The organism is Ruegeria sp. AP7 (assembly GCF_056539905.1).
The window spans coordinates 57,672-112,975 of record NZ_JBQFVT010000013.1; the positions used below are offsets into that span (position 1 = coordinate 57,672).

57 protein-coding genes (1 of these 57 only partly in view) are annotated in these 55,304 nt (G+C 55.5%); 25 read left to right on the plus strand and 32 right to left on the minus strand.

Annotation, left to right across the window (positions count from 1 at the left end; all coding sequences use genetic code 11):
* From ACR0KN_RS18625 to msrA, 3 genes are all read left to right on the plus strand, one after another.
* On the plus strand, positions 1-560 hold the 3' portion of the coding sequence (locus ACR0KN_RS18625) for an argininosuccinate synthase (RefSeq protein ID WP_480655657.1). Its footprint begins 667 nt before the window's first position; the window shows 560 of its 1,227 coding nt (coding positions 668-1,227); its start codon lies beyond the left edge, outside the window; its stop codon occupies positions 558-560.
* Between the two features lie 136 nt (positions 561-696).
* The gene (locus ACR0KN_RS18630; protein WP_480655659.1) at positions 697-978 is read left to right on the plus strand and encodes an SCP2 sterol-binding domain-containing protein; all 282 of its coding nucleotides are present in this window, start codon (positions 697-699) and stop codon (positions 976-978) included.
* 91 nt (positions 979-1,069) lie between these two features.
* Positions 1,070-1,741 (plus strand): peptide-methionine (S)-S-oxide reductase MsrA, encoded by a 672-nt coding sequence (gene msrA, locus ACR0KN_RS18635; protein WP_480655661.1) that lies wholly within the window; start codon positions 1,070-1,072, stop codon positions 1,739-1,741.
* On the opposite strand, the gene ACR0KN_RS18640 is transcribed toward msrA, so the two are convergent.
* Both ACR0KN_RS18640 and ACR0KN_RS18645 read right to left on the minus strand, forming a co-directional pair.
* Positions 1,738-2,610: a ribokinase gene (locus ACR0KN_RS18640; RefSeq protein ID WP_480655663.1), complete on the minus strand. Its 873-nt coding sequence runs from the start codon at positions 2,608-2,610 to the stop codon at positions 1,738-1,740. The two genes, msrA and ACR0KN_RS18640, sit on opposite strands and share 4 nt — an antisense overlap.
* Before the next feature lie 3 nt (positions 2,611-2,613).
* Entirely contained in the window at positions 2,614-4,869 is a 2,256-nt protein-coding gene (locus ACR0KN_RS18645; RefSeq protein ID WP_170780066.1) for an NADP-dependent malic enzyme, read from the minus strand.
* Positions 4,870-5,029: 160 nt separating this feature from the next.
* Between ACR0KN_RS18645 and mutS the strand changes: the two genes are divergently transcribed.
* Entirely contained in the window at positions 5,030-7,645 is a 2,616-nt protein-coding gene (gene mutS / locus ACR0KN_RS18650) for a DNA mismatch repair protein MutS (protein ID WP_480655747.1), read from the plus strand.
* 58 nt (positions 7,646-7,703) lie between these two features.
* Here the strand turns inward: mutS and ACR0KN_RS18655 are convergent, their stop codons facing one another.
* Positions 7,704-8,267 carry a nucleotide exchange factor GrpE gene (locus tag ACR0KN_RS18655; protein ID WP_480655665.1) on the minus strand — a complete coding sequence of 188 codons (564 nt, stop codon included), beginning with the start codon at positions 8,265-8,267 and terminating at the stop codon, positions 7,704-7,706.
* 10 nt (positions 8,268-8,277) lie between these two features.
* Positions 8,278-9,342: a heat-inducible transcriptional repressor HrcA gene (gene hrcA / locus ACR0KN_RS18660; RefSeq protein ID WP_010442969.1), complete on the minus strand. Its 1,065-nt coding sequence runs from the start codon at positions 9,340-9,342 to the stop codon at positions 8,278-8,280.
* Positions 9,343-9,454: 112 nt separating this feature from the next.
* Here hrcA and rph point away from each other — a divergent pair, with 112 nt between their 5' ends.
* The 4 genes from rph to ACR0KN_RS18680 are packed head-to-tail and all read left to right on the plus strand — an operon-like array spanning position 9,455 to position 12,280.
* A complete protein-coding gene (gene rph, locus ACR0KN_RS18665; protein WP_170542547.1) occupies positions 9,455-10,168 on the plus strand; it encodes a ribonuclease PH in 714 nt (237 codons plus the stop codon).
* Positions 10,165-10,779, plus strand: a complete 615-nt coding sequence (rdgB, locus tag ACR0KN_RS18670; RefSeq protein WP_480655667.1) for an RdgB/HAM1 family non-canonical purine NTP pyrophosphatase — start codon at positions 10,165-10,167, stop codon at positions 10,777-10,779. Before rph ends, rdgB begins: the two co-directional genes overlap by 4 nt.
* Positions 10,760-11,923, plus strand: a complete 1,164-nt coding sequence (gene hemW / locus ACR0KN_RS18675) for a radical SAM family heme chaperone HemW (protein ID WP_480655669.1) — start codon at positions 10,760-10,762, stop codon at positions 11,921-11,923. Before rdgB ends, hemW begins: the two co-directional genes overlap by 20 nt.
* A gap of 3 nt (positions 11,924-11,926) precedes the next feature.
* Positions 11,927-12,280: a YbaN family protein gene (locus tag ACR0KN_RS18680; RefSeq protein WP_170542541.1), complete on the plus strand. Its 354-nt coding sequence runs from the start codon at positions 11,927-11,929 to the stop codon at positions 12,278-12,280.
* Here the strand turns inward: ACR0KN_RS18680 and ACR0KN_RS18685 are convergent.
* The 7 genes from ACR0KN_RS18685 to ACR0KN_RS18715 form a co-directional block, all read right to left on the minus strand.
* Complete coding sequence (locus ACR0KN_RS18685) at positions 12,270-13,163, minus strand: ParB/RepB/Spo0J family partition protein (RefSeq protein WP_480655672.1); 894 nt, start codon at positions 13,161-13,163, stop codon at positions 12,270-12,272. The genes ACR0KN_RS18680 and ACR0KN_RS18685 overlap by 11 nt on opposite strands.
* Positions 13,164-13,183: 20 nt before the next feature.
* On the minus strand, positions 13,184-13,987 hold the full coding sequence (locus ACR0KN_RS18690) for an AAA family ATPase (RefSeq protein ID WP_170773584.1): 804 nt from the start codon (positions 13,985-13,987) through the stop codon (positions 13,184-13,186).
* A complete protein-coding gene (gene rsmG, locus ACR0KN_RS18695; protein WP_480655674.1) occupies positions 13,980-14,603 on the minus strand; it encodes a 16S rRNA (guanine(527)-N(7))-methyltransferase RsmG in 624 nt (207 codons plus the stop codon). The genes ACR0KN_RS18690 and rsmG overlap by 8 nt, the downstream gene beginning before the upstream one ends.
* Positions 14,600-16,468 (minus strand): tRNA uridine-5-carboxymethylaminomethyl(34) synthesis enzyme MnmG, encoded by a 1,869-nt coding sequence (gene mnmG / locus ACR0KN_RS18700; protein ID WP_480655676.1) that lies wholly within the window; start codon positions 16,466-16,468, stop codon positions 14,600-14,602. The genes rsmG and mnmG overlap by 4 nt, the downstream gene beginning before the upstream one ends.
* Before the next feature lie 12 nt (positions 16,469-16,480).
* Complete coding sequence (gene mnmE, locus ACR0KN_RS18705) at positions 16,481-17,767, minus strand: tRNA uridine-5-carboxymethylaminomethyl(34) synthesis GTPase MnmE (protein WP_480655678.1); 1,287 nt, start codon at positions 17,765-17,767, stop codon at positions 16,481-16,483.
* 30 nt (positions 17,768-17,797) lie between these two features.
* The gene (gene rho / locus ACR0KN_RS18710; protein ID WP_010442979.1) at positions 17,798-19,069 is read right to left on the minus strand and encodes a transcription termination factor Rho; all 1,272 of its coding nucleotides are present in this window, start codon (positions 19,067-19,069) and stop codon (positions 17,798-17,800) included.
* Positions 19,070-19,195: 126 nt separating this feature from the next.
* Entirely contained in the window at positions 19,196-19,645 is a 450-nt protein-coding gene (locus tag ACR0KN_RS18715; RefSeq protein ID WP_480655681.1) for a CopD family protein, read from the minus strand.
* A 403-nt stretch (positions 19,646-20,048) separates the two neighbouring features.
* Between ACR0KN_RS18715 and ACR0KN_RS18720 the strand changes: the two genes are divergently transcribed.
* The 4 genes from ACR0KN_RS18720 to dnaQ are packed head-to-tail and all read left to right on the plus strand — an operon-like array spanning position 20,049 to position 22,783.
* Entirely contained in the window at positions 20,049-20,648 is a 600-nt protein-coding gene (locus ACR0KN_RS18720) for a Maf family protein (RefSeq protein WP_480655683.1), read from the plus strand.
* Positions 20,645-21,478, plus strand: a complete 834-nt coding sequence (locus ACR0KN_RS18725; RefSeq protein WP_480655685.1) for a shikimate dehydrogenase — start codon at positions 20,645-20,647, stop codon at positions 21,476-21,478. The genes ACR0KN_RS18720 and ACR0KN_RS18725 overlap by 4 nt, the downstream gene beginning before the upstream one ends.
* Positions 21,475-22,068, plus strand: a complete 594-nt coding sequence (gene coaE / locus ACR0KN_RS18730) for a dephospho-CoA kinase (RefSeq protein ID WP_480655687.1) — start codon at positions 21,475-21,477, stop codon at positions 22,066-22,068. The genes ACR0KN_RS18725 and coaE overlap by 4 nt, the downstream gene beginning before the upstream one ends.
* Positions 22,061-22,783 carry a DNA polymerase III subunit epsilon gene (dnaQ, locus tag ACR0KN_RS18735; protein ID WP_480655689.1) on the plus strand — a complete coding sequence of 241 codons (723 nt, stop codon included), beginning with the start codon at positions 22,061-22,063 and terminating at the stop codon, positions 22,781-22,783. The genes coaE and dnaQ overlap by 8 nt, the downstream gene beginning before the upstream one ends.
* Positions 22,784-22,808: 25 nt before the next feature.
* Here dnaQ and secB read toward each other — a convergent pair whose 3' ends face one another.
* Together secB and ACR0KN_RS18745 are read right to left on the minus strand one after the other, a co-directional pair.
* Positions 22,809-23,309, minus strand: coding sequence for a protein-export chaperone SecB (secB, locus tag ACR0KN_RS18740; RefSeq protein WP_170542522.1), 501 nt, complete (start codon positions 23,307-23,309; stop codon positions 22,809-22,811).
* 54 nt (positions 23,310-23,363) lie between these two features.
* On the minus strand, positions 23,364-23,864 hold the full coding sequence (locus ACR0KN_RS18745; RefSeq protein WP_480655691.1) for an FxsA family protein: 501 nt from the start codon (positions 23,862-23,864) through the stop codon (positions 23,364-23,366).
* A gap of 108 nt (positions 23,865-23,972) precedes the next feature.
* Here ACR0KN_RS18745 and ACR0KN_RS18750 point away from each other — a divergent pair, with 108 nt between their 5' ends.
* From ACR0KN_RS18750 to ACR0KN_RS18760, 3 genes are read left to right on the plus strand one after another with little or no spacing between them, the layout of a single operon-like run.
* The gene (locus ACR0KN_RS18750) at positions 23,973-24,635 is read left to right on the plus strand and encodes a Tim44/TimA family putative adaptor protein (RefSeq protein WP_010442987.1); all 663 of its coding nucleotides are present in this window, start codon (positions 23,973-23,975) and stop codon (positions 24,633-24,635) included.
* A complete protein-coding gene (mltA, locus tag ACR0KN_RS18755) occupies positions 24,632-25,672 on the plus strand; it encodes a murein transglycosylase A (RefSeq protein WP_170542518.1) in 1,041 nt (346 codons plus the stop codon). Before ACR0KN_RS18750 ends, mltA begins: the two co-directional genes overlap by 4 nt.
* Entirely contained in the window at positions 25,672-26,259 is a 588-nt protein-coding gene (locus ACR0KN_RS18760) for a Smr/MutS family protein (protein ID WP_480655694.1), read from the plus strand. The genes mltA and ACR0KN_RS18760 overlap by 1 nt, the downstream gene beginning before the upstream one ends.
* On the opposite strand, the gene ACR0KN_RS18765 is transcribed toward ACR0KN_RS18760, so the two are convergent.
* The 3 genes from ACR0KN_RS18765 to hslU form a co-directional block, all read right to left on the minus strand.
* Positions 26,256-27,476, minus strand: coding sequence for an MFS transporter (locus tag ACR0KN_RS18765; protein WP_480655696.1), 1,221 nt, complete (start codon positions 27,474-27,476; stop codon positions 26,256-26,258). The genes ACR0KN_RS18760 and ACR0KN_RS18765 overlap by 4 nt on opposite strands.
* On the minus strand, positions 27,473-28,570 hold the full coding sequence (locus ACR0KN_RS18770) for an alpha/beta hydrolase (protein WP_480655698.1): 1,098 nt from the start codon (positions 28,568-28,570) through the stop codon (positions 27,473-27,475). The genes ACR0KN_RS18765 and ACR0KN_RS18770 overlap by 4 nt, the downstream gene beginning before the upstream one ends.
* A 97-nt stretch (positions 28,571-28,667) precedes the next feature.
* Positions 28,668-29,975, minus strand: coding sequence for an ATP-dependent protease ATPase subunit HslU (hslU, locus tag ACR0KN_RS18775; protein WP_480655700.1), 1,308 nt, complete (start codon positions 29,973-29,975; stop codon positions 28,668-28,670).
* A 199-nt stretch (positions 29,976-30,174) separates the two neighbouring features.
* Here hslU and ACR0KN_RS18780 point away from each other — a divergent pair, with 199 nt between their 5' ends.
* Together ACR0KN_RS18780 and ACR0KN_RS18785 are read left to right on the plus strand one after the other, a co-directional pair.
* Positions 30,175-30,576: a DM13 domain-containing protein gene (locus ACR0KN_RS18780; RefSeq protein WP_480655702.1), complete on the plus strand. Its 402-nt coding sequence runs from the start codon at positions 30,175-30,177 to the stop codon at positions 30,574-30,576.
* Between the two features lie 105 nt (positions 30,577-30,681).
* Positions 30,682-31,923: an MFS transporter gene (locus tag ACR0KN_RS18785; protein WP_480655704.1), complete on the plus strand. Its 1,242-nt coding sequence runs from the start codon at positions 30,682-30,684 to the stop codon at positions 31,921-31,923.
* Positions 31,924-31,952: 29 nt separating this feature from the next.
* Here the strand turns inward: ACR0KN_RS18785 and ACR0KN_RS18790 are convergent, their stop codons facing one another.
* Together ACR0KN_RS18790 and hslV are read right to left on the minus strand one after the other, a co-directional pair.
* On the minus strand, positions 31,953-32,306 hold the full coding sequence (locus ACR0KN_RS18790; protein ID WP_480655706.1) for a hypothetical protein: 354 nt from the start codon (positions 32,304-32,306) through the stop codon (positions 31,953-31,955).
* Positions 32,303-32,860: an ATP-dependent protease subunit HslV gene (hslV, locus tag ACR0KN_RS18795; RefSeq protein ID WP_170542501.1), complete on the minus strand. Its 558-nt coding sequence runs from the start codon at positions 32,858-32,860 to the stop codon at positions 32,303-32,305. Before hslV ends, ACR0KN_RS18790 begins: the two co-directional genes overlap by 4 nt.
* 198 nt (positions 32,861-33,058) lie before the next feature.
* Here hslV and ACR0KN_RS18800 point away from each other — a divergent pair, with 198 nt between their 5' ends.
* Positions 33,059-33,256, plus strand: coding sequence for a DUF1127 domain-containing protein (locus tag ACR0KN_RS18800; protein WP_170542499.1), 198 nt, complete (start codon positions 33,059-33,061; stop codon positions 33,254-33,256).
* A gap of 56 nt (positions 33,257-33,312) precedes the next feature.
* On the opposite strand, the gene ACR0KN_RS18805 is transcribed toward ACR0KN_RS18800, so the two are convergent.
* From ACR0KN_RS18805 to regB, 10 genes are all read right to left on the minus strand, one after another.
* Positions 33,313-33,675, minus strand: coding sequence for a Lin0512 family protein (locus ACR0KN_RS18805; protein ID WP_170773554.1), 363 nt, complete (start codon positions 33,673-33,675; stop codon positions 33,313-33,315).
* Positions 33,672-34,022, minus strand: coding sequence for a Lin0512 family protein (locus ACR0KN_RS18810; protein WP_480655709.1), 351 nt, complete (start codon positions 34,020-34,022; stop codon positions 33,672-33,674). The genes ACR0KN_RS18805 and ACR0KN_RS18810 overlap by 4 nt, the downstream gene beginning before the upstream one ends.
* A 91-nt stretch (positions 34,023-34,113) precedes the next feature.
* Positions 34,114-34,434 carry a thioredoxin gene (trxA, locus tag ACR0KN_RS18815; protein ID WP_010442999.1) on the minus strand — a complete coding sequence of 107 codons (321 nt, stop codon included), beginning with the start codon at positions 34,432-34,434 and terminating at the stop codon, positions 34,114-34,116.
* Between the two features lie 58 nt (positions 34,435-34,492).
* On the minus strand, positions 34,493-37,852 hold the full coding sequence (addA, locus tag ACR0KN_RS18820) for a double-strand break repair helicase AddA (protein WP_480655711.1): 3,360 nt from the start codon (positions 37,850-37,852) through the stop codon (positions 34,493-34,495).
* Positions 37,849-40,776 carry a double-strand break repair protein AddB gene (gene addB, locus ACR0KN_RS18825; RefSeq protein WP_480655713.1) on the minus strand — a complete coding sequence of 976 codons (2,928 nt, stop codon included), beginning with the start codon at positions 40,774-40,776 and terminating at the stop codon, positions 37,849-37,851. Before addB ends, addA begins: the two co-directional genes overlap by 4 nt.
* Positions 40,769-41,455, minus strand: a complete 687-nt coding sequence (locus ACR0KN_RS18830) for a nucleotidyltransferase family protein (protein WP_480655715.1) — start codon at positions 41,453-41,455, stop codon at positions 40,769-40,771. Before ACR0KN_RS18830 ends, addB begins: the two co-directional genes overlap by 8 nt.
* Positions 41,452-42,456, minus strand: coding sequence for an aminoglycoside phosphotransferase family protein (locus ACR0KN_RS18835; protein ID WP_260023575.1), 1,005 nt, complete (start codon positions 42,454-42,456; stop codon positions 41,452-41,454). The genes ACR0KN_RS18830 and ACR0KN_RS18835 overlap by 4 nt, the downstream gene beginning before the upstream one ends.
* Positions 42,453-42,923, minus strand: coding sequence for a tRNA (adenosine(37)-N6)-threonylcarbamoyltransferase complex ATPase subunit type 1 TsaE (gene tsaE / locus ACR0KN_RS18840; RefSeq protein ID WP_170542484.1), 471 nt, complete (start codon positions 42,921-42,923; stop codon positions 42,453-42,455). The genes ACR0KN_RS18835 and tsaE overlap by 4 nt, the downstream gene beginning before the upstream one ends.
* Positions 42,924-42,938: 15 nt before the next feature.
* Positions 42,939-44,471, minus strand: coding sequence for a PAS-domain containing protein (locus ACR0KN_RS18845; RefSeq protein WP_480655717.1), 1,533 nt, complete (start codon positions 44,469-44,471; stop codon positions 42,939-42,941).
* A gap of 65 nt (positions 44,472-44,536) precedes the next feature.
* Entirely contained in the window at positions 44,537-45,928 is a 1,392-nt protein-coding gene (gene regB, locus ACR0KN_RS18850; RefSeq protein WP_480655720.1) for a sensor histidine kinase RegB, read from the minus strand.
* Positions 45,929-46,017: 89 nt separating this feature from the next.
* Between regB and ACR0KN_RS18855 the strand changes: the two genes are divergently transcribed.
* The 4 genes from ACR0KN_RS18855 to ACR0KN_RS18870 all read left to right on the plus strand — a co-directional run bounded on the left by ACR0KN_RS18855 (position 46,018) and on the right by ACR0KN_RS18870 (position 48,837).
* A complete protein-coding gene (locus ACR0KN_RS18855) occupies positions 46,018-46,635 on the plus strand; it encodes an SCO family protein (RefSeq protein WP_480655722.1) in 618 nt (205 codons plus the stop codon).
* Positions 46,636-46,722: 87 nt separating this feature from the next.
* The gene (locus ACR0KN_RS18860; protein WP_010443008.1) at positions 46,723-47,277 is read left to right on the plus strand and encodes an ActR/PrrA/RegA family redox response regulator transcription factor; all 555 of its coding nucleotides are present in this window, start codon (positions 46,723-46,725) and stop codon (positions 47,275-47,277) included.
* A gap of 128 nt (positions 47,278-47,405) precedes the next feature.
* Positions 47,406-48,173: a sulfotransferase family 2 domain-containing protein gene (locus ACR0KN_RS18865; protein WP_480655724.1), complete on the plus strand. Its 768-nt coding sequence runs from the start codon at positions 47,406-47,408 to the stop codon at positions 48,171-48,173.
* A 427-nt stretch (positions 48,174-48,600) separates the two neighbouring features.
* Complete coding sequence (locus ACR0KN_RS18870; protein ID WP_170542472.1) at positions 48,601-48,837, plus strand: hypothetical protein; 237 nt, start codon at positions 48,601-48,603, stop codon at positions 48,835-48,837.
* 345 nt (positions 48,838-49,182) lie between these two features.
* Here the strand turns inward: ACR0KN_RS18870 and ACR0KN_RS18875 are convergent, their stop codons facing one another.
* The 3 genes from ACR0KN_RS18875 to ACR0KN_RS18885 form a co-directional block, all read right to left on the minus strand.
* The gene (locus ACR0KN_RS18875; protein ID WP_480655726.1) at positions 49,183-50,151 is read right to left on the minus strand and encodes a glycosyltransferase family 2 protein; all 969 of its coding nucleotides are present in this window, start codon (positions 50,149-50,151) and stop codon (positions 49,183-49,185) included.
* A 53-nt stretch (positions 50,152-50,204) separates the two neighbouring features.
* The gene (locus tag ACR0KN_RS18880) at positions 50,205-51,032 is read right to left on the minus strand and encodes an FkbM family methyltransferase (protein WP_480655728.1); all 828 of its coding nucleotides are present in this window, start codon (positions 51,030-51,032) and stop codon (positions 50,205-50,207) included.
* Between the two features lie 74 nt (positions 51,033-51,106).
* Complete coding sequence (locus tag ACR0KN_RS18885) at positions 51,107-51,700, minus strand: HD domain-containing protein (protein ID WP_480655729.1); 594 nt, start codon at positions 51,698-51,700, stop codon at positions 51,107-51,109.
* 207 nt (positions 51,701-51,907) lie between these two features.
* Here ACR0KN_RS18885 and ACR0KN_RS18890 point away from each other — a divergent pair, with 207 nt between their 5' ends.
* From ACR0KN_RS18890 to ACR0KN_RS18900, 3 genes are all read left to right on the plus strand, one after another.
* Positions 51,908-52,222: a hypothetical protein gene (locus ACR0KN_RS18890; protein WP_170471170.1), complete on the plus strand. Its 315-nt coding sequence runs from the start codon at positions 51,908-51,910 to the stop codon at positions 52,220-52,222.
* A gap of 101 nt (positions 52,223-52,323) precedes the next feature.
* A complete protein-coding gene (ahcY, locus tag ACR0KN_RS18895) occupies positions 52,324-53,712 on the plus strand; it encodes an adenosylhomocysteinase (RefSeq protein ID WP_010443016.1) in 1,389 nt (462 codons plus the stop codon).
* 13 nt (positions 53,713-53,725) lie between these two features.
* Positions 53,726-54,475, plus strand: a complete 750-nt coding sequence (locus ACR0KN_RS18900) for an extensin-like domain-containing protein (RefSeq protein WP_480655730.1) — start codon at positions 53,726-53,728, stop codon at positions 54,473-54,475.
* Between the two features lie 4 nt (positions 54,476-54,479).
* On the opposite strand, the gene ACR0KN_RS18905 is transcribed toward ACR0KN_RS18900, so the two are convergent.
* Positions 54,480-55,127 carry a DUF899 family protein gene (locus ACR0KN_RS18905; protein ID WP_480655731.1) on the minus strand — a complete coding sequence of 216 codons (648 nt, stop codon included), beginning with the start codon at positions 55,125-55,127 and terminating at the stop codon, positions 54,480-54,482.
* Positions 55,128-55,304 lie beyond the last annotated feature (177 nt).

Genomic DNA, 55,304 nt, shown 5'->3' on the forward strand with positions numbered 1-55,304 from the left:
TTATCGAGATCGGCTTTGAAAAAGGTGACGCGGTCAGCATCAATGGTGAGGCGATGAGCCCCGCAACCATCCTGACCAGGCTGAACGAATATGGCGGCAAGCACGGCATTGGCCGTCTCGATCTGGTCGAAGGCCGCTTCGTTGGAATGAAATCGCGCGGCATCTACGAAACTCCCGGCGGCACCATACTGTTGGAAGCGCACCGTGGCATCGAATCCATCACCATGGACCGGGGCGCGATGCACCTGAAGGATCAGCTGATGCCGCAATATGCCGAGCTGATCTATAACGGCTTCTGGTATTCGCCTGAGCGTGAGATGCTGCAGGCCGCCATCGACAAGTCGCAAGAACATGTCACCGGCACCGTTCGCGTAAAGCTGTACAAAGGTCTTGCCTCAACCGTGGGCCGCTGGTCGGATCACTCGCTCTATTCCGAAGCACACGTGACCTTTGAGGAAGACGCCGGCGCCTACGATCAAAAAGACGCGGCGGGCTTCATTCAGCTGAACGCGCTGCGCTTGAAGCTCTTGGCCACGCGTGACAAGCGGCTGAGCAAGTAAGCATTCAGAATCCGAAAATAACCCCGGTGTCCGTTCAGGCACCGGGGTTTTTCTTTGTAGGGGGTTTCCGTCGGGTCGGGCTTGCCCGGATCAGGCGTTTGTCTTTACGCATACGTCACCCAGAGAAGGACGGATCATGCTACAAGACATCGCCGACGGAATTCAGAAAGGTCTGAATGGCAAGGGCTTTGACGGAACACTGAAATTCGATTGCGGCGAGGATGGCGTGATTGTCTTGGCCGACAACACTGCCTCAACCAAAGATCGCGAGACCGATTGCACCATTCGTATCTCGCGCGAAAACCTGAACAAACTGCTGACCGGTAAGCTGAACCCGATGACCGGGGTTGCTTTGGGCAAGCTGAAGATCTCAGGCAATATGGGTGTGGCGATGAAACTGGGGCAGTTGCTGGGCTGATAAACTCGTCTCACCAGCGCGTGACAAATCATGTCAGCGCATTGCGCAAGCGCGATCCAGCGGGCAGCTTGGTTTCGGAAGGAGACCTGCCATGACCCGGACCACTTACCTTGATTGCCTGAAACCTTCGCTTCTGTTTGTGCTGATCCTGTTGGTCGCAATGCTGCGCGCCTTGCCAGCCCCTGCGGCGGGGACAGAAACGCTGACCGTAGCCGGGGGCTGTTTCTGGTGTATCGAATCCGATTTCGAATCCGTGCCCGGGGTAATAGGCGCAGTTTCGGGTTATACGGGCGGTACGACCGAGAACCCAACCTATGATCAGGTCTCAAAAGGCGGAAGCGGGCATTACGAGGCGGTGCAGATCACCTTCGATCCCGCCCGCGTTTCCCGTGAAACCTTGCTGAACATGTTCTTCCGTTCGGTCGATCCAACGGACGCGGGAGGTCAGTTCTGTGATCGGGGTGAGAGCTATCGGACCGCCATTTTCGTCTCTAACACAGGGGAAAAGGCGTTGGCGCAGCAGGCTAAGAGCAGCGCGCAAAACGCGTTGGGTCAAACGGTGGTCACACCGATCCTGCAGGCCGGCACGTTTTATCCGGCGGAAGCCTATCATCAGGATTACTACAAGGGCGACAAGCTGGTCCTGACCCGGTTTGGTCCCAAGCGCCAAAAGAACGCGTACAAAGCATACCGCAAAGCCTGCGGTCGCGATGCGCGCGTCAAGCAATTGTGGGGAAGCGAAGCACCCTTTGCCGGCTCCTAATCCAGCTGCGCTTCGCGTACCTCTTTTAGATCAGGAATAACATCAGCTGTCCCGTGCCGCGTGACCATCAGGGCCGCGGCACGGTTTGCTTGTGCAATTGCCTGCTCCATTGGCATGCCCCGATCCATGCCCGCCAGCACATAGCCGGTAAAAGTGTCACCAGCACCCGTGGTATCCACGGCGTTGACCTTATGCGCCCGAAACGCTTGTGGTTTATGACCCCGCTGATAATACCGCGCACCTTTTGAGCCAAAGGTGACGATAACATGCTCGACCTGCAGGTCTGACGGGGCCAGGCCCGTTGCATCCTGCAATTGCTCAGCTTCGACTTCGTTGAGGATCAAAAAGTCCAGATACGGCAGAACCGCCTGTACCGCCTCGGCTTGAAATGGAGCGGCCGCATAGCACACGGTCAGCCCCAGTTCGCAACCCAGTTTGGCGGCCTCAATTTGAGCATTGGTTTCGTTCTGCATCACCAGCAGGTCACCCGAAACGGCCGAGGACAACGCCTGTCCTAGTTGGTCATTCGAAATGGCATGGTTGGCACCCTGAAACAGCACAATCAGGTTTTCGCCCTGCGCATCCACCGCAATGATGGCGTGACCCGTGGGTACTTCCACCTCAGCAATATGCCGCGTGTCCACGCCATATTCGGTTAACCTGTCCCGCGCCCAAAGGCCATCTGACCCGACCGCGCCAATATGTGAAACCCGTGACCCCGCGCGGGCCGCAGCCACCGACATGTTGGCCCCTTTTCCGCCCAGAAACCTTTGCAACCCGCTGGCCGCAAGAGTTTCACCCGCCGCAGGCAAATGCGGCAGGGCATAGACCATATCCGCGTTGATAGAGCCTAGGTTCCATATCGTCATGATTTACCCAATATCGCAGGAGGCCAGAATGGCCATGTTCAGAATGTCATTCGCGGTCGAAACCGTCGAACAGATCTGGATCGGCTTATCAACGCCGGACAGGATCGGACCGATTACGGTGGCTCCACCCATTTCCTGCATCAGCTTGGTCGAGATCGAAGCCGAGTGTCGTGCGGGAACAATCAGGATATTGGCTGGTCCGGTCAGGCGTTGGAACGGATAAGCTTCCTGCTGATCCACATTCAGGGCCACATCAACCGTCATCTCCCCTTCGTACTCGAAATCGACGCCGCGCTCGTCCAGCACTACCGGAGCACGGTGCATCTTCTCAGCACGTTCAGACACCGGGTAACCGAAGGTCGAGAAACTGACAAAGGCCGCCCGGGGCTCAAGCCCCATATGGCGCGCCACCGCAGCAGCGCGTTCGGCGATATTGGCCAGATCATTCTCATCCGGCCACTCATGCACCAACGTGTCGCCAATCAGGACGATCCGCCCCTTGTGCAGCAAGGCGGTAACCCCCGCCGCGCCATGGGCGGCATCGGCGTCAAACACATGGTTGATGCGGTCCAGAACATGCGCCGACTTGCGCGTTGCCCCGGTCACCAGGCCATCCGCATGACCATGCGCCAGCATTAGAGACGAAAAGACGTGTCGGTCCCGCGCAGCGAGGCGGTGAATGTCCTTGTGGTCAAACCCTTTGCGCTGCAGGCGCTGATACAGAAAATCCTTATAGGCCTCGAGATGTGAGGTATTGGCCGCGTTCACCACATCAATCTCGCGCACCGCGTCCCCAAGACCAGCGGCTTCAAGCTTTTCTTTGACATCGTCCGGCCGCCCTACAACCAGCGCCTTCCCAAAGCCCGAACGTTGGTACATGACGGCTGCGCGCAACACGCGCGGATCGTCGCCCTCGGCAAAGATCATCCGGCTTTGCGCCTGACGCGCACGTGCGTTCAGGCCGCGCAAGATGCTGGCCGTCGGGTCCATGCGGGATTTCAGGCTCAGCTCATACGCTTCCATATCGATGATTGGGCGCCGCGCAGCGCCGGTATCCATACCGGCCTTGGCGACCGCAGGCGGGATACGGTGAATCAGGCGCGGATCAAACGGGGTTGGGATGATGTAGTCGCGCCCAAAAGTAAGCGACTTGCCGTAGGCCATTGCTACTTCATCCGGCACATCTTCACGCGCCAATCGTGCCAGCGCATGGGCGCACGCAATTTTCATCTCGTCATTGATCGCACGGGCATGAATATCCAACGCGCCGCGGAATAGATAAGGAAAGCCCAGAACGTTATTCACCTGGTTCGGATAGTCGCTACGGCCCGTCGCAACGATCGCATCAACGCGGACCTCATGCGCCTCTTCCGGTGTGATTTCGGGATCGGGGTTCGCCATCGCAAAGATGACCGGATTGTCGGCCATGCTGGCCACCATATCCTGCGTCACAGCCCCTTTGACCGACACGCCAAGGAACACATCCGCGCCCTTCATGGCATCTTCCAGCGTGCGCAGATCGGTCGAGATCGCGTGGGCTGATTTCCACTGGTTCATGCCCTCGGTCCGGCCCTGATAGATCACGCCCTTGGTATCGCAGACAATGCAGTTCTCGTGCCGCGCGCCCATCGCCTTAAGTAGTTCGATACAGGCGATCCCAGCAGCACCCGCCCCGTTCAGTACAATTTTCACATCTTCAATCTTTTTGCCTGAGATGTGCAGTGCGTTCAGCAGGCCCGCTGCACAGATCACCGCTGTTCCGTGCTGGTCATCGTGGAAGACTGGGATATCCATCTCTTCCTTCAGGCGCTGTTCGATGATGAAACACTCAGGCGCTTTGATGTCCTCAAGGTTAATACCGCCGAAGGTCGGCCCCATCAGACGCACCGCGCGGCAGAATTCATCGGGGTCTTCGGTATCCAGTTCGATATCGATCGAGTTCACATCAGCGAACCGCTTGAACAGGACCGATTTGCCTTCCATCACCGGTTTTGAGCCCAGCGCGCCAAGATTCCCAAGGCCCAGAACGGCGGTGCCATTCGAGATCACAGCAACCAAATTACCCTTGTTTGTATAATCATAGGCGGTCTCGGGCGCTTCAGCGATGGCTTCACATGGAACCGCAACGCCAGGGCTGTAGGCCAGCGACAGATCGCGCTGCGTGGTCATGGGAACAGTGGCCTGCACCTCCCACTTGCCGGGGGTCGGGTCGAGGTGAAAGGCCAACGCCTCTTCTTTGGTGATCTTCGCTTTGGGCATCTTACAGGTCGTTTCCATGACTTAAGGGCTTTTGCCTCATAGCGCAGGCAGAGCCGCGCCTCAACGGGAATGAGTTTTCGGCTTTTACAGAAGATGCGGGATTTGTAAGGTCGCGCCGGAACACGCCATAAGGGGGCCGCCTTTGTCCACAGTCACGCCGATGATGGCGCAATACCTTGAGATCAAAGAGGCTCATCCAGACGCCCTGTTGTTTTATCGCATGGGCGACTTCTATGAGATGTTCTTTGAAGATGCCGTCAACGCGGCCGAAGCGCTGGACATCGCGTTAACCAAGCGCGGAAAGCATAACGGAACCGACATTCCGATGTGCGGCGTGCCAGTGCATTCTGCTGAAGGGTATCTTCTGACCTTGATCCGCAAGGGCTTTCGTGTTGCGGTCTGTGAGCAGATGGAAAGCCCGGCGGAGGCGAAGAAAAGAGGCTCTAAATCGGTTGTAAAGCGCGATGTTGTGCGCTTGGTAACTCCGGGAACACTGACCGAAGACGCCCTTCTGGAAGCTCGCCGCCACAACTTTCTGGCCGCCTATTCCCAGGTACGGGATGAGGCCGCGCTGGCGTGGGCTGATATTTCCACGGGTGCGTTTCATGTAATGCCATTGACCTCCGTACGCCTCAGCCCCGAATTGGCGCGGCTTGCCCCGTCCGAGTTAATCGTGGCCGACGGGACGGAACAGATGTTGCAGGAACCGGTGCGCGATCTGGGCATTTCGTTAACCCCGGTGGGACGTGCCAGCTTTGACAGCACTGCTGCTGAAAAGCGTATCTGCGGCTTGTTTCACGTCGGCGCGCTGGATGCATTCGGGAATTTTGGACGCGCCGAGATTTCGGCTATGGGCGCGCTGATCGACTATTTGGAGATCACGCAGAAAGGAAAACTACCCCTTCTGCAAACTCCACTGAAAGAGTCCGAGGACCGGGTAGTGCAAATAGATGCGGCCACACGTCGTAATCTTGAACTGACCCGATCCTTGTCCGGTGGCCGCGCGGGCTCTTTGCTTTCGGTGGTTGATCGTACTGTGACACCTGGTGGCGCGCGATTGCTGGAACAGCGCCTATCCAGCCCTTCGCGCAATCTAGACGTCATTCATTCCCGGCTGGACGCCGTGAGTTTCGCTGCTGAAGATGGCCTGATTGCATCGGATCTACGCGAAGCGCTACGTAAAACACCAGATCTGGACCGCGCCCTTTCTCGTCTGTCACTGGAACGCGGTGGTCCCCGTGACCTGGCTGCCATTCGTAACGGGTTGATTCAGGCTGCTGCGATTGCCGGGATTTGCGAGGGCCAGGATCTGCCAATCCTGCTGGCAACCGCTCTGCAGAACCTCGTAGGATTCGATGATCTACTGAACCTACTCGATGAGGCATTGACTGCTGAGCCACCCCTACTGGCGCGCGACGGTGGATTTATCGCTCCGGGTTTTGACGCCGAGCTGGACGAGGCCCGGACGCTGCGCGACGAAGGCCGTTCTGTTATTGCAGGGTTTCAGCAGAAATATGCGGAACACACTGGCATCACCTCGTTGAAGATCAAGCACAACAATGTGCTGGGCTATTTCATTGAAACCACGGCCACCCATGCCGAGAAGATGCTGAGCCCGTCATTCTCTGAGACTTATATCCACCGCCAGACCACCGCCAATCAGGTGCGATTCACAACCGTGGAACTGTCCGAGATCGAAACCCGCATCCTGAACGCAGGAAATCTGGCGTTGGAGATTGAAAAGCGGCTCTATCAAAGGCTTTCTGACGAAATTCTGGACCGTGCCGCCCGACTGAACCAGGCGGCTCGAGGTCTGGCAGAACTGGATCTGACCACTTCTTTGGCTGATCTAGCGCGTGGGGAAAGCTGGTGTCGTCCGCAGGTCGACAGCTCGCACAGCTTTGAGGTAGAAGGTGGACGTCATCCGGTTGTTGAACACGCGTTGCGCCAGCAAGGCGGCGATGCTTTCATTGCGAATGACTGCGATCTTAGCGCTGTAGATGGCGCCTCCATCTGGTTGCTGACCGGGCCGAATATGGCCGGTAAGTCGACCTTCCTGAGGCAGAACGCGCTGATTGCCTTGCTTGCTCAGATGGGCAGTTATGTCCCTGCTGAGCAAGCGCATATCGGAGTGGTCAGCCAACTCTTCAGCCGTGTCGGGGCCTCAGATGATCTTGCGCGCGGTCGATCAACTTTCATGGTCGAAATGGTTGAAACCGCAGCCATCCTCAACCAGGCCGACGACCGCGCGCTAGTCATTCTTGATGAAATCGGCCGTGGCACTGCCACCTATGACGGGCTTTCGATCGCCTGGGCCACGCTGGAACACCTGCACGCCGCCAATCAATGCCGCGCTCTCTTTGCAACGCATTACCATGAATTGACGGCTCTAGCAGGAAGTCTGGAGGGCGTAGACAACGCCACAGTAGCCGTCAAGGAATGGGAGGGAGAGGTGATCTTCCTGCACGAGGTCCATAAAGGTGCCGCCGACCGATCCTATGGTGTCCAGGTTGCTCAACTTGCTGGCCTGCCCGCCTCAGTTGTCGAACGCGCGCGTGTTGTTCTGGACCAGTTGGAAAAAACTGAGCGCGAAGGAGGCAAGCAAAAAGCCTTGATCGACGATCTGCCCTTGTTTTCAGCCGCTCCACCGCCGCCACCTCCCGCCCCCAAGGCAACACCCGTTACGGATATGCTCGACGAAATCCTGCCGGACGAATTGACCCCGCGAGAAGCCCTTGACCTGATATACAAACTAAAAGAGGCGGCCAAATCCTGACCGCCCCTTCATCTTTTCAAAAATACTCTCGCCGAAGGCTTGGCTTCTTTGAAGCCAATCAGCCCGCAGGCATAGACGAAACACCTACCTGCGCCGGGCGCAACAGACGGTCGTGTAGCATGAAACCTTCTGCCGAAACCTGAATGATGTCGCCTGCTTTGGTGCCAGGAACCGGTGCCTCAAACATCGCTTCATGAACGTTCGGATCAAACCGGTCGCCCACCTCAGGTGTAATTACTTCGATACCGTGCTTCTGGAACACGTCCTTCAGCGCACGCATGGTGAGTTCGACGCCTTCCAACAAGCCGGCAGCAAGCTCTTTTTGCTCATCGGTTGCGGCCTCGAGCGCCCGCTTCATGTTGTCATAGACCGGCAACATGTCACGCGCCAGCTTGGATCCACCGTACTGCTCGGCATCCCGACGTGCCTTATCGCCACGCTTACGGGCGTTTTCAGCGTCGGCAAGCGCACGCATGAATTTGTCCTTGTAGTCGTCGCGCTCTGTGCGCAATTCGTCCAACTCCAGAGCTTCATCGCTGATCTCAGCAAATTCCTCGGCCAGCTCTTCTGCTTCTGCGGACATGATGTCGTCCAGAAAATCTTCGTTCTTGGGCTCTGCCATCTCTTACCCTCTAGCTCCGGTCGGAAATCAACTTTCCAACCAGTTGCGCCGTATAATCCACGATCGGCACGATCCGTCCGTAATTCAGACGTGTGGGCCCGATGACCCCAACCGCACCGATTATCTTACGATCAGCGTTCATATATGGAGACACCACCAAAGAGGAACCCGAAAGTGAGAAAAGTTTGTTCTCAGAGCCAATAAAAATGCGCACACCCTCACCTTCCTCGGTCAATTCAAGGAATTCAGCGATGTCACGTTTGCGCTCAAGGTCATCAAACAGGGTGCGGATTCGATCCAACTCCTCGGCCTGACCCGGTTCATTCAGTAGATTCGCGCGTCCGCGTACGATCAATCGAGCCGAGTCGCTGCCATCTCCGTCCCATGCAGCAATGCCGCTTTCGACCATTTCACGCGCCAAAATATCGATTTCCTGCTTCCGCGCATCTATCTGCGACAGCATCTGGCGACGCACTTCGCTAAGCGTACGTCCTTCGATCAGCGCATTCAGGAAATTCGCAGCCTCACGCATCGAGCTTGGTGTCTGACCGGGTGGAGGCGTAAACAGCCGGTTTTCCACCTGCCCGTCAGAGAACACCAGAACCACCAAAGCGCGATCATGACCAAGCGAGACGAACTCGATATGCTTGATCTCAGCCTCATGTTTGGGTGTCAGAACCAGCGAAGCGCCTTGTGTCACGTGCGACAATGCCGATCCCACACGATCTAGCATTCCGCCAACATCGCCTGCGTTAGAGCCTAATGTTTCGTCCAGCTTCTGCCGATCATCCGCACCCAGATCGCCCATTTCAAGCAATCCGTCGACGAACATCCGCAGCCCCTGCTGCGTCGGAATCCGACCAGCACTGACATGCGGACTGTCCAGCAGGCCCAGGAATTCCAGATCCTGCATCACGTTACGCACGGTCGCCGCGCTGACTTTTTCCGAAAGCGTGCGTGTCAGAGTGCGGCTGCCGACCGGCTCACCGCTGTCTAGATAGCTTTCGACGATCAGCCGGAACACCTCGCGTGACCGGTCGTTCATCTCGCTCAGAATTTTGCTCGCTTCGCTCATCGGCAATCCTCTGCTGGATCGTCATTAAATAGCAGGCACAAGAAAGGTCAATCGGGGTTGCATCGTAACGCTGCAGAGCGGTATCCCCAACCCAGCAAACAAAGGATTTTCCATGCGACCCTCAGGACGTGATCTAAACGAAATGCGCGCCGTTTCAATTGAAACCGGCTTTACCAAACATGCCGAAGGTTCCTGCCTGATCAAGATGGGTGACACCCATGTACTGTGCACCGCCACGATCGAGGACCGCGTTCCACCATTTATTAAAGGCTCGGGCCTGGGCTGGGTCACCGCCGAATACGGCATGCTGCCCCGCGCGACGAATACGCGGATGCGGCGTGAAGCGGCAAGCGGCAAGCAAGGTGGCCGCACCGTAGAGATTCAACGCCTGATCGGCCGTGCTCTGCGTGCCGGTGTAGACCGAGTTGCATTGGGTGAACGCCAGATCACTGTCGACTGCGATGTAATTCAGGCCGATGGCGGCACACGTTGTGCATCGATCACTGGCGGTTGGGTGGCGTTGCGTCTGGCAGTGAATAAGCTGATGAAAACAGGCGATGTTATTTCGGACCCTTTGGTTGATCCCGTCGCCGCCGTGTCCTGCGGAATCTACGCGGGTCAGCCAGTTTTGGACCTCGACTATCCCGAGGACAGTGAGGCCGGCGTCGATGGCAACTTCATCATGACCGGCTCTAGCAAACTAATCGAAGTGCAAATGAGTGCCGAGGGATCCGTCTTTAGCCGCGCACAGATGGACCAATTGATGGATCTGGCGGAAAAAGGCGTGGCTGAACTGGCTGCCGCACAGAAAGCCGCCACCGCATGACTCGTAAGTTCAACGGAGACAAGCTGCTGGTCGCCACGCACAACAAAGGCAAGCTTGAGGAGATGGCACATCTCCTCGAACCCTTTGGTGTTGCCGTCGTGGGTGCTGGTGAATTGGACCTGCCTGAACCAGAAGAGACAGAAGATACCTTCGTCGGCAATGCCCGGATTAAAGCCCACGCCGCCGCGCAGGCCACAGGGCTGCCCGCCCTGTCAGACGATTCCGGCATCACCATCGACGCGCTAGATGGCGCACCAGGCGTCTACACCGCCGATTGGGCAGAAACTGGCGATGGCCGTGATTTTCTGATGGCGATGACCCGCGCACATAACGAGCTGGAAGCGAAGAACGCTGCCCACCCTCGCACAGCGCAATTCCGGTGTACGCTGGTTCTGGCCTGGCCTGACGGGCATGACGAGGTGTTCGAGGGCGTGGCCCCTGGCCATTTGACCTGGCCAATTCGTGGCAAGGATGGCTTTGGCTATGACCCTATGTTTGTCCCCGAAGGACACGACATTACATTTGCCGAGATGGATCGCTGGGAAAAGAACAAAATCAGCCATCGCGGCCGCGCGGTGGAGATGTTCGTGAATGGCTGCTTTGGCGGATGATTGGCGCAACGGGGGCTTTGGCCTGTATGTGCATTGGCCCTTTTGCGAGGCCAAGTGCCCTTATTGTGACTTCAACAGCCACGTTTCAAGAAATATTGATCAGAAACAATGGCTTAATAGCTATCTGAATGAGCTAAAGCGCGCAGCCAGTGAAACGCAAGGTCGGGTACTTAATACGATCTTTTTTGGCGGTGGCACGCCTTCGCTGATGGCGCCGGACACCATCTCTGCCATCATCGACGAGGCCCGCGCCCTTTGGCGCCCCGCCAACGATATGGAGATCACGCTTGAAGCCAACCCCGGCTCAGTCGAGGCCGGTCGCTTTGCAGCCTATCGCGATGCAGGTGTGAACCGTATTTCAATGGGTGTGCAGGCCCTCAACGACGATGACCTGCGCCGCCTGGGTCGTATTCACACTGTGGCTGAAGCCCGCGCCGCTTTTGATATTGCCCGTAGCTGCTTTGACCGTGTCAGTTTTGATCTGATCTATGCCCGACAACATCAAACTCTGGACGCGTGGCGCGCTGAGTTGGCCGAGGCCCTGTCGATGGCGATTGATCACCTGTCGCTTTATCAACTCACCATCGAAGAGGGTACGGCGTTCGGAGATCGCTATGCAGTTGGTAAGCTCCGCGGTCTGCCCGAGGATGACAGCGCGGCGGATATGTATCTGGCCACGCAAGAGATATGCGAGGCCCATGGTTTACCCGCCTATGAGGTCTCAAACCACGCCCGATCCGGAGCGGAGTCTCAGCACAACCTGATCTATTGGCGCAATGGTGATTACGTGGGTATCGGGCCAGGCGCACACGGGCGGATCACCCTTGATGGCCACAAATTTGCGACCGAGACCTTTCTTTCGCCAACCAAATGGCTGGCCGCCGTTGAAAATGGAAGTGGAGAAAGCAACCGGTTCGAACTAACACAGCGTGAACAAGCGTTTGAATACCTTATGATGTGCCTTAGGATTGCAGAGGGCCTAAATATAGATAGGTACAAGCAACTCTCGGGCGAAGACCTGCCGCAGGAAAAACTTGATACGCTGGCCGATCTGGGCATGTTGATCTTGGCAGACGGCCAGCTACGCGCCACATCTCAGGGCCGCGCTGTTCTCAATGCCGTTATCCGAGAGCTATTGGAGTAACAAATGCAATATCTCTGGGCTGGTTTGGGGTTGGTCTGCGTCGCGCTCGCCATGGTTGGAGTGGTCTTACCCTTGCTTCCAACAGTGCCGTTTCTTCTGCTCGCGGCATTTTTCTTTGCGCGCTCTTCATCAAGGCTACATAATTGGCTGCTAACCCATCAGACCTTTGGTCCGCTAATTGTCGACTGGCAGAGCTCGGGCGTAATTAGGCCTGGCGCAAAAAAGGCGGCCACCCTGTCGGTCGCCGCCGTATTTGGCCTGTCGGTGTTGCTGTCCATGCCTTCACACGTCCTGATCATTCAGGCCGTTGTGCTAAGCGGCGTCATGCTTTTTATCTGGACCCGCCCTAGCGGCTAAGTTTGGCGCAAAGATCATCCAGCTGATCAAGGTTTTCATAAGACAAAACCACCTGCCCCGTTTCTGATCCGGGTTTGTGGTTGATGGTGACCTTCATTGCCAGAATAGCTGACAAATCCTTTTCGAGGGCGCGCGTATCTGCATCTTTCCCAGCATTCATTTTTCTGGATTTTAGCGCTGGCTTATCCGGACCATCTTGTTGTTTTTTGACCAGCGCTTCAGTAGCCCGCACGGAAAGACCGTCACGCACTACTTGTTTGGCCAATTCCGAAGGATCTTCTGCTGTGATCAAGGCCCTTGCATGACCGGCAGACAATTTCCCCTCAATCACAAGTGTTTGCACATCCATTGGCAAAGACAGCAGACGCAACAGGTTGGCAATATGGCTTCGGCTTTTACCCAAAGCTTCGGCAAGTTTTTCCTGCGTGTGTCCAAAGCGATCCATCAACTGCTTGAATCCTGTCGCTTCCTCCACGGCATTCAGATCAGCACGCTGAATATTCTCGATAATCGCGACTTCGAGCACCTCGGTATCATCAAATTCGCGAATAATTACTGGAATATCATGGAGTTGCGCCATCTGAGCGGCGCGCCACCGGCGCTCACCGGCGACAATCTCATATTGGCCACCTGCTATACTGCGCACAATCAAAGGTTGAATAATGCCTTTTTCTTTGACTGATGCGGCAAGTTCATCCAGCTGCTCTTGCGCAAATCGACGTCTCGGCTGATCCGGGTTTGCCTGCAGCTTCTCAATCGGCACTGTAAGGTCGGGGCGGCGAGGTTCCGACGAGATACGACCATCTGCTTCTGGTGCCACATCAGCCATCAATGCCGACAATCCGCGACCTAGTCCTCGGGGTTTTCCTTTCCTGGCATTCATGTTGCCCTCCTGACGGCCACTTAGATGGCTACTTTGTTGTTCTTATGCATGACTTCTCGCGCCAAATGCCGATATGCCATCGCCCCGAGTGAGCCCGAATCATATTGCAGTACAGGAAGCGCATATGATGGCGCCTCGCTGACCCGCACATTTCTTGGTATCTTGGTCTTAAATACCATCTGACCAAGATTGTCACGAGCGTCCTTTTCGACCTGACGGGACAAGTTGTTGCGGTTGTCATACATGGTCAACACAACACCTTCGATCCTGAGGTCAGGATTCGCGGTCTGACGTACTTCGCGGATAGTTAGCATCAACTGCGACAAGCCTTCGAGCGCAAAGAACTCGCTTTGCAAGGGCACAAGGACAGAATGAGCTGCTACCATGGCGTTTACAGTGAGCAAATTCAAAGATGGCGGACAATCGATCAGAACAAAATCCAGATCAAACGAGTCAATCGCCGTCTGGCGCAGCGCATCATGCAATAAATAGCTGCGTTTCTCATTCGAAATCAGCTCAATATCTGCTGAACTTAGGTCAACGGTGGCCGGAATTACAAAAAGATCTTTAATTTCTGTTTCCTGTACCACTGCTTCCAACGATGCGTCGTCCAATATTAGATCATAGGTTGTCCAATCGCGATCTTCGACCCCCAATCCCGTTGAGGCATTGCCCTGGGGGTCCAGATCTACGACCAAAACCTTGCAACCTGCCTCGGCCAACCCAGCTGCCAGATTGATTGCAGTCGTGGTTTTCCCCACCCCGCCTTTTTGATTGGCAACCGCGATTATCCGAGGTCCGGCAGGACGAGACAGATCAACCACGCGCAACTCCTTTGATTTTCAGGATAACAGACTGAGGTTCTGTAAGACTTTTAATAGGTTCGGCGTCGAAATTCCATTCCTTGCGTGCGTCTGAAAGTTCTTTTTTCCAGGTTGCGCCTTTTGGCAACAAAGCTACTCCATTTTCACCTAAATGCCTGTCGCAAAAAGATAATAAGTTGGTCAAATCCGCTAATGCCCGAGCCGACAAGATATCCGCACCCAAGGGATCAATTGCTTCAATTCTTCGTGCTAAGACCGTGCATTTCGCCCCGCATTCCCGGGCCACATTTCGAAGAAATGCGGATTTTCTCTGATCACTTTCAACCAGCGTAAATCGGGTTTCCGGTGCGGACTCTATTGCCATAATAGCACAGACCAAACCCGGAAACCCGCCGCCGCTGCCTAAATCAACCCAATGATCCACAGGCTTTGATATTCTAAATACTTGAATTGAATCTTGAATATGACGAACCCAGATATCCTTTAAGCTGTTCTTTGAAACTAGATTGATTCTCGGATTCCAACGCTCAAGCAATGCAACATAGATCGCGAGACGTTCGAATGTTTCACGTGAAACATTCAGTTTCTCAGCGATGGCAACGTCTTGACCTTTCATGCGTTGCGAGCCTTCACGTCGCGCCGGAGCTTAGCCAGGACTAAAGTTAATGCAGCCGGTGTCACACCTTCAACGCGACCAGCTTGAGCAATATTGGCCGGTTTGGCTTGTGACAGCTTTTGCTTCATTTCCGACGACAATCCGTCCAGCCCAAAATAGTTGAAATCCCGAGGTATTTCATGGGCCTCGTCTCGCTTCATTGCTTCAACATCACGTTGCTGGCGCGCTATGTAGTTTGCATACAAGGCATCGCGTTCAACCTGACGGCGGATTTCCCTCTCTGTCCCTTCCAATTCAGGTTCAAGCAGGACAATATTTTCAAAAGACACGTCAGGAAAGGCGAGTACAGCCATCCCGTCGCGACGATTTCCATCCTGATTGACATTAATCCCTGCAGCCAAAATTTCTTTGGGAGTATACGTTCGCGCAGTTAGGCTGGCCTTGGCAGCCGCTAGCTTTTCGAGCTTAGTCGCGAATAGGCCCCGGCGCTGCGCCCCAACACAGCCCAGTTCCTCCCCTATCGGGGTCAGTCTTTGATCTGCATTATCAGCACGGAGGGATAGCCGAAACTCAGCCCGTGACGTGAACATCCTATAAGGTTCAGCAACCCCGCGGGTGGTAAGATCATCAATCATCACCCCGATGTAGCTGTCTGAACGGGTAAAATAGAAGGGCGATCGAGACTGCACCTCTAACGCAGCATTCAAACCGGCGACCAGGCCTTGTGCAGCAGCTTCCTCATATCCTGTAGTGCCATTGATCTGACCCGCAAGATATAGACCAGGCACATCAGGAACGGACAAAGATGCCGACAGGATACGCGGGTCAACATAATCGTATTCGATCGCATATCCTGGTTGCAGGATTTTTGCATGTTCTAGTCCAACAATCGATTGAACGTAGGCAACCTGAACATCTTCCGGCAACGAGGTAGAAATACCATTTGGGTATACTGTATTATCCTGAACCCCTTCCGGTTCCAAGAATATCTGATGGGACTCCTTGTCCGCAAATCGAACGATCTTATCTTCAATGGACGGGCAATACCTTGGGCCGACACCATCGATATGCCCGCCATACATGGCAGAACGCGATAGATTTTTTTCTATAATCTCATGCGTTTGTGCGTTCGTGTGAGTTATACCACATGCAATTTGTGGGGCTGTCATCGACCTAGACATGAATGAAAATAGGGTTGGCTCCGCGTCGCCATCCTGACGTTCTAATATATCCCAGTTTATGGTCCGGCCATCCAATCGGGGAGGCGTACCAGTCTTCAGCCGCGCCATGGGCAATGCAAACTCATCTAAGCGCTCTGCCAGCCGAATTGATGGGCGATCGCCCATACGACCTCCGGGACGAGACACGTCCCCGATATGGATTACTCCGCGTAAGAATGTTCCAGACGTCAAAATGACCGCCTGCGCCGGAACCTCAGATTCGTCTGCTAGCTTAACTCCGACAACACGATGACCGTCCATCAGGAAGTCAATTACTTCCCCTGTGATAACCGATAAGTTGTCTTGTTTCTCAGTTTCTTCTGCCATGGCAGCCCGGTAAAGGGCCCGGTCTGCTTGCGCCCTGGGGCCCTGAACAGCCGGGCCTTTGCGCCGGTTCAACAAACGAAACTGAATACCTGCACGATCCGCGACGCGCCCCATTACACCATCAAGTGCATCGATCTCTCGAACCAGATGTCCTTTACCTAGCCCTCCAATCGCCGGATTACACGACATGACGCCGATGTCCTGTTCAGACAGAGTCACCAAAGCAGTTTTAACGCCCATGCGCGCTGCTGCATGTGCGGCTTCGGTACCTGCGTGCCCGGCACCGATAACAAGGACATCAAATTTTGAATGTTTCACGTGAAACACTCCTCATTTACCTAAGCAGAAACTAGCAAAGATCTCATCCAGAAGGGTTTCGACATCTATTCGTCCAACCAGAGATTCAAGAGCGCGAATGGCTGTTCGCAGTTCCTCAGCTGCTATATCATACATATCTGGTCCCGATTCCAGAACTGTCTGTCCCGCAGCCAACGCTTCCGCTGCCTTTGTCATCGCAACGCGATGGCGCTCCCGGGTCGCAATACCATTGCTAGTAGCCCGTTCACTTAAGATACACGATATATTGTCGATAAGGTGATCAATTCCCTGCCCGGTTTTACCGGATATCCCACGCCCGTCAGCTGCTCGTAAGTCAGATTTTGGCAAAACATGAATGTCATCTTCCTGCATCTGAATACCTAAATCGTCAGGTGTATCCGTTAGGAATACACGCAAGTCAGCAGCATCGGCCCGTTTGCGGGCCAGCTCGATCCCTAGATTTTCGACATGATCGTCGGTTACTCGCAAACCGGCTGTATCAAGCAGAGTAACTGGCAATCCCGCCAGATCCATGCGCACTTCGATCACATCCCGCGTTGTCCCGGCATATTCAGACGTAATAGCCGCCTCGCGTCCAGCTAAAGCGTTCAACAAAGTTGATTTCCCCGCATTTGGAAGACCAACAATGGCAACTTCAAAGCCAGAGCGAATGCGTTCAGCGATGCGAACACCTTTCGCCTCTCGGGTCAGTTCGCCCATGACACCTGAAATCAATGTGCGGACTTCAGGCGTTACATCTGTGGGCACCTCTTCATCGGCAAAATCGATCACAGCCTCAAGCAAGGATGCCGCACGGATCAAATCGCGCCGCCACCCTTCAGCCAAAGTGCCCAAAGCACCTGCCAAAATCGTTTGCGCCTGTTTCCGCTGCACTTCGGTTTCTGCGTCAATCAGATCGGCAAGTCCTTCGACCTGCGCCAAATCCATCTTACTGTTTTCCAAAGCGCGCCGGGTAAACTCACCCGGCTCTGCCAGACGGAGATCATCCATATCCGACAAAGATGCCAATACGGCGTTAACCGAAGCCATGCTGCCGTGAATCTGAAGTTCGGCCACGTCCTCGCCCGTAAAGCTGGAAGGAGCCTTGAAGGTCAGGACCAAACCCTCATCCAACCGCGTCCCATCGGCGGCGTTAAGCGTCCGAACCGTCAGCCCGCGTAATGGCAGGCCTCCACCGGCCAAGATGTTGGCCGCAGAATGCGCTTGCGGACCAGAGAGGCGGACAACCGCCACCCCTGCTTTGCCTTGCGCGCTGGCCAAGGCGAATATCGTATCCATTCGAAGGCCTCGCGTTGGTTAAGACCTGTGTCAGGTATTCATCGAATCGAAGAACTCGCCGTTCGTCTTCGTCTGTTTCAACTTCGACAACAGGAACTCGATCGCATCGGTCGTACCCATCGGGTTAAGGATGCGGCGCAGAACGAAGGTCTTGGCCAAATCACCCTTATCGACCAGCAGGTCCTCTTTCCGGGTACCAGACTTGAGGATGTCGATGGCAGGGAATACACGTTTGTCTGCGATTTTGCGATCCAGAACGATTTCCGAGTTACCGGTGCCTTTGAACTCTTCGAAGATCACCTCATCCATCCGGCTGCCGGTATCGATCAGCGCAGTGGCGATGATGGTCAGCGAACCACCCTCTTCAATGTTCCGCGCGGCACCAAAGAAGCGCTTGGGCCGTTGCAGAGCATTGGCGTCCACACCACCGGTCAGAACTTTACCTGAAGATGGCACCACGGTGTTAAACGCCCTACCAAGTCTTGTGATCGAGTCGAGAAGAATAACAACATCTCGTTTATGTTCGACAAGACGCTTCGCTTTTTCGATCACCATCTCGGATACGGCCACGTGGCGCGTTGCAGGTTCATCGAAGGTCGAAGACACAACTTCCCCCTTCACCGAGCGCTGCATGTCGGTCACTTCTTCCGGGCGTTCGTCGATCAGCAGGACGATCAGATAACACTCCGGGTGGTTCTGCTCGATCGAATGCGCGATGTTCTGCAGGATCACCGTCTTACCGGTCCGCGGTGGCGCCACGATCAGCGAACGCTGACCTTTACCAATCGGTGAAACCAGATCGATCACGCGGGCCGATTTGTCCTTGATGGTCGGATCTTCGATTTCCATTTTCAGACGCTCATCTGGGTACAGAGGCGTCAGGTTGTCGAACAGGATCTTGTGCTTGGCTTTTTCCGGGTTCTCAAAGTTGATCTTGGTGACATTGGTCAGCGCAAAGTAACGCTCGTTTTCGTCAGGCGCTTTGATCTCACCTTCAACCGTATCCCCGGTCCGCAATGAGTGTTTGCGGATCATATCGGGCGAAACATAGATGTCATCTGGGCCTGGTAGATAGTTCGCCTCGGGCGAGCGCAGGAAGCCAAAGCCGTCCTGCAGCACTTCCAGCACCCCATCGCCACCGATGGTCCATCCCTCATCCGCGCGTTCGCGCAGAATCTGGAACATCATTTCGCCTTTGCGCATGGTCGAGGCGTTCTCGATCTCAAGCTCCTCGGCCATGGCGAGCAGGTCTTTGGGGCTTTTGGCCTTAAGGTCAGCCAGATTCAGGGATTCAGTTGTCATGATGATACGAACCTCGGCCGCTTGGACCGCGGCACCAGAGTGGAAATTCAGAACGGAAGATATACCGCCCGGACGGGCGCGTTACGCGATAGATAAGCGCTTACTTGAGAAGAGTCAAACAGGCCCTTAGAACTTCAGAACGACCGCCAGAACGATCACAACCATCAGAATGGTCGGAACCTCATTCATCATGCGATACTGCCGCCCAGTGAGCTTATTTCGCCCCTCAGCAAGGTCTTTGCGCCGTGCACTCAACCAATGGTGAAACCAGGTCATTCCGATCACAGCTGCACCTTTAACCCAAGGCCAGCTCCAATCCCATCCGACGATACCGGGCGTGAACACCATGATCAGCCCGCAGACCCAGGCCACGATCATAGCGGGGCGCATGATCACGCGCATCAGCTTTTCTTCCATTTCGAAGAAAATTTCCTGCGCACCATTCACGGCCTGCGCTTTTTCGACGTGATACACAAACAGTCTGGGCAAATAGAACAACCCGGCCATCCAAGAAATCACCGCCATGATGTGCAGTGATTTCACCCAAGGGTATATTGCGAAAAGAATGTCGGTCATCGGGCTTCCCGGATTTGCCTGAAACCCTCCTAATAAAAAAATAAAGAAAGAAAAAGGAAGATGGTTTTGTAGGGAGATCAAAATCGGTGGATTACTTTTTTGTCCTGCATTTTTCCCCAGGTGGACAAAACAATTAGCTGAGCTGTAGGATCTATTGATATTTCTAAAAAAAACATAATTACAGATACTTAAGATGATCATTCATAATATCATCTGTGGATAACCAATAGGGTATCTTGGGATAGCCTGCTTATCCGAACTTTTCGACTTATCCTTGTCCCGTCTGGACAGGGTCCGGGCGACTCGGGGAAGTTTTGGGCCAAAATCCCGGGGTTGCGTGTCAACCGGAAAGCCATACAAACCTTTCGAGACTACTCATTGATTTACACACGGGGTTTTCCACATGACTGTCCCCATAGTCCTTGCCTCGGGGTCCGCAATACGCGCGCAGCTGTTGAAAAACGCGGGCGTCCCGTTTTCAGTTCAGATCGCGCGTGTGGATGAAGATACGGCCAAGCGTTCGCTATTGGCCGAGCGGGCATCGCCCCGCGATATCGCTGATGCACTGGCCGAGATGAAGGCGCGTAAAATTAGTGACAAGGTTCCGGGTGTCATGGTTCTGGGCTGTGATCAGGTTCTGGACTTCGATGGTCAGCTTCTGTCGAAACCGGAATCGCCGGAAGAAGCACTGGCGCAGCTAAAAGCAATGCGCGGCAAGCGGCATATGTTGCTGTCCGCCGCGGTGATCTATCAGGATGGTGAGCCGATCTGGCGGCATGTCGGTCAGGTACGCCTGCGGATGCGGGCCAGTTCGGATGCCTATCTGCGCGATTACGTGGCGCGCAACTGGGAAAGCATTCGTCATGCGGTGGGGGCCTATAAGCTGGAAGAAGAAGGTGCACGTCTGTTCGCTACCATTGACGGCGACTATTTTAACGTCTTGGGTATGCCCCTGTTGGAGCTGCTTAATTTTCTGGCCGTGAAGGGAGTGATCGATCAATGACGGACCATCGAATTCCTCTGGCCGGAGTGATTGGGCATCCGGTTGCGCATTCCCGGTCACCAAAGCTGCACGGTCATTGGCTGAAAACCTATGGGTTGGCAGGGCATTATATCCCGATGGATGTCGCGCCGGTCGATCTGGAAACTGTTCTGCACACGCTGCCCAAAGCCGGGTTTGTTGGGGCCAATGTGACTGTGCCGCACAAGGAAGCGGCTTTGCGCTTGGCAGATCACGTCTCGGATCGGGCCTCGGTCATCGGGGCGGCAAATACACTTGTATTCCGCGAGGATGGCTCGATTCATGCGGATAATACGGATGGGTACGGCTTCATGGCAAATCTGCGCGCGGGTGCGCCGGATTGGAACCCGGCGGATGGTCCGGCGGTTGTATTTGGTGCAGGTGGTGCCGCCCGTGCTGTTTTGCAGGCTTTGGCAGAGGCTGGCGTGCCAGAAATCTTGCTGACAAACCGCACGCGCACGCGCGCCGATCATTTGAAAGAAGAATTCGGCCAGCGGATCACAGTCGTGGATTGGGTGCAGGCAGGAAACGTGATCGAGAATGCCGAACTGGTCGTCAATACGACTTCGTTGGGTATGCAAGGGCAGCCGGAACTGCGCGTTCCGCTGGACGGATTGCAACCCGGCGCTGTTGTCACCGACCTGGTTTATGCACCGCTTCAAACGCGTCTCTTGCAACAGGCGGAAGAGGCGGGATGTACCACCGTCGACGGGTTGGGAATGCTGCTGCATCAGGCTGTTCCCGGATTTGAACGCTGGTTCGGTGTCCGTCCTGAAGTTGATCCCGAAACGCGCGCGGCGGCCTTGGCATGAGTTTTGCACTCGGGCTCACCGGATCAATCGGGATGGGCAAAAGCACGACCGCTCAGATGTTCGCAGATGAAGGGTGCGCGCTTTGGGATGCGGATGCGGCGGTCCATCGGCTTTATGCAAAGGGTGGTTCTGCAGTTGAGCCCATGCGCAACGCGTTTCCATCTGCGATTGTGAAGGAAGCCGTTAGCCGCGAAGCTCTAAAAAAGATCATTTCGAATGATGCTAATGCATTGAAAATAATTGAGAATATCGTACACCCTTTGGTTGTCGAGGATCGCGCGGCGTTTCGTGCAGCGACCTCAGCCGATATCCTGGTGTTTGACATTCCATTGTTGTTTGAAACCGGCGGTGAAACTGTAATGGACGCCGTGGTCTGTGTCCGGGTTCCGGCTGATGAACAAAAACGACGCGTCATGGCGCGTGGTACGATGACTGAGGAACAGTTTGAGCAGATCCGTGCCAAACAGATGACTAATGACGAGAAATGTGCCCGGTCTGATTTTGTGATTGAAACGGATAGTCTGGACCATGCCCGCGTGCAGGTGCAGGATGTGATCAGGCAGATACGGGCGGGGATGGCAGATGCGTGAGATTGTACTTGATACCGAGACCACCGGGTTTGATCCTGAAAGCGGTGACCGGATTGTCGAGATCGGCGCAGTGGAGCTGTGGAACCACGTGGCCACGGGAGAGACCTATCATGTCTATATCAACCCGGAACGCTCAATGCCTGATGAGGCGTTCGGGATTCACGGAATCGGCCCCGACTTGCTGGAGAATCCACGCCCGCCGGAAAAAGGCGAAGTGACGCTTAAGGACAAGCCTGTCTTTGCCAAGGTTGGGCAAGGATTTCGCGATTTTGTGGGCGATGCCAAGCTGGTGATCCACAACGCCTCGTTCGACATGAAGTTTCTGAATGCCGAGTTGAGGTGGATGGGCGCGTCACTGATTCCCATGGATCAGGCAATCGACACACTGGCCATAGCGCGTAAACGGTTCCCGGGCTCGCCCGCCTCGCTGGATGCGTTGTGTCGTCGGTTTGGTATCGATAATTCGAACCGGGTGTTACACGGGGCGCTTCTGGACTCGGAGATCCTTGCAGAAGTGTATCTGGAGCTGATCGGAGGGCGTCAGCCTGATTTCGGCCTGTCGGCAACTACAACTGCGATGGCCGGAGGCGGAGAAGAATGGCGCCCAACTGCACGACCCAATGCATTGCCATCCCGGATAACCGAGGATGAACGCGCAGCACATCAGGAATTTGTGGAAAAACTGGGCGACAATGCCCTGTGGACCCGCGCCTGATCTTAGCCAGCCGCGGGTCAATGTCTTAAGCGTTGGGTTTCTGCGCTTGTGCGGCCTGACGGCGCGCCAGTTCGTTACGATAAAGCGCCACGAAATCAATGTTATCCAGATTGACCGGCGGGAACCCACCGTCGCGGGTGATGTCGCTGACGATGCGACGCAGGAAGGGGAACAGCATGCGTGGGCATTCGATCATCAGGAAAGGATGCACCTGATCCTCGGGTACACCCTCCACGTGGAACAACCCGCAATAGTCGATCTCACACAGGAATAATACGTCTTCCAGGCCTTTGGCTTTAGAAGTCAGCTTCAGCTTGATCGAAACTTCGAACTGATGCTCGGTCGGGCGCTTCTTGGCATCCAGATTCACCTGAACCGAAATCTCTGGCTGTACATCGCCTGAGACGCCTTTCTGCGCCATCACGTTCTCAAAGGACATATCACGAATGAACTGCCCTAGGACGCGCATTTGAACCTGTGGTGCGGCTTGTGCCGCTGTGTTTTCTTTGGCGTCTTCTTCGGCCATTTATCTACTCCGGAATTGAAATTCGACACTGCTTATCAATTTGGGTGCGGTACCTCAATGCTGGTGCGGACCTTCCACCCATTTAGAGGGCTTTCCGGGTTCGTTACGGGGCCGGACTTCAGTGAATTCACCATCAATCACGTCGTCCTGATTGAACGGGTCAGGACCTGATCGAAACTGTGCGCCGGTGCCCATTTGGAATTGGGTGATGGTCGCCTTGGATTTCAGATAGCGGAACACAGCAACGCGGATGCCCGGAACCAGCAATGCAAAACCAACCGCATCGGTGAAAAATCCGGGGGTCAACAACAATACACCCGACAAAAGGATCATAGCCCCATGTGCAAGCGGTTCGGTCGGGTCGTCCAATTCGGCAAAGGATCGTTGTAGATTGGCCAATGCCGTGCGACCTTGTGTCCGGACCAATACAGTGCCCAGAACTGCGGTCAGGACTACGATTGCAAGCGTTGGCCATAGTCCGATCAGCCCGCCAACTTGTATGAACAGGGCGATCTCAATGATCGGAACTAATAAAAAAGCCAAGAACAGGTACATTTGCGGTATCCTTTAGCATGTGCCGGGCTGTGGACTTGCGCCCAACTGTCACCTACATAGTGGCTTGAGGCCGGGTACACAAAGTCCTGGCGCTGAAAAGAGTATGAAATGAGCGACAACCCTATGATCCAGTTGCTGGTCCTGGCCGGAATTGCCGTTTTCCTGATCCTGCGTCTGAAAAGCGTATTGGGCACACGCGAAGGGTTTGAAAAACCACCCCTTCAACAACAGCCAGATACCAATGGTACGCGCCGTGATTTCGAGGTCATTGATGGCGGGCCGGATCACGATATTACCGACCATGTCGCCGAAGACAGTGAGCAAGCGCAAACTCTGGCCGCGATGAAGCGGGTTGAGCCCAGTTTTTCCGTTAGTGAATTTGTTCAGGGTGCGCGCGGTGCCTATGAAATGATCGTGATGGGGTTCGAAAAAGGCAATCTGGACGAGATTCAACCTTTCTTGTCCGAAGAGGTTTTTGACAGTTTTGTCTCTGTGGTCGCTGATCGTGAAGACAAGGGCCTCACCATCGAAGCCGAATTTGTCGGCGTACGTGAAACTACTCTGGCAGATGTTTCGTTCGACAAGGACAGCAATCAGGCCGAGATCACCATGCGCTTTATCGGTGAGCTGACCTCGGTCGTGCGTGATCGCGGAGGGGATATCATCGAAGGCAACCCCAATACGGTTAAACGCCAAAAGGACAGCTGGACCTTTGCTCGTGTAATGGGCGCGGACGATCCGAACTGGCTACTTGTTGCCACGGACGCATGATTGCAGCGATTCGGTCGCTTCTACTGGGGGTCGTCATGACCACTGCCAGCGCCGCCGGAGCCGAGGCGACGCGATCCATCCTGTCATTTGATAACCTTGATGGCTGGGCTGCCGACGATCACGGGGCAGCCCTTTCAGTTTTTCTGAACACCTGCGGCGATCTGAAGGATCCGGATTGGCAGGCGCTGTGTGGCGTTGCCCGGACCTATGAACCTCAGGCCGCACGGTCGTTTTTTGAGCTGTTTTTCCGACCGGTTCTGGTTGAAGATGGCGATGACGCGTTGTTCACAGGGTATTTTGAACCCGAGCTGGACGGCTCTAAGTATCCAACCAGCAAATACCGCTATCCGCTCTACCGGATGCCTCCCGAGGCGCGAGGCGCTGATCGGTGGCTTAGTCGCCGCGAATTGCTGACCGGAGACGCGATGACGGGCCGCGGGCTTGAGATCGCATGGGTCGATGACCCGGTCGAGTTGTTCTTTCTGCAAATTCAGGGTTCCGGTCGTATTCGCTTGCCCGATGGCAGCGCGCTACGCGTGGGATATGGCGGAGCGAACGGGCACCCTTATCGTTCAATCGGAGCCGAGTTGATCCGTCGCGGGGCGCTGGGCGCGCACGAGGTCAGTGCGCAGATGATCCGGGCCTGGGTGCGCAAAAACCCCGAAGCCGGTGCCGAGTTGTTGTTTCACAACCCCTCTTATGTGTTCTTTCGTGAAGTGAACCGGGTTGCCCCAGAACTCGGACCTTTGGGGGCCATGAATCGCTCGGTCACCACGATGCGCAGCATCGCGGCGGATCCGGCATATACGCCCCTCGGGGCGCCGGTTTGGGTTGAGAAGGATGGCAAGGCCCCGTTAAGGAGATTAATGATCGCGCAGGATACCGGTTCAGCCATTAAGGGTGCCCAGCGGGCGGACATTTTCTTTGGTACCGGGGATGAGGCGGGGCAAGCCGCTGGCCGTCTGAAAGACCCCGGTCGTATGGTCGTGCTTTTGCCGATCCAGCGAGCCTATGCTCTGTTACCGGATGAATTCTGATGACACGGCGCAAACTGACGTCAGAAGAGATCGAGCTGTGGCGCAAGGTCACCAAACAAGCTGAACGATTGCACCCCGAAATACCGCAGACCGTCCATCCCACGACATTGCCAAAACCCAAACCGACCAAGACCCCAAAGGCGCGCATCGAAGCGTTTGAGTTGGGCCAGACAGCGCAATCCAAACCCACGCGGAATAATCTCAAACCCTCGATCACCGAAAGATTGCGGGCAAATCCTGTGCAAATGGATACTAAGGCATTTGCGCGCATGAAACGTGGCAAGCTAAAGCCTGAGGGCAAGCTGGACCTGCATGGGATGCGTATGAGCGCAGCCCATCCTACTTTGGTGCGTTTTATCCTGACGGCGCAGGCGCAACGCAAGCGGTTGGTGCTGGTTATCACTGGCAAGGGAAAGGATCGCGATGAGCCCGGGCCAATTCCGACCCCGCGCGGTGTTTTGCGCAATCAAGTGCCACACTGGCTTTCTATTCCACCCTTAACGCAGGCGGTGATGCAGGTGACGCCCGCACATATCAGCCACGGTGGCGATGGGGCTTACTACGTGTACCTCAGGCGGGTTCGCTAACCCGATTGAAGTGCGCGGGCTATGCCGATCCGAACCAAGCCGCAGACGCACAAGAAGAATGCTGCGATCCAGAAGAATTGAGTGTTCAGTGAAACGCCTTTGTCGATCAACATACCGGTCAACGCCGGTCCGATTGCTGAACCCAGAACCATCACTGCAGCGGCCATGGCCTTGATTGCTCCTATGTGGCGCGTGCCATAGAACTCGGCCCAAAAGGCGCTGGGCAATGGATTATGCGCGCCAGCTGTAAGGGCCAAGAAAACCATTCCGATCAATGCCCCGCCAATCGAAGTTGAGACCGACAGGATCGCAAATCCGATGGCCATCGGTAATTGATAATAGGGCATCATCCGGGTCGTGCCCCATTTGTCCAACGCCCATCCCGCTGCAAACATCGACAGGATCGAAACCCCTGTGAAGACCGGGAACAGAGCGACCAGTTGTATGTGGGGCCAGCCTTTGATTTCGGCGAGATGCACCTGATGAAAAAAGAAGGCGGTGATAAAGGCCGAAGGCGCAAGGATTGCGGGTGTCATAAACCAGAACAACGGGTTCAACAGTGCCTCGCGACGCGTCCATTGGCGACCCTGCATGCCGACAGACGAGGCATTGGTCGCCAAGCTTTGCGGTGTTCGTTCCTGACGCAGCAACCGGATCAGTACGGGAATACCCAAAAGGGTTATGCAAGCTGCAAGCCCCCATAACCAGCGCCAATCCAGAAACGCCAGAGCGGCAACGAATGTCAGGGGCAAAAGTGCCTCTCCGATTGCATACCCCAATGTTGCGATCGACAAAGCCTTGCCTCGTGTCGCTGTAAACCAGCGCGCCATCGCGACGGCCGCAAGATGGCTGCTCATCCCCTGACCGAGAAGTCTGAGAAAGAAGACCACAACGGGCAACAGAATAAGCCAAACATTCAGTGCCATTGCCAACGCGGCCAATGCCAGTCCGGTCAAAACCACGGGGCCCAGCACGCGTACGCGAAAGATATCGGTAAGACCTCCGGCCCAGATCATCACCAGAGCGGAAACAGTTGTGCCAAGCGAATAAATCCCACCCCAGGCTCCGTGGCTTAGCTCAAATTCCGCCCGAATTTCTCCCGCGAAGATCGAGATGAAAAAGGTCTGTCCAAAGCTGGAGAGAAAGGTCAGCAGAACTCCCGCGCCCAGCCAGTTTGCATTCTGGATCAGAAAGCGACGAAGGCCGGATCGTGTCACGGGGTGCTGACCTGCGCCTGCCCGGTTTCGGTAAGAACGATTTCTGTCGCGCCATCCGTATTGCGTTCGCTGGGAGGTACGAGCACATCTATGCCGGGCCGGTCAGGACCGAATGTATTGCTGACCCTGCGGACCGAGCTGAGAATCGCCAGAAGTGCGGGCGAGGTTGCAGCCACGAAATGGGACGACCCTGCATCGCTGTTGAATGCGGTCGTGTCGATCACGTTTATCGGGTATTCGGCCAATGCGTCGGCCGAACTGATATTGCCCAGTCTCTTACTGTCCGCAGTACCGCGCAACCGCGCCGACAGGTTTAGGATCTTATCTTTCCTGGATACCATCACCACAAAAGGATCTGGCGGGTTTTTGATACTGTTCATCTGTGACCTAAACAGATCGACATCCAGATCGGGCGAGATCAGGATAACCCCCTCCAGATTGCGGCTTGACCAGCCGGGTTCACGCAGTTCGGCTTGCCGCATCATTTCCATCGACAATGCACTGCCCATCGAATGCGCGATTAGGATAACCCGTTTGACGCCCATTGATTTGAGCAGCCGGATCGTCTGCTCCAACCCATCGCGGGCAAACAGCATACTGTCCAGATCATAGGCGTATCCTGTTCCGCGCGCCTGGCTGGGCCAGGAATAGATCAGAGTGGTTCCGGGGATACCGATATCATGGCTTAGCTGGGCTGCACGAAAGGCAGTTTCGGTTTGCGTTGCGTTATAGCCGTGGACAAAGATCACCACGTCATCCACGCCACGCAACCGGGCCGTTAGATCTTGCGGACCTGAAAACTCGGTAACATCCGCTACAACAAACTGTTTGTTCGGATTCGGGTTCGCGTAGGAGAAATTTAGGTCACCCGGCGTGTGCGACGGCGGGATCGAGACAGTCATCTCAAGATACCGCAAAGCCTCGGCTCGTTTTGCGCCATAGCTACCATCCATGTCGCGCGCGCGGGTTGTTGCTGCAAAGACCGTTGCAGGGGTACCGACCTTCAGCGCTTCGGGCGTGATCTCGGTTATCGAGCGGTCCGCGCAGGCGGCCAGCAGGCACAGGTTCGCGATGATGATCAAATAGCGCAGCACGGTCTGTCCCTACACGGTTACAGCACTACGCTATCGCATTCCCGCCGCGCGTCTAGACCGAGGGCACGAGCAACAGGCAAAAACCGGCTTGCTGCTGTTACAAAACGTAACGGCTGAGGTCGGTCGATTTTGTCAGTTCACCTAGATTGGCGTCCACAAACCCCGCATCAACCGTAATCTCAGCACCTGCCTGATCCGGCGCGGTGAATGAAAGCTCTTCGAACACGCGCTCCATCACTGTGTACAGCCGCCTTGCACCGATATTTTCAATGCTCTGATTCACATCAGCGGCAATACGGGCCAAGGCTGCGATTCCGTCTTCGGTGAAGCTGACCGTGACCTCTTCGGTACCCATCAGGGCGGTGTACTGGAGGGTCAGCGCATTATCGGTTTCGGTCAGAATGCGCACGAAGTCTTCTTCAGTCAGCGCTCGCAGTTCCACGCGGATCGGCAGTCGACCTTGAAGTTCCGGCAACAGATCCGAGGGCTTTGCGATGTGGAACGCGCCGGATGCAATGAACAGGATATGGTCGGTTTTCACCGGGCCATGTTTGGTGCTGACTGTGGTTCCTTCAATCAGCGGCAGCAGGTCGCGCTGAACCCCTTCCCGGCTGACATCGCCACCGCGCGCGTCCGAGCGGGCGCAGACCTTGTCGATCTCGTCCAGAAATACGATGCCGTTCTGTTCGACGGATTCCAGCGCCACCCGGGTGACGGTTTCATCGTCCAGCAGCTTGTCGGCCTCTTCCCCGATCAGGGCATCATAGCTTTCGGCAACGGTCATGCGCTTCTTGACCGTGCGACCACCGAAGGCTTTGCCGAATATATCGCCCAGATTCATCATTCCCATCTGACTGCCGGGTTGGCCCGGAACGTCGAACATCGGCATCGGGTTTGAGGTATCGGACAGCTCCAATTCGATCTGGGTATCGTCAAGCTCACCGGCCTTAAGCTTCTTACGGAACATCTCACGCGTGGCTTCGCGGGCGTCGGTGCCTGCAATCGCCTCGATCACGCGATCCTCGGCGGCTTGATGGGCGCGTGCTTTGACATCTTCCCGCATGAATTCGCGGGTTTGCAGGATCGCAGCATCGGCCAGATCGCGCACGATCTGTTCAACATCACGGCCGACATAGCCAACCTCGGTAAATTTGGTGGCTTCAACCTTAATAAACGGCGCGCGGGCCAGCTTGGCCAAACGGCGGCTGATCTCGGTCTTGCCCACGCCAGTGGGGCCGATCATCAGGATGTTTTTCGGATAGACCTCGTCGCGGATATCATCCGGCAACTGTTTGCGCCGCCAGCGGTTGCGCAGCGCTACGGCGACAGCGCGTTTTGCGTCTTTCTGCCCGATGATAAAGCGGTCCAGTTCCGAGACAATCTCGCGCGGGGTCAGGTCGGTCATATGTGTTCTATCCGTATGTTTCGCTGCGGAACCTAATCATACGGCGCGAAAACACAAGCCGATCACGGAAAGATCACGGCAACTCACAGACAGTACACGGAAATTCGTGGCGATGTGAATCGTCAATCATGCGGCAACTGCTGCATAACCTTTTGCGACGGACACCCCAGTTCGCATCATTTTACGGAGATACCTCATCATGATGACTCGTCGTTCGCTTTTTATGAAAGCTGCAGCTACAGGCGCGGCCCTGACCCTGGCAGGCACGACCTCTGCCCTGGCCGGCGGCGCCAAAAAGAAAGGCACGTTCGAAGGTCGCTCGAACCACATCACCACTGGTTCGGTGAAACTGGTCAAGGATGGCGAACGTTACATCGTTGAATTGGGCGACGACTTCTCGCTGGACAACGGCCCCGACCCGCGCGTCGCGTTTGGTAACGACGGCACATACGCCCCCGACAGCAAGTTAGGCGCGCTGCTGCACCTGACCGGCAAGCAATCCTATGCCGTTCCGCCAACCATGGATGTCTCGGCCTATAACGAAGTCTACATCTGGTGCGAGGTTGCTGGTGTCCCGCTGGGCGTCGCTTCGCTGAAGTAATCACGACTGTCAGAGGTCGGAGTTTCCGGCCTCTGACACGCAGTTAGGTAACAGCGCAACTGTCTGTTACACTCGCCCCAAGATATTGGAACTGGGGGCGTTTTTATGACCAAGATTGCTAAGATTACCTTGCTGTTCGTAGTTTTTGTCGACCTGATCGGGCAAGGCCTGGTGTTTCCCATAATCAACTCTCTGATCATGGAAACAAAGTCGGGCTTTCTGCCGGAAAGCACGGCCATGGGCACCCGGCATTTCTATTATGGTCTGGTGATCGGCTGCTTCTTTCTGTCTTGGTTCCTGGGGGTGGTCTATGTCTCGAAAGTCTCGGACTCCATCGGGCGCAAGAATGCCCTTCTGGTTTGCTTGACCGGAGCGCTGGCCGGCTACGCCCTGACCATCGCCGCGCTTTATATGAACAGCTTGCTTTTACTGATCATTGGCCGGTCGATCACCGGATTTACCGCTGGCAATCAGCCGATTGCGCAGGCTGCAATGATTGACGGCAGCACGGATGCAGCCGACCGAGATCGCAACATGGGCTACATCGTGACTGGCGTCAGCTTTGGCCTTGTAGGCGGCCCGATTATCGGCGCGGTCCTGTCAGATGCCGCCTTGCTGGGCAGTGCAGCGACGTTAAAGACACCTTTCTACGGGGCGTTTGTTCTGGTGCTGATCGCGATCTTCCTCGTGACCACATTCTTCAAGGATACCAGGACCGAGCACGAACCCTTTGTCTTCCGTCCCCGTGACATCACCGATAGTCTCATAGCTGTCCGTGAGCACCCTTTGGTTCTCAAAATCATGCCCGTCTATGCGCTGTTCATGGTTGCCAACGTCACTTTCTATGTGTTCGTCGACAACTTCCTGACCAGCGCGTGGGGCTATGGCGTGATCGGAGGTAGCATGGCGATGGTGGTGATCGGCGTTGCGCTAGCCTTCTCCAGCACCTTCCTTGTTAAGCCTGCACAGGAACGATTCAGCAAGCACCAGATCATCTATACGTCATTGGTGGTTATGGTGATCTGCGGCTTTGGCTTTGCCTTCAGCCCAAGCGGTGTGCTGAGCTTCATCCCGGTCTTCTTCTTCTATTTCTTCTTCGGTGTATCTTATCCAACGCTGCTGGGCTTGTTCTCATCCAGCGTTTCCGAAACGGATCAAGGCTGGGTTATGGGGGTGACCACAGCTGTGTTCTGCCTGGCAGGCGGCATCATGTCTCTGATCGGAGGCGGATTGATGAGCATCGACATCCGCGTCCCCTACTACATCGTCATCGTGACCGCACTTATGGGCCTGATCGGGATGCATCTGAGATGGAAGGGTAAAGAGATCAAAGCGCTACTGGCTTAAAGAACATCCGCTGAAGCGGAAAGGGTTACCTACTCCTGCTCTTCCTCGATTACTTCTTCGTCAAGTTTGCGCTGGCTTTCCTGTAGTGGCGCGCGCTCGATCAGTGCCCAGATTTCCTTTTTGGTCTTCTTTGAAACAGCGCCTCGGGCTTCCAGCTCGATCAACAGCGAGCGTGTTTGATCTTCTGTACAGCCTATTGTTCTGCTGAGCCGTTCCAGAGTTTTGAACTTGTATTTCGTATCCCTCAACATGGACTCAAGCAGCTTCTTGCGCGGCTCTTTCCATGTCTTGGCGTGCTTCCGGTTCCGATATTCCTCAAGCACAATCGGCCCAACAATGCCGCCAATCAGCCCACCAAATATCGCTGCCAGAACTGCACTCATGATCCGATCGTCTCAACCGTCAGATTGCCATTGGTATAGACGCAGATATCCGCAGCAATTGCCATGGCTTCACGCGCCACATCTTCGGCCGGCTTATCGCTGTCCATCATCGCTCGGGCTGCGGCAAGGGCAAAGTTGCCTCCTGATCCGATGGCGGCGACGTTATGTTCGGGCTCAAGCACGTCCCCTGCCCCGGTGATGACCAGCAGATCCTTGCCGTCGGTGACAATCAGCATCGCCTCGAGCTTCTGCAGATACTTGTCGGTGCGCCAGTCCTTGGCGAGCTCGACCGAAGCGCGCGCCAGTTGGCCGGGCGTCGCCTCAAGCTTGGCTTCCAGACGTTCCAACAGCGTGAACGCATCTGCCGTAGATCCGGCGAATCCGGCGACCACTTCGAAGCCGCCCGGTGACAGGCGGCGTACTTTTCGCGCAGTGCCCTTGATCACGGTCTGGCCCAGGCTGACCTGCCCGTCCCCGGCGATGACAACCTGCCCGCCCTTCTTGACGCCGATGATGGTGGTGCCGTGCCATCCGGGAAAATCGCTGTCTGCCATGAATGCCTCCGTTATCCGTGCTGCCATATATGGGCCGGGCACGGGTTCTGCGCAACCAGTTCTCAAACCGCCCAAAAGATATGCAGAAAATGCAAACCGGGACTGTTGAGTCAGCATTTGTGAGACTCAGCCGGTGACGTTACATGAGGCTCACAACCGACAACGGGTCGGCTGTTTCTGTTAAAAAGGACTACGCACATGGCAAACGCTGTCGCAAAAACCCATGCGCCGCTCGGAGCAGTCACCATCCTGCACGCAGTGGACGTATTCTCCCACTCATTCGAAAATGTTGTCGAATGGTATCAATCTCGCAAGACCCGCAATGAACTGGCGCGTCTGAGCGATGAGCAACTGGATGATATCGGCCTGAACCGTGCCGACATCGCCAAGTTCTGATCTAGGATCAGAATTAGACGTAAGATGAGCCGCTCAAACGAGCGGCTTTTTCTTTTTCAGCTCTTGACGAATTTGCCCACCAGATCAGGCAGATATGCCTCAACCGCAGCGGTGGCGACAACATGAAGCGTGCCGGCCCCGGCGTCCTCGACATCCAGCCCGCCTTTGACGGCACGGACCGAAGCGCGCCCCCGCGGAAGATCAGATGCGACAAGATCACAATCAACCGCCTCGGGCCGCTGCACTCCAATCGTGACCTCAACGCGCATCTCTTCGTGGCTGATGCCCAGCTTAGAGAACAACGTGATGGACGAATGGTGCAACGCGTCTTGAACAGCGCGGCGCGCGGCCTTGGTATAGTCTTGACCATAGAGGTCATTGCCGGCTCCCATCTCCAGAATGATGCGTTTCTCGGTCATTGCGCGGGCTCCATGTCAAAAAACACAATGATCGCCGCATTGGCGATCACCGTGCGGCCTTCGATGTGGGGCTTTTCAATATCCAAGCCGCCTTGCGTTACCGTGATATTCGGTTGGCCGTATGGAAATACAGCTTTCAGCGCTTCGGTATCTACTTGGTCTGGTTGTTGGACGCCAATCTCGGCATCAATAATCATGGCTTCTTTCGGAAACCCGAACAGCTCTGCCATGTTCACCGAGTTATGCCAGAGTGCATCTTTGATGGCGCGCAACGCCGCCTCGGTATAGTCCTCACGCCGCAACGACGTGCCCATTCCGAATTCTACCAGAACTCGTGTTTTTGCCATTTCTTGTTCCCGTCAGATCAGCACATCTGTGCGGTCAAACAAAAAAGGCGTCCCGCATGAGACGCCTTTGATGCAATTGGTTCACACCGGCTCAGATCGACTCGTCGATCCAGCTTTGCAGTGCCGCTTTGGGTGCAGCGCCCGCACGGTTTGAAACGACCTGCCCATCTTTGAAGATGAACAGCGCCGGGATGCCGCGTACGCCCATGGCAGCCGCCGCGTTCGGGTTGCTGTCAACGTCCACTTTGGCAATCTTCACCTTGCCGCCATATTCACTGGCTAGCTCTTCCAGGGCGGGGCCGATCTGCTTGCAGGGGCCGCACCACTCGGCCCAGAAATCCACCACAACGGGGATATCGGAATTCTTGACTTCGGCGTCAAAGGTATCGTCGGTTACGGCAACGGTCGACATGTCTGTCTCCTGAATGGGAATACTTGGGTTGAGAACGTAGGTGGCGTTCGGGAGGAGGTCAAGATATAGCGCTACGCCTCAGGGCCTCTGTCACTATATCGTGTGGCAGCCACATGAGATGTGCCGTGCGGGTCCAAAGTATTGCGGTGTGGATCTGGTGCTTGGGAAATATTTGCGACAGGGCATTTGCATAGGCCCCCATCTGGCGCAACAACCCCTCGGGGCAGGTTTCAGGGCTGTTCGGAACAGTCGCATTTGATTTGAAATCAATCACTTGAACTTCTGTATCGGTAACGATCAATCGGTCGATCACCCCATGCATTCGGGCGCCGTTCAAATCGGCGGTGACCGGTACCTCGGCCAGTGCATCCGGCGCAAATACCAGTTTCAGATGATCGGCGGCCAGGACGGCCTCGGCTTCGTTCAGCAACTCCTGGCGTTCCACATCCTGCATATCGGCCAACAGTCGTGTGCAAAGATGCGACCATTGCTCCTGAACAACAGCGGGTAGATGTTCCAGCAATAGGTGCAGCCGCGTTCCACGGAGTTTCGCCGCCTCTTCATCCTTCCCGTCATCTCCGGGCAAAGCCTTGGGACCCCCCAGATCGGAAGGGCTTAATGTTTCTACCGGCGTTGGTGCTGGCGGCGCTGACTGATCGAAAAATCCCGGCAGGTTTTGTTCGATATTCTGGACGCTGTCATTTTCAACAACAGGCAATACATCCCAGTCTCCATGCGCTAGCCGGAGTGTCTGGGAACCAGGTATCTGAGTGGCCCCTGCGCGCGCCATCGCGGCCTCGATCATTTGATACCAGCTGCTGCCATCTTTACCCACATCTCCGGCTGCGGCGACTATCAACCACTTTTCTGCTCGTGTTAGAGCCACATAAAGAAGGCGCAGCCGTTCATTCTCCTCGCGTCTTCGAGCTTCTTCACGCGCCGTAGCAATCAGTGCGGGTGAGGTATCAGAGGGTACTTTCCACAAGGGAGTATCCCCTGCCATCATGATCTCGGCATCGCGCGGCGGCTGCCGTTTGCCAGTGTCCGGCAAAATCACGATCGGTGCTTCCAGCCCTTTCGAGCCATGAACGGTCATCACTCGGATCATGTTGCCGACACCGCTCATCTGGCGCTTGATCTCAAGTTCATCGGTTTGCATCCAGACCAGAAAACCGGTGAGGCTGGGAATATCCGTCCGTTCATAGGCCAGCGCCTGTGACAGTAGTGCGTTGATACCGTCCTCAGCCTCGGCCCCCAGCCGGCCCAGCAGTTTGCGACGCCCGTCATGACGCGTCAGAATACGCTCGATCAGGTCGTAAGGGCGCAGAAAGTCGGTCTGCCCACGCAGATCGTTCAGAACGGCCAGCGTATCCGGGAATTCTTCGGCCCGATTGCGCAGCGCGGCCCAAAGATAGGGTTCTTCCCTGCGATGGGCCAGATCGAACAATTGCTGTTCGGGCCAGCCGAACAAAGGGGACTTAAGGACCGTGGCCAGTGACAAGCTGTCCTCGGGTGTGGCCAGAAAACTTAGCAACGCGGCGAGATCCTTGACCGCCAGCTCCGCGCCCACTTTTAAGCGGTCAGCGCCCGCAATGGGCAGATCAGCAGCTTTGCAGGCACGAATGATCTCGGCAAATAGGTCCGAACGGCGCTGGACCAGAATCAGAAAGTCGCCGGGCTGGACCTTGCGGCGAATATAGGTGCCTTGAGTTTCTCCATCGTCAGGAATTGTCGCGCCGCCATCGATCATGTTCCGGATCGACCGGGCCACCTGCTCTGCCAGAATAACCGTATGATGCCGTGCTCCAGGTCGGTCGACCGGGTCGGTCCAATCGGTATCCTCCTCCTCCTCGACCTTTTCGACCACAGGCCACAGGTCAACACGACCGGGTAGATCGGCCTTGAAGGCACGGTGCAGCGAGTTTTTGTGGAACCCGGCCTCGGCACGGTTTTCGAACAGGATATCGACCAGTCCTAGGATCGCACTGGATGAACGGAACGAGTATTCTAGCGTTGAATCCCACAGTTTAGAGCCTGATTCTTGCAGCTTTCGCCCAAACTCGGCCTGCATCCGGTCAAAGGCCTGCGGGTCGGCGCCCTGAAAGGAATAGATCGATTGCTTCTTGTCTCCGACAACAAAGATCGTGCGCTCAACCCCGGATCGGGCCCCTTCCCCGCTGGTGAATTCCTGCGCCAGTTTCTCGATCACATCCCACTGATCTGGACTGGTGTCCTGCGCCTCGTCCACCAGAATGTGATCGATGCCGCCATCAAGCCGGTACAGCACCCATTCCGCCACCGCCGGGTCATTTAACACCTGCCGAGCGCGCAGGATCAGATCATCAAAATCCAGCCAGCCCCGCAGCTGCTTGCGCCGCTCGTATTCAGGCAGGAAAGCTGCAGCAAGGCGATGTAAAACATGGGTTTTCTGAGCAGCAATCAACGCCAGCCTCTGTTCCCGCGCAGCCTCTACCCGCAACATGAGGGCCTCAAGCTGGGGCATACGGTCGGCCAACGCCCCTTCGCGTAGCGTCTTGGTGGGAAACCCGTTGATCTTGGCCGTAAACGGTTCTTTTGCGGCCTTACCTGTAAGCAATACGTTTTCCAGCACCGCTAGGTCGCTTAGCCGCGCATCGACAAAGCCCATAAGCTTGCCGGCAGCTTTGGCGTTGTTTCCGCCGCTCTCTTCCAGGGCGGGTAAAATGGACTGGATCAGGTCAACTTCTCCACCCAGAAATACGCTTTGCAGCAAGGCTTGTTCATCAAATCCTTGTGGCAGATCATAACGTTGCAATAAGTCCGGCCAGTGCAGTACTTCCTCAAACTGGTTCCGCCTTTGCGCCACGGCGGCGGTTAGTTTGTCAAAGCCGGTATCTGTCACAAAACGGGCCACATCCTCGACCAGTGCGGCCTGATGACCTTCGGCAAAATCCTCAATGATCTCTTCGCGCAGCAGGGCGGCGGCCCGATCTTCCATTTCGGCGAACTGCGGGCTGACCCCAGCCTCAAGCGGGAAGCGTCGAAGCAAAGAGGCGCAGAAGGAGTGGATCGTTTGGATCTTCAAGCCGCCAGGTGTTTCGATGGCGCGGGCAAACAAGGTGCGCGCCTGTGCCAAACGGTTTGGATCGATCACACCCGGGACACCGAGTTCAACCAGTTCTTCCTGAAGGGTGCTGTTGCCCAGCATCGCCCATTTGCCAAGACGCTTGAACAACCGGTTCTGCATCTCACTTGCAGCGGCCTTGGTATAGGTCAGGCACAGGATATGCTGCGGCTGCACGCCATCCAGCAACAGCCGCGCCACCCGGTCGGTCAGCACCCGGGTCTTGCCCGAGCCCGCATTGGCCGCCAGCCAGGTTGAGGCGTCCGGGCGCGCGGCCTGAACTTGCCGTTCGGTGGCATCATTGCGGGCGCTCATGTCAGGTCCTCCGGTGCGGTTTCTGCCGACCGATCCCACTCTCCGAAACGGGCGAGATGATCATAATCCCCGACATCCGTATCCTTGTGTAGCATCCGGCGTGACGAGAACCCCTGATCAGGCTCTAAATAGGCAGATATGAGCTCTTTCAGTTCGGCCAGTACCTTGTCGGTCGGCTCTTTCTGCAAGGGCGCGAGTACCTCTTTGTAGGTGCCGCCCATACCGATGAAAATCGCCTGCGCAACGGGAAGCGGATCGAATCCTTCGATAGCGCCTTGCTCGGCCATTGCGGCTTCGATCAGCAGTTGTTTGTCGAATTTTGCCTGCTGGCTTTCCGTTGGCGGGGTGCCGGTTTTGTAGTCGATGATCCGCAAAGCTCCCTGCCCGCTTCGATCGATCCGGTCAGCGCGTCCGGCAATGGTGAAGTCCAACGGGGCCAGCGCTAGACGCATTCCAACTTCAAAGGCCACCGGCCCACCATCGGTGCGGCGGTGAATCTCCGCGGATAGAAAACTGTCGGTGATCCGCTCTAGCCGTGCCAACCACAGCTTTCGCGCTGTTGGCCACGCAACGTGTTGCAGCAGCAGGGCTTCGGCCCGTTTCAGGAAGTTTTCACGGCTCAGCAAAGCCGGATCCAGAACACTGTCGCGCACGAATTGTTCCAGCACCTCGTGGATGACGATGCCACGTAACAGCGCGTCCGGGGCCTGCACTAGCGGATCCAGAGGCTTAAGGCGTAAAACATGTCGGGCGTAGATTGCGTAAGGATCACGGATCAGACGCTTGATCTCGGTCACCGATAACCGTCGCGGACGTGCTGCGACGGGCGGACGTGGTGACGGTCGGTGAGCCGCTGCAATTTGGGGCGCATGTTCCAGTGTTTCTGCCCAATCCAACCATTTTTGGCCACGCGCACGCATTGCCGCCAAGGCATCGGTTCCACCTTGTTCGGGCAAGCCCTGCAAAAGGTTGGTCATGCGGTTCAGCCAGCGAGAGGGTACGGTTTCCGCGTCATCCGAGCGGGTCGCGCGGGTCAGAACCACCTCCGGTGCACCTATGGCTTGTTGGAAGTCATGCGCAGATAAACCGATCCGGCGCTCGGGCAGCAAAAGACCCGCTTCGTTGCGCATCTGTCGGTTCAACCAGGGATCGGGTGCCGCAGCCTCAGGCCAGCTGCCTTCGTTCAGGCCGCCCAGTATCAAAAGATCTGCGCCCTGTACGCGCGCTTCCAGCGTGCCCCAAATCATCAAATGCGGGTGGGGCGCATCGCGGTCGCGAACCTCCTCACCCGCCAATAACGCGCCCAGAAGATCCGCAAAATCATGGGCGGTCATCGCGCCACCGTGGTGTGCCTCGCCCTCCAGTGCTGCCATTACCGCAAGCGCCTTTTGGCCGGCATTCTTGTCCCACAATGTACCCGGTTCACCGGTGGTACCCGCCGAGATTGTTTCGGCCAGTGTGCGAAGTTGCGCGACCCAATCTGACAGTGGTTGCTCCTGTGGCCGGTATTGATCGCAGAATGCATCGATCACCCAGCGAACCCAGTCTTCGGGCGCTTCGTTGCGAATAGCAAAGGTTGTCAGGCTCACACTGACGGGAAAGGGCGGGCCGTGGCGGCGCAGGTCGAGTTCCAGATCGCGGGTGTGCAGCAGATGGGCGCCCCGGTCGCCGCCATCATGGCAAAGTGGATGCTTGAGCAGTGTCAGCAATGCCTCACCATCCAGACGGCGCGCGAACAACCCAGCGACATGGCGCAAAAATCGACCGGGTGGAGACAATTGTAGCGGTAAGCCCGCGCTGTCATCGGGCAGAATATTCCACCGGTCCAACGCGGCGCTGACCTGACGTGTCAACATCCGGTCAGGCGTTATGAGCGCGGCGGTTTGCCCGGTTTCGGCGGCCTGACGAAGGCGCAGCGCAATGGCTAATGCCTCAGCCCGAGGAGAAGACGCTTCGATCAGTGTGACATCCTTGGTTGCACCATTCAGATCAGCTAGGTGAGGACCCTCGGTCATCCAGGCGTCAGTCACCGGGGCAGGGCGCAAGGCAAGTGAGATCAGCTTGTTACGCGCAGGTGAGGGCGCCTGTTCCGGGGTCCAAGGCTGAATCTGATCGGGACCAAGCCCAAGCCCGAGCATCAGTTTGCGGAATCGATATTGCGGATGATCCTCGGAGGTCAGGGCGTCATCCAGATTGCTCCAGACATGCTCGGGCTGGTCGAAATCATAGCCTGGCAACACCAGCGCCCCTTGCGGCAGGCGCGCGACGGCCTGCATCAGCATTAAGGTGGTTCCGCGTGACCCAGTAGAGCCCGCCAATATGACCGGATGTGCAGGTGGCGAGACCTGCCAGCGCGCGATCAGGTTTTCGACCACGCGGCGCTGCCGGGCCTGCGCATCAAGTGTGTCCGTGCCAGACTCCATGAACTGATCTGCGATGCCGATAAATGCTTGTGCCCGGGCCCAATGACCGGACATGTCGCTGACATCCAGTTGCCTGATCGCCTTGGGTGAGACGCCTTCGCCCTGCATCTCGTCAATCAGCGCGGCAAGGCTGTCGGACAGATCAAAAAGCGAAGACCGCGCGGCCAGATCGGGTTGTTGATCCAGCAATTTGGCAATCAGCTGCGTCAATTCCAGCCTGCGACGTAAGGGTGGTATTGCGGGCGGGATCTGCGCGAGATCCGCGCTTTCGCCCAGGTCGGTGACCAAAGACAACCGCGGGAGTAAGCAGGGCGGTCCTTGATCAAACAGATCACGTACCCTGCGTGCCATGCGGCGGGTGTTGATCACCAGTTGAACCCGCGCCAGAGCATCCGGCGGCCGACCATCAAACCGTTGACGCAAGCCGTCTACCAACACCTTCGGGAAATCCGCGCCCGGAGGCACGGCGAACACCCGGGGCAGGGCGCTGGGCTCAAACATCGGCAATCAGCCCCTCGGCCAGATCAATACCTTCGGGATGCCCCACATCGCACCATCGACCGGGGTAGGACAGCGCAAATAGGCGATTATGCTGCAGCATCTGATCCCACAACACGTTCAAGGAAAACACGTCCTCATCGAAGTCATGCAGCGCGTTGGTTTTGATTATCTGAGCCCCGCCATATATCAGACCTGCGCCTCGAGTGATCCGCCCGGTGCTGTCCCGAGTAAAATCACCCGGACCGGCATGACCAAGGGCCTGTCCGATCGGAATGCACATTAGAAGCGCATCCATTTCATCTGGATCCCAGTGGTCCCTGAGCAATTTCAGCGGGTTTGGTCCGGCCCAGATCGCATCGCTATTCAAGGTGAAGACCGGCTCGGGACCAAGCAGCGGCAACGCTGCGCGCAACCCGCCACCGGTGTCCAGAATGCGCGGCTCTTCGAGCGACAGCGCCACGTCGTGGCCCGCCAGATGATCGGCAATCTGGTCGGCGCGATAATGCAGGTTGGCGACAACACGTAATGGTCTCAGCGCATCGACCAAATCCAACGCATGGTCGATCAAAGGTCGCCCGGAGACCTTGATCAATGGCTTTGGTCGGTCTTTGGTCAAGGCCCCCATACGGGTGCCGAAACCGGCAGCAAACAGCATTGCAGCTTGGGGCGTAGCGGTCATTGCGACCTCAGCTTTGCAAGGTTCTCCGGGCTTGGTTCGGGCAGGGCGCTGCGCAAAAGACCCGCCACGGGAACCAGCGCCGGATGCTCCAGATCGCGCATCAAATGGGCCCAGGCAGCGGGGATCAGGTCGACGTAATGTGGTTTACCATAATCTATTGCCAGCCGCGCAAATCCACCCAGAATACGCAGGTTGCGCTGTGCGCCCAGAACCGCATAAGCGGTACGGAAATCGTGCCCGTCAACACCGGTTGCAGTGATATAACGGTCGATCATCCGCATCTCGATGCCAACAGGTACAGTCCGGCGCACATCCTGCAGCAGCGACATCAAATCATAGGCCGGGTGCCCTAACATCGCGCTTTGGAAATCCAGCAGTCCTACGCGCGCCAGGCCGTCTCGATCAGGCAGCCAGATCAGATTCTCTGCGTGATAATCGCGTTGTACAACAACCCGTGTCCCGCCGGTTTCGCGGTGCAGGATATCGGCAAAGCGAAGCTCGAACCGCGCGCGCGCCTCTTCATCATGTGACCCTTGAATGCCTTGAGCGTATTTGGTGAAAGAAAGCGCCGCAAGCTCAGTCATCAGAGCAGGATCATAGCTGTCGAGCGAAAGAGTGTGGGCCGCGTGAAGATGGACCAGAACATCGGTTGCCACGTCATACAGGGTGCGTTCAAGCGTTGGATCGTCTCGCAAGACGCGGGCAAACAGAGCGTCGCCCAAATCTTCGAGCAGCAGAAATCCGTATTCGCTGTCCTCTGCATAAATTTCTGGTGCACTCAGCCCGATTGAACGCAAATACTCCGACATGCGTACGAAAGGTTCGACCGACTCACCTTTGTCGGGTGGGGCGTCCATTAGAACCGCTGTGCGGCCAGTGGCGGGATCGGTCAAGCGCTCGTAACGGCGGTTCGAGGCATCGCCGGCCAAGGGTGCATGTTGCGCACCGCTCCATGGGGTCTGCGCGATCAATGCTTCTGCCAAAATGGCCCGGTTTGTCATTGGATCATCTCCAGCCTGGTGCTCCATTTCGGGTCCGACCATGTAAGTGAAACTTGTCGAGTGTCCTGATCGTCGGGGTCGGTTGCGAAATGAACAAGCAAGGCCGATTGCGGGGACAGCGGGCCCAGTTTTTCGGGCCACTCGATCAGGCAGATGCTGGTGTCAAATGCGTCGACCAATCCCAACTCTTCAATCTCTTCCACGGATGCAAGCCGATAGAGATCGGAGTGCCAAATTTCCCCGATCTGCGTTTCATAGACCTGAACCAGGGTGTAAGTTGGTGACGGTACATCCTCAGGCTTCATCAGCGTCGACTGGATCAGAGCGCGTGCGAAATGGGTTTTGCCGCTGCCGATTGAACCTTCAAGCAGGACGGTGTCGCCCGGTTGCAATGCACCCCCCAATCGGGTGGCGATTTCCGCAGTGTCCTGAGGGGATTTGAGAGTCAATTTCAGCGGCGCATTCATGGCGCCACAATGAACCTACGTCGGGTTGGCCGCAACCGGTTCAGGCGCTGATTTTTGCTGCTGCGCGATGTTTTCAACGGCACTGTCTGAGGTGAAGCGAACGATGGTTGCCCCGTTTTGCATGGGACTGACTGTGCAGGTCATTGTACTGCCCGACTTTAGGGTCAGTTCGCCTGACCATTCGGCCCGGTTCTCGCGCGTGGTTACAAATTCCCGGATCTCGCCAAGGATTGGAGTGGCGGCGCAATGTTCCTGCCACTGGCGGGTGATTTCAAGAACAGTAGTAGGCTCAAACCCGACCTCGCCGCTGTCACCCCACATCAACTGGTAGGCATAGTTCGTCGTTGCCAGCGTCCCGTCATCCGAAAAGACAGCGATCGCATCAGCAAGCTTGTCCAGAATGGACTGCATCAAATCCATCTCAGCGCGGAACCTACGCGTCAACGTAATTTCGGCGGTGATATCTTCGAACAGAAAGGCCACAGCACCATCCGGGTGCGGTCGTCCACTGACGGAATAGACCGAGCCTGAAGGTAATGACCAAGTTTCCTGATAGTTCCCATCCTGGGCCGCCTCCAGTAGATCATTCATCTGTCGCCGCCAGCTGCGGTAATTTTTGGGCTCTGGCATCATATGCTGATCGCGCAACCGGTCAAAAAAGCTGGACAGACTGGGGCGAAGGCTCAGAAAATCCGGCGGCAGTGAGGTCAGATCAATCAGTGCAGGATTAAACAAAGCCAACTGGCTGTTACGGTCAAAAATGGCCAGACCAATTGAGAGTTGGGCAAAGGTTTTGGTCATTGTCTGCACGAATTTGCGCTGTACGGTTTCCGCCTCAACAATCGCGTTGATATCGACGGCATAACACAACTGACCCTGGTCTTGGGCAACACGGGTCAGATCAAACCACAATCTGGATTCACTGTCTTTGATCTGAACCGAGACACGGGATTTCCGGCCCAGTTTCGCCTCGTCTGAAAGCAGTGGAAAAACCGGTTTTGTCAAATCCGCATCCGGCCCCGAGATTTTCCGAGCCAGAGAAACATAGGCCGCGTTACACCAACGCACCGTGCTGCATTCGCCCGACAGCCATACCGGGTAAGGTGCTTGATCCATCGCTAAACGGGTCGGGTCATTTGGGTCGGCGCGCTTTGCCGATACAGTGTCCTTCAGATCGCGCAACTGGACGCGGATCACTCCACCTATCCATTCACATGAGACTTCGCGGTCAACTGTGCAATCAATTGCGGATACAACCAGATGGCCCCGAGCCCGAACGAGTTCGGGTGTTTCCGGGAAAGAGGGATAGTCACGCTGAAGCAGCCTGTGCAGATCGGACCAGTTGGTGACAGATTCATATCCGGCCAACGCGATATCAGAGTGGCTGATCAACCTGTCCCCATCGAAAAGGAAGACCACATCAAATAGCGATCCGGGCGACGACAGCCCGTAATCTACAAACGATTTCTGGTGCCGAGGCAACAACCACAATATGGCAAAACAGGCCGATACCATGCTGATAGCGGCCAGAATGATCCAGTCGGCCATTATTCAACGTCCCTGTCAAATCAACCCGAGCCTGTATGAAGGGCAATAGTTAACGGGATCTTAACTTAGATCTGGAAGGGTTGGTTTGCGCCCGAGGGTACTGGCGTGTCGCCTGTTTGCGCATCAATCAATTTGCGCGGCCAGATTACCTTGACGATTGCTCCTTTGCGTTCCTGCTGATCTGTCAAAGTTTGATACGGGTCTGCGCCATTGGCAAAGTAAAGCTCGGCACCACTGCGCTCGAGCAGGGTTTTGGCAATGAACAATCCAAGCCCCATGCCTTCATATTCGGGTCGGCTGCTGCGGTCGGCCCGGCGGCGGCGCATGAACGGATCGCCAATTCGTCCGATAATGTGTGAGGGATATCCGCGACCGTCATCCATTATCGAAACACTGATCTGATGCGAGGTCCATTCAGCCTCGATCCAGACATTTGCCCGTGCAAAATCCACAGCATTCTGGATTAAATTGCGCAATCCGTGAATGATCTCGGGCTTGCGCAGAATTGAGGGTTGCTGAACATCGCCGTCGGCAACCGGCTTCTCTTCGAAATGCACTTCCTTGCCCCGGTTGATATGCGGTTCTGCAGATTCGTGGATCACCGTCGACAAAGGGGCCTGCCGCAGGTGAAGGTCATCTTTTCCGGCCCGTCCCATGTCACGCAATATATCGCGGCAACGGTCGGCCTGCTCACGGATCAAAGCCGCGTCTTCTTTCAGTTCGGGGCGATCGTCCAGCTCTTCGATCAACTCTGAACTGGCCAGCTTGATCGTGGCCAAAGGTGTCCCCAACTCATGCGCAGCGGCCGCGACGACGCCGCCAAGATCGGTGAGCTTTTGTTCGCGCGCCAGTGCCATATGCGTGGCCGACAGCGCCTCGGACATCGACTGCACTTCTGAGCTAATACGATGGGAATAGGCGCCGATGAATATAATGGCGATGATGATTGCGGCCCAATTTCCGAACAACAATATGTCAGGGATATCCAAAACAAGGCCCAGATTGGTACGCAGCGGCAGGTGAAACTGTGCCAGCAATGTTGTCAGGATCACCGCTACGCTGCCGATGATCAGGGTTGAACGCGTGCTCATCACATTGGCTGAAATCGTCACCGGCCCGATCAATAGTAGCGCAAAAGGATTGTTCAGCCCGCCAGTCAAATAGAGCAGTATCGACAGTTGCAGCAGATCGAACAGCACCATCAGAAAGTTCTCGAACTCGGACAGGCGCTTGTTTTCGGGGAACAACAGGATCGCTGTCAGATTGCCCATGACGGAAACGCCAATGGCAAAGTAACACAGGCCAAGCTCGAGCTGCACATTATAGTATTGTTGCGCGACTGTGATTGCCGTGAACTGTCCAATGATGGCCACCCATCGCAACAGGATCAGTGTCCGCAACCTGATCCAGGTGCTGCGTTCTTGCCCGCGCCAAAGGCTGGTGTTGGAATCCGTCATCTGTCGATTATGTCCTATTGCGTCGGCCCACAACGTTGATAGGAGTGCCGACCGAACCGATCAACAACCTTCGTCTCAGGATAGCCGTCATGCTCCGTCTTTATGCCATACTCGCAACTGTTGTTCTGGCCGTTGGTCTGGGTGCAATGTGGCTGCTGACACGCAGCGGTTCGGATGACAAGTTTGCCCAGTGCCGCTCAAGCCAGATCGCAGGCGGCAGCGCTGCGATCGGTGGACCGTTCGAGCTGGTCAACAGCAAGGGTGCAACGGTGACTGACGTGGATGTGATCACCGAACCAACGTTGATCTATTTCGGATATACGTTCTGCCCCGATGTCTGCCCTTTCGACATGTCCCGCAATGCCGAAGCGGTTGACCTGCTTGCCGAACGCGGCCAGTCGGTGACGCCCTTGTTTATTTCAATTGACCCTGACCGCGATACGCCCGAAGTATTGGATGATTACGCGTTCAACCTGCATGAACGTATGATCGCCCTGACTGGCTCAGCCGAACAGGTCAAAGCCGCGAGCAAGGTCTACAAAACCTACTACAAAGCGCATGACAAAAGCGATGAGTACTACTTGGTCGATCACTCGACTTTCACATACCTGGTCACGCCCGAGGACGGTTTCCTTGAATTCTTCAAGCGTGATGATACCGCCGAACAGATGGCGGACAAGGTTGGTTGTTTCCTTGACAAGATTTAACGCGCAACAGTCGGTTTGACCTTTGGAATGGCGCTGCTATTACTCATGTTAAAGCCAAAAAGCGTGAAATAGCGGAAAGACCCACATATGGCAGACAGTTCCCAGCTTGAAATCGGCCCCGATAAATCGCTGCTTCTGGTAGATGATGACGAGCCGTTTCTGAGACGTCTGGCCAAGGCCATGGAAAAGCGTGGATTCGAGGTTGAGACCGCAGGCTCTGTCGCAGCAGGCCGCGCCATATCGACCGCACGACCACCCGCATATGCTGTGGTTGATTTGCGGCTTGAGGATGGCAACGGGCTTGATGTGGTTGAAGTTCTGCGTGAAAAGCGCCCGGACAGCCGGGTTGTGGTTTTGACCGGGTACGGAGCCATCGCCACTGCAGTCGCAGCGGTCAAGATTGGCGCGACCGATTATCTGTCCAAACCCGCCGACGCGACTGATATCACCAACGCATTGTTGGCAAAGGGTGACGAAATGCCCCCGCCGCCGGAAAACCCCATGAGTGCCGACCGTGTTCGATGGGAACATATCCAGCGTGTGTATGAGCTGTGTGATCGCAATGTCTCGGAAACAGCGCGCCGCCTGAACATGCACCGCAGGACGTTGCAGCGGATTTTGGCGAAGCGCAGCCCACGATAGGCCATCTCATAGGTAAATTTGCAAATCCTGAGGTATATCGCAGAGCAACTGCGTTTCTCAGAAGCTCCAGGTGTCTTTCAGTAGTTGAAACCAACTAGGTCGAAAACTCGGGGTAAAGGGGTATCTTGATGGAATCGAACGCGCCCAGTGCCTCAGATATTCTCAAAAACTACCACCATCAAAGGCATTTTTTGCAAATCGTTCATATGCCGGCGTTTGATCCGCCAGTGCGTACATTTCTGTATATGAAAAATCATAAATGCGCCTGTTCAACGGTTATTGCCACTTTGCTGCACAGGTTGAATGCGCAGGCCGGTGGTTCAATGCAGATTGATATGAAAAGCATACACAACCCGCCGAAATCGCTGATCAAGACTGGAAGGAAGGCGTTGGATGTCCCGTCAGCAATTGAAGCGCTAGAAGAAAGAACGCGGTTTTGCTTCTCGGTCGTTCGTCACCCGACTGCGCGCACGCTCAGTGCTTTTTTTGGGTATCTATTAAAAACCCCAGGTCAAAAAGAGAAGTTTCTGCGGCATGTTGGTAGAGAACCAGATGGCGATCTCGGATTGTCAGACTTTCTCGACATCATTGCGCATGACGAAACTGCACGTGACCTGAATCGTCACTGGCGTCCGCAACGCAAAGAAATCAGTTTTGATTTCATCGATTTCGATTTTATTGGTCGCGTTGACGATCTGAATACGGCGGTGGAGCATATCTCTTATGAGATTTTTGGAAACCAAACTGAGATGCAGGATACCCGCAGCTCATTAGGACACTCTTCTTCTTCCAAAGACGCCATACAGAGCTTGACGAGAACTGATCATATGAACCTTGAATCTGCGTTCTCAATGGATTTTGAAATGTTCGAAAACGTAAAAACACGGTTTAGCTGACGCTAAGCGATATTGGCCGTTTGATCCAAATTCGCTGTAATAAGTAAATTTTACTAAGCTCTAAGTTGCCTTGGAGACCAAGAGTTGTTTTTTGTTCGAACGGTACTCAGGGTGTGTGTATCGGATGTGGGCACATATGTTTCGGAAGGGGTCCGCTACCTGAACATGCATCGTAGGACATTGAAGCGATATTTGACAAACACAGCCCGTAAAAACTATGAAATTAATTTAATCGTTTAGTCTGGATTAAGCCGCATGCACCTCGTGGCAACAGCATTGTTGACCTATGGTGAACAAAGTTAACACAGCATGAACAATGTGTTCAAACCGTGTTTAGATTCTCTGTAGCATCATCACTGTGCTGCAATTGCAACAATGCCGTCAAGTAAGAGGCAGGTCAGGCAAACCGTACAGAGGATCAAGCGATATGAAACCGGACATGAGACCAAACCCTTCGCAGAAAGCGATCGAGAAGCTCTTCGAATTAGGCATCGATTTTCCCGAAGTGGGACCACCCGCAGATGCCGGTATGCCCGAGCTTCCTGAGCATGTGTTCCCCATTGAAGCGCCGGATTTGCCGGATCTTACTCTTCCTGAGGAAGCAATGGCTGATATTGAGATTCCTGCAGCCATTTTGCCAACAGATATCTTCGACTTAGGCTAAGTGGTCGATCGAGGCTACAGACTTTGGTAAAGGGTGTATGTTTGTCCGCCGAAGGTGATGTCATCCGGCGGGCAAAAGAGCAATTCTACATCTGTAACGATAATGGCCGATGCCGTTCGTAAAGATCGTTGCGTACTAAAGGTCGTTGCGTAATTGAGCCAGCGGTCAAAACCGGCCCCAAATCCCCAGCCGGCGCATTACTGGATCGCCCACCGAGATCTATGGTTTCAAATTCGGAGACCTTGCAATCTTCGGCGCCTCAATTCGAGATCTGATTTTTTTCGAGTAAGTTACCCGTTCACTCAGGCTATATTGGAATTTCCGATCTTTGTGCCGCTTTGCAAATCAAGGCGTGGGATGTTGTGATCGCTCTAGAATACTCTGTGCATAAACCTTGAGGCAATATGAGTGCGCGCGGGAGACATTGGGAATTGCCAATAACGCGTCCACTTTCGCTTGCAGCCCGTCACCCATCGCCAGCATTCGGTCGTCCAAAACGCTGTTCTGGTTGTACTTGTTCCAGTACCTTTCGCGAAACCGGCTGGACCGGTTGGATGCATCTGTCGCTTTGGTGCCTTGCCCGCGTTGCCGTTTAAGCTCGAAACTGTCTCGTGATTTCACGGGGTAGTGAAAGACGGCCGCCCAATCATGTGCAGACAGATGCTCTGGCGCGGCACCCAGCGCATGTCTACGGCGTGACCCCGAACGATACATGTGCTCGTGCATCGGCAGGCCCGTGGCATTTACAAATTGCGATCCATCGTACCGAAAGTCTGGCCGCAAGTGGGGTCGGTGGAGGCCAAACCCCCGTATTTTATTGGACTTTCGAAAAAGCGTTTTGAAGTAGTGATGCAAGTTGTGTTCGGTGTCGGCGCGTCTTAAGAACTGTTGTGTAACCAGCCCCGGTTCCCAGTTTTCGTTGCCTCCGTCCCCAAAGATCAACCAATTCACCGCGACGCCTTCGGCGATATCAGAACAGCGTTCAACGAGACTTGCGACATGATTTTCGGCATTTGCGCAGAACAGAAACTCATCGCTATCAAGCCACATCAGCCAATCGGCATCGTCAAACGAAGGATGCGCATAGGCTGTTTCCGCCGCTGTATGCTGCGGTGCCTGCCCTGGTTTTAAGTCCTGCAGAACATGAGAGATAACCCCGTTTTTATCCAACGAATCCAACAGTTCGGCGGTGCCGTCCGTCGAGTCATTGCTGTAAATCAGGATCGGATCGAACCCGATCAGCAGATGATATGCGATCCATTCAAGTATGAACGGCCCTTCATCCTTGGCGCAGGAGAACAAACCGACCTTCATATCGACTTGGTCTGAAGGGGTCTGATCATGATCGCGGATCTTCCTGGCACGGCCTATCTTCTGAAGATGATATTGCGTTGGGTTTGAAAGACATTTTCATATCCGCGATCAGAAAGCGAGCCAAACAGTTCTTTGGCACTATCGCCCAGATTTACGGTTTCTAGCTGTAGACAGTGGGGGAGTGTTGAGTTCTTAACGCTTTCAAGAAAAGGCATCAGAATATTTGGCTCGTGCCCTTCCACATCAAGCTTTGCAAAATCGGCACCATGCAGATGCGTAAGCTCAAGCAGCGATTGGGTCTTCACCTCAATGGTGTCGTATCTAGACCTGTCCATGTGCGCCGGGTCGATCGCCAACCGCGCCTCACCAAGGTTGGTGGCCGTGTCGCCGCCCCGTTTTTTTATGAAAAGCGTTGCCTCACCGGTTTCACCCGCGACTGCGACGGTGTTCAGCTCGACATTACCAAATCCGTTCAGTGAGCAGTTTTTGCGCAGGCGCTCGGCCAGTGTCGGGTTTGGCTCAAACGCATGAATTTGGGAGTCAGTGTCCAGAATTGACGCCAAGAAAAGTGAATAAAGACCAAAATTTGCCCCTATATCCACAACCTTGAGGGTCTTCCCCTCAAAACTCTCTTTCAGCCAATTCAACTCAAGCTCTTCCGGGGATCGACCCTTTTGCCAGAGGACGAATTCGCTGAAATTGTCATAAGCGTGCAGGTGGATTCGAATGCCCCGGTAGTCGATCATCTGTGGCAGCAGCGAATTTCGGATCAGATTGCGCACCCGCCCTCGGCCTGTCAGGTTGTACGCCTCGCGCAAACACGCGTTGGCGTATTCCATTTGCGCGTTTGTGATCGGTATCTGGCTGTCTGCGTCGCTCATCTAAACCTGCGTCCGATTATGGTCTTGTTTTAGCGGAAAATTAGCACAAGCCGGGCCGTTGATCTATCGGCGGCCTAGATGCTTCCCAACAATTCTTGATGCCGCGCAGTATAGGCCTGCCGCACCTCAATCGGGGGGCGTAGTTTGATCTGCAGCCCTTCCAAAATCGCCTTGTCAGGGCGACCAAAGAACTTTGTTGCTTCGGTTTCGGAAAAGCCCGCGATCTGCGTCGCCTCCATCCACGCGCTGATCTTGTCCGCCTTCTTGATCTGGCGTTTCACTGTTTTTGGCACCAAAGCGGGCAATCCGAAACGTATATGGATCGCAGCTGCCAACCGGTCGTCCAGCGCGCCATAATCCGGGCCGACCGCAGATTTGACCGGGGAAATCATGTCTCCGATCACATATTCGGGCGCGTCGTGTAACAGTGCGGCTAATCGCCATTTTGTTGGTGCATTTGGTGCGATGCGGCCAAAAAGCTGTTCCACCAGCAAGGAATGTTCGGCCACGGAATAGGCGAAATCCCCGTTGGTCTGACCGTTCCAGCGTGCTACAAAGGCGAGCCCGTGGGCGATATCTTCGATTTCGATATCCACCGGTGTCGGGTCCAGCAAATCCAGCCGCCGTCCCGACAGCATTCTTTGCCACGCTCTGGGTTGTGTTGCCATTTTGCCATGCCTTGTGAACTAGGACACGTTTTATCCGTGTTCTTATGCTATGATGTACCTGTCTGGATCACATGCTGCCAACAGTTTCTTGAGCATTCGTGCTTTGAACCGGTGCGATACGATCCCGACATTAAGGACTGAGGGGGGTGCAGACTCCTCCCAGTTGCGCCCCTCTCGAAGCGAAACTCGTATCGAAAGGAGCTTGTTATGTTCAAGCGTTTATTTGCTACCGCCCTCGCCTTTGGAATGGCTGCAACTGCACCGCCTGCATTTGCACAAAATTGTGCAGAACGCGAGCACGTGATTACCAAACTGCAAGACAGTTATGCCGAGGAATTAGCCTTTGGTGGTCTTCAGAAGTCTCGTGGCACACAGTCGGTCATGGAGGTTTGGACCTCGAAGGAAACAGGAAGCTATACCGTCCTGGTGACCCAAGCAAACGGCATCAGTTGCATTGTCGCCGTTGGCACGGATTTTTTTGAAGCGATCCCAAAGATCAAAGTTGAGGGTACGCCAAGCTGATATTTTCAGTGTCAGGAATTAACCCCGGCCTCCTGCGTTGCCACCTGCCCCAATGAATGCTAGGGCAGCCCGGATCAAGATTTACCGGAGTGGAGCACCTGATGGCCGGGGACTATATCGTCAAAGACATTTCGCTGGCTGGGTTTGGCCGCAAAGAGCTGGATATCGCCGAAACGGAGATGCCAGGCCTGATGGCCCTGCGCGCAGAATATGGTGAGAGCAAACCACTGAGTGGTGCCCGGATCGTGGGTTCGCTGCACATGACTATTCAGACCGCAGTTCTGATCGAAACGCTGGTGGCGCTTGGCGCGGATGTGCGCTGGGCATCGTGCAATATCTTCTCAACGCAGGATCACGCGGCCGCTGCAATTGCCGAGGCCGGCATCCCGGTCTTCGCGATCAAAGGCCAGACGCTGGAAGAGCATTGGGATTATCTGGACAAATCCTTCCTGTTCGAAGACGGCCCGAACATGATCCTCGACGATGGTGGCGACGCGACGCTGTACATTCTGCTGGGCGCACGTGCCGAAGCGGGTGAGGACATCATTCCGGTTCCGGGTTCGGAAGAGGAAGAAGTGATCAAGAAGCAGATCGCCAAGCGTATGGCCGCCAGCCCCGGTTGGTTCACCAAGATGCGCGACCAGATCCAAGGCGTGTCCGAAGAGACCACCACCGGCGTGAACCGCCTGTATCAGCTGGTGAAAGACGGCCACCTGCCGTTCCCGGCGATCAACGTGAATGACTCGGTCACCAAGTCAAAGTTTGACAATAAATACGGCTGCAAGGAATCGCTGGTAGACGGCATCCGCCGCGCCACCGACACCATGATGGCCGGTAAGGTTGCCGTAGTCTGCGGGTATGGCGACGTGGGCAAAGGCTCGGCGGCTTCACTGCGTGGCGCAGGCGCCCGTGTGAAAGTCACCGAAGTCGACCCGATCTGTGCCCTGCAGGCTGCAATGGACGGGTTTGAAGTCACCCTGCTGGAAGACGAAGTCGCCAGCGCGGATATCTTCATCACCACCACCGGCAACAAGGACGTGATCCGCATCGAGCATATGCGCGCGATGAAGGACATGGCCATTGTTGGCAACATTGGTCACTTCGACAATGAAATTCAGGTTGCCAGCCTCAAGAATCACAAATGGACCAACATCAAGGAACAGGTTGATATGATCGAGATGCCTTCGGGCAACCGCATCATCCTGCTGTCCGAAGGCCGCTTGCTGAACCTCGGCAATGCCACGGGGCACCCCTCTTTTGTGATGTCGGCCTCGTTCACCAACCAGGTTCTGGCGCAAATCGAACTGTTCACCAAGGGCGATGAGTATAAGAACGAAGTCTACATCCTGCCCAAGCATCTGGATGAAAAAGTCGCTCGTCTGCATCTGGACCGCATCGGCGTGAAGCTGACCCAGATGGATAGCGATCAGGCGGCCTATATCGGGGTGAAACCCGAAGGCCCCTACAAGCCGGAACACTACCGCTACTAAGTGCGAAAGACGCATGACCAAGCCTTTCAGACGCCGCCGATTCCTGCTTTCGGCGGCGTCTTTTCTTTTTGGCCTCTTAACGCTGTTGATCGTGTTGGTCGGAGGCGTTTGGTGGCTGCTTGCCCATCCCAACACCCCTGTGCCCCCGTACTGGAACCCGCTGCGTGAGCTGACCGTAACTGCGCCGGTGACTCCGGTCACAGCCTATCAACTGAACCGGGCGCTGGCGGATGACGTCGTGTGCCGCGCCGCTCTGGCTGAGGCTGGGGTACAGTTTGAACCGATGGAAGATCTGGTTGTGGACGAGATCTGCGGGATTGCGGGGCGGGGCCGATTGACCAACTTGGTGAAAGCACGGATCGCGGCGATTGAGACCCGGTGCGCCACCACCTTACGGCTTGCCATGTGGGAACATCATGTGGTGCAGCCTGCCGCAGAGAAGGTATTAGGTACCGCAGTCAGCCGATTGCGCCAGATTGGCAGCTATAATTGCCGCCGGATGCGCACCGCGCAAGGACAAGACAATGGTTGGAGCAGCCACGCCACTGCAGACGCGATCGATATCGTCGGGCTGGACCTCTCGGATGGGCGCAGCTTGAACCTGCTGTCTGACTGGGGCACCGACGGCCCTGAGGCCGATTTCCTGCGTCGGATCGGGCGCGGAGCCTGTGACTGGTTCCGCGTAGTACTTGGCCCTGACTACAACCGCTTACATGCCGATCACTTTCACCTGCAGGGGCCTGGCTGGGGCTACTGCCGATAGTATCTCAGCGCAATGAAGGAATGAAATCCCCGCGGCCCTGCGGTGTGAAATCCAGCACATTCCACAATGGCCACGCCGCATCCACGTGCCGGGGATGCCAGTCGCTGGGTTCAAAGAACAGCTCGGAACTCCAGAAGTGATGAACGCCATCCGGGAGGCGCTGAAAGACATTCAGGATAGGAAGCTGATCGCCCCCTTCGGTCTGGGCCAGATAGTCGCTCTGGTAATTCGTCCCCAGTGCAGAATAGAGCGGCAGCGCATTCCAACTCATCTCATCCTTGAGCGCCGAGAGTTTTTCAGGCGTATTCTGCGCCACCACGGCAACCGAGGCGTTCTGTATCAGATGGTGGATCTGAGAGTTCAGTCCATCCAGAAACGCTGAACACATTGGGCAGGGGCGTTCCGCATTAGGTCCGTACATCAGCGAATAGATGATTAGCGTGTCCTTATCACCAAACAGCGAAGACAACGGCGCATCCTCGCCTGCCAGATCTCGGAACGCATAATCACCGGGGATTTTGCCCCCGGTTGGAAGAGAGCGGCGCAAGGCCGCGACCTCTTCAACCTTGGCTCTCAGGTCTCGCTCGGCAGAAAGGAGTGCGTTACGTGCGGATCGGTATTCAGTGGTTTCATTGGGCAGGGAAACGGGCATGAGGACCTCCGGGAATCATAATTAACAAAAATGTTAAATAATAAACCTGGAAAAATCAAATCGCGCAACCCCGCAAAGTTCAGCCTAGGGGGAAACCTTGTGATTTTTCCCTTTTGGGAATTTCGCCGACAAGGCTAGTCTCTTGCGCATCGGTAAAAACTTCCGTGACAATGGATT

Excerpts from the sequence above, each read along its gene's own strand:
- ACR0KN_RS18810 (WP_480655709.1), bottom strand. The coding sequence starts at position 34,022 with ATGGCAAAAACACGAGTTCTGGTAGAATTCGGAATGGGCACGTCGTTG.
- rdgB (WP_480655667.1), top strand. The coding sequence starts at position 10,165 with ATGACTCGTAAGTTCAACGGAGACAAGCTGCTGGTCGCCACGCACAAC.
- ACR0KN_RS18645 (WP_170780066.1), bottom strand. The coding sequence starts at position 4,869 with ATGCCCAAAGCGAAGATCACCAAAGAAGAGGCGTTGGCCTTTCACCTC.
- hslU (WP_480655700.1), bottom strand. The coding sequence starts at position 29,975 with ATGACCGACCTGACCCCGCGCGAGATTGTCTCGGAACTGGACCGCTTT.
- hemW (WP_480655669.1), top strand. The coding sequence starts at position 10,760 with ATGGCTGCTTTGGCGGATGATTGGCGCAACGGGGGCTTTGGCCTGTAT.
- secB (WP_170542522.1), bottom strand. The coding sequence starts at position 23,309 with ATGGCCGAAGAAGACGCCAAAGAAAACACAGCGGCACAAGCCGCACCA.
- addA (WP_480655711.1), bottom strand. The coding sequence starts at position 37,852 with ATGAGCGCCCGCAATGATGCCACCGAACGGCAAGTTCAGGCCGCGCGC.
- trxA (WP_010442999.1), bottom strand. The coding sequence starts at position 34,434 with ATGTCGACCGTTGCCGTAACCGACGATACCTTTGACGCCGAAGTCAAG.
- ACR0KN_RS18900 (WP_480655730.1), top strand. The coding sequence starts at position 53,726 with ATGACCAAGCCTTTCAGACGCCGCCGATTCCTGCTTTCGGCGGCGTCT.
- ACR0KN_RS18750 (WP_010442987.1), top strand. The coding sequence starts at position 23,973 with ATGAGCGACAACCCTATGATCCAGTTGCTGGTCCTGGCCGGAATTGCC.
- ACR0KN_RS18805 (WP_170773554.1), bottom strand. The coding sequence starts at position 33,675 with ATGACCGAGAAACGCATCATTCTGGAGATGGGAGCCGGCAATGACCTC.
- rho (WP_010442979.1), bottom strand. The coding sequence starts at position 19,069 with ATGACAACTGAATCCCTGAATCTGGCTGACCTTAAGGCCAAAAGCCCC.
- ACR0KN_RS18640 (WP_480655663.1), bottom strand. The coding sequence starts at position 2,610 with ATGACGATATGGAACCTAGGCTCTATCAACGCGGATATGGTCTATGCC.
- ACR0KN_RS18880 (WP_480655728.1), bottom strand. The coding sequence starts at position 51,032 with ATGAGCGACGCAGACAGCCAGATACCGATCACAAACGCGCAAATGGAA.
- ACR0KN_RS18715 (WP_480655681.1), bottom strand. The coding sequence starts at position 19,645 with ATGACCGACATTCTTTTCGCAATATACCCTTGGGTGAAATCACTGCAC.
- ACR0KN_RS18875 (WP_480655726.1), bottom strand. The coding sequence starts at position 50,151 with ATGAAGGTCGGTTTGTTCTCCTGCGCCAAGGATGAAGGGCCGTTCATA.
- ACR0KN_RS18860 (WP_010443008.1), top strand. The coding sequence starts at position 46,723 with ATGGCAGACAGTTCCCAGCTTGAAATCGGCCCCGATAAATCGCTGCTT.
- ACR0KN_RS18865 (WP_480655724.1), top strand. The coding sequence starts at position 47,406 with ATGGAATCGAACGCGCCCAGTGCCTCAGATATTCTCAAAAACTACCAC.
- regB (WP_480655720.1), bottom strand. The coding sequence starts at position 45,928 with ATGACGGATTCCAACACCAGCCTTTGGCGCGGGCAAGAACGCAGCACC.
- hrcA (WP_010442969.1), bottom strand. The coding sequence starts at position 9,342 with ATGAGCGAAGCGAGCAAAATTCTGAGCGAGATGAACGACCGGTCACGC.
- ACR0KN_RS18720 (WP_480655683.1), top strand. The coding sequence starts at position 20,049 with ATGACTGTCCCCATAGTCCTTGCCTCGGGGTCCGCAATACGCGCGCAG.
- dnaQ (WP_480655689.1), top strand. The coding sequence starts at position 22,061 with ATGCGTGAGATTGTACTTGATACCGAGACCACCGGGTTTGATCCTGAA.
- rsmG (WP_480655674.1), bottom strand. The coding sequence starts at position 14,603 with ATGAAAGGTCAAGACGTTGCCATCGCTGAGAAACTGAATGTTTCACGT.
- ACR0KN_RS18785 (WP_480655704.1), top strand. The coding sequence starts at position 30,682 with ATGACCAAGATTGCTAAGATTACCTTGCTGTTCGTAGTTTTTGTCGAC.
- coaE (WP_480655687.1), top strand. The coding sequence starts at position 21,475 with ATGAGTTTTGCACTCGGGCTCACCGGATCAATCGGGATGGGCAAAAGC.
- ACR0KN_RS18835 (WP_260023575.1), bottom strand. The coding sequence starts at position 42,456 with ATGACAAACCGGGCCATTTTGGCAGAAGCATTGATCGCGCAGACCCCA.
- hslV (WP_170542501.1), bottom strand. The coding sequence starts at position 32,860 with ATGGCAGACAGCGATTTTCCCGGATGGCACGGCACCACCATCATCGGC.
- ACR0KN_RS18725 (WP_480655685.1), top strand. The coding sequence starts at position 20,645 with ATGACGGACCATCGAATTCCTCTGGCCGGAGTGATTGGGCATCCGGTT.
- mutS (WP_480655747.1), top strand. The coding sequence starts at position 5,030 with ATGATGGCGCAATACCTTGAGATCAAAGAGGCTCATCCAGACGCCCTG.
- ACR0KN_RS18800 (WP_170542499.1), top strand. The coding sequence starts at position 33,059 with ATGGCAAACGCTGTCGCAAAAACCCATGCGCCGCTCGGAGCAGTCACC.
- ACR0KN_RS18885 (WP_480655729.1), bottom strand. The coding sequence starts at position 51,700 with ATGGCAACACAACCCAGAGCGTGGCAAAGAATGCTGTCGGGACGGCGG.
- ACR0KN_RS18680 (WP_170542541.1), top strand. The coding sequence starts at position 11,927 with ATGCAATATCTCTGGGCTGGTTTGGGGTTGGTCTGCGTCGCGCTCGCC.
- addB (WP_480655713.1), bottom strand. The coding sequence starts at position 40,776 with ATGTTTGAGCCCAGCGCCCTGCCCCGGGTGTTCGCCGTGCCTCCGGGC.
- ACR0KN_RS18845 (WP_480655717.1), bottom strand. The coding sequence starts at position 44,471 with ATGGCCGACTGGATCATTCTGGCCGCTATCAGCATGGTATCGGCCTGT.
- ACR0KN_RS18890 (WP_170471170.1), top strand. The coding sequence starts at position 51,908 with ATGTTCAAGCGTTTATTTGCTACCGCCCTCGCCTTTGGAATGGCTGCA.
- ACR0KN_RS18855 (WP_480655722.1), top strand. The coding sequence starts at position 46,018 with ATGCTCCGTCTTTATGCCATACTCGCAACTGTTGTTCTGGCCGTTGGT.
- ACR0KN_RS18685 (WP_480655672.1), bottom strand. The coding sequence starts at position 13,163 with ATGAATGCCAGGAAAGGAAAACCCCGAGGACTAGGTCGCGGATTGTCG.
- ACR0KN_RS18630 (WP_480655659.1), top strand. The coding sequence starts at position 697 with ATGCTACAAGACATCGCCGACGGAATTCAGAAAGGTCTGAATGGCAAG.
- ACR0KN_RS18905 (WP_480655731.1), bottom strand. The coding sequence starts at position 55,127 with ATGCCCGTTTCCCTGCCCAATGAAACCACTGAATACCGATCCGCACGT.
- tsaE (WP_170542484.1), bottom strand. The coding sequence starts at position 42,923 with ATGAATGCGCCGCTGAAATTGACTCTCAAATCCCCTCAGGACACTGCG.
- rph (WP_170542547.1), top strand. The coding sequence starts at position 9,455 with ATGCGACCCTCAGGACGTGATCTAAACGAAATGCGCGCCGTTTCAATT.
- ACR0KN_RS18870 (WP_170542472.1), top strand. The coding sequence starts at position 48,601 with ATGAAACCGGACATGAGACCAAACCCTTCGCAGAAAGCGATCGAGAAG.
- ACR0KN_RS18655 (WP_480655665.1), bottom strand. The coding sequence starts at position 8,267 with ATGGCAGAGCCCAAGAACGAAGATTTTCTGGACGACATCATGTCCGCA.
- ACR0KN_RS18760 (WP_480655694.1), top strand. The coding sequence starts at position 25,672 with ATGACACGGCGCAAACTGACGTCAGAAGAGATCGAGCTGTGGCGCAAG.
- ahcY (WP_010443016.1), top strand. The coding sequence starts at position 52,324 with ATGGCCGGGGACTATATCGTCAAAGACATTTCGCTGGCTGGGTTTGGC.
- mltA (WP_170542518.1), top strand. The coding sequence starts at position 24,632 with ATGATTGCAGCGATTCGGTCGCTTCTACTGGGGGTCGTCATGACCACT.
- ACR0KN_RS18780 (WP_480655702.1), top strand. The coding sequence starts at position 30,175 with ATGATGACTCGTCGTTCGCTTTTTATGAAAGCTGCAGCTACAGGCGCG.
- ACR0KN_RS18745 (WP_480655691.1), bottom strand. The coding sequence starts at position 23,864 with ATGTACCTGTTCTTGGCTTTTTTATTAGTTCCGATCATTGAGATCGCC.
- ACR0KN_RS18790 (WP_480655706.1), bottom strand. The coding sequence starts at position 32,306 with ATGAGTGCAGTTCTGGCAGCGATATTTGGTGGGCTGATTGGCGGCATT.
- ACR0KN_RS18830 (WP_480655715.1), bottom strand. The coding sequence starts at position 41,455 with ATGACCGCTACGCCCCAAGCTGCAATGCTGTTTGCTGCCGGTTTCGGC.
- mnmE (WP_480655678.1), bottom strand. The coding sequence starts at position 17,767 with ATGGATACGATATTCGCCTTGGCCAGCGCGCAAGGCAAAGCAGGGGTG.
- msrA (WP_480655661.1), top strand. The coding sequence starts at position 1,070 with ATGACCCGGACCACTTACCTTGATTGCCTGAAACCTTCGCTTCTGTTT.